Origin of the sequence: Micromonospora sp. NPDC049049, assembly GCF_040649115.1 — a bacterium.
Lineage (GTDB): Bacteria > Actinomycetota > Actinomycetes > Mycobacteriales > Micromonosporaceae > Micromonospora.
The window spans coordinates 113,546-170,603 of the sequence record NZ_JBEZEX010000016.1; the positions used below are offsets into that span (position 1 = coordinate 113,546).

A 57,058-nucleotide genomic window follows, 5' to 3' on the forward strand; every position below is an offset into this window, starting at 1 on the left:
CACCGGAGTCCTTCCAACCCTGGTTGGACAGCCCGTGTCCGGTGGTGTCGACGTACTCGACCAGGCCGTCGCCGTCCGGGTCGGCGTGCTCGCCGAGCCAGCGCAGAGCCGCCTCCAGGTGCGGCAGCAAGGGCTCGACCTGCTCGGCGGGCATGCCCCAGCGCCACGCGTCGTGCAGCAGGTTGACCCAGAGCATCGTGGCGTCGACGGTGCCGTAGTACGCCGGCGGTAGGCGCAGGCCGTTGCCGGGCACGGTGAACTCGTGTCGGCGCAGCTCGTGCAGGATCTTGCCGGGGGCTTCGCCGGTCGCCGGGTCGAACCGGGTGCCCTGCCGGCGGGCGAGTACGCGCAGGGTGCCGGCGGCCAGGTCGGTGCCGAGCGGCAGCATCATCCGGGCGGCCCAGAGGCTGTCCCGGCCGAACAGGGTGAGGAACCAGGGCACGCCGGCGGCGAGGAACACGTCCCCGGGTGCGCCGGTCTCGGCCAGTCGGAGGCCGCGCAGATCGTCGAGGCTGCGGTCCAGCAGTCGGACGAGGCGGCGGTCGTCGGCGGTCACCTCGGGTCGGGACCACTCTGGCTCGCCGGCTGGGCCGACGACGACGGCGCGCGGGTCCTCGACGGTCAACTGCCAGCGCAGCACGGTCTCGCCGCCGGGAGGCAGGTGAACCGGCCACGCCAGCCGTGGCGCGGTCGCACGCTCGGCGTCGGCCAGCACGTCCGCGCCGGACGCGGTGACGGTGACTGTGATTCCCGCTCCCGACCAGGTCAGCACGCCCGGCTGGCCGGTCTTGACCTCCAGCGCGGCGGCGGCGCTACCGGACTTGACGGCCTCGATGGGTGCCAGGTCGCAGCCGAGGTCGACGGTGACGGTGGCGTTTACGTCGACAGTGGCGGTGGAGACGACCCGCAGCTCCTCGCTGAGGCCGTTGCGGGTGGCCCGGCGCAGGCGGTCGACGCGGACCGTCGGGTCGGGGGTGGGGTCGCCGAGCCAGCGGGCCAGGCCAACGAAGCGTGCACCGTGTGGGCCGTCGTCGCCGCGGGTCAGCCCTTCGAGTTCCCGTTCGTCGACCCGCAGCTCGGCGCGGGAGAGCACCCGGGCGTCGGCGTGGAAGACGCCCTGGACGCCGGTCGGGCGGATCTGCCCGGTCGCGTCCCCCAGCGCGCTGGTCGGGGCGAAGACCACCCCTACCAACTCGTGCAGGAGGGGTTGCAGCTGGCGTTCGATCACGGTGTGGCTCCAGATCCTCGGGGTGCGGGGCGGCCATCTTGACAACGCGCCCCTAGCGGTGCAAAGTGCGAAACATTCCAGAAACTTGAACGATCCAATCCTGCCTTATCCAAATTGGATCGTTCAAGATGGCGAGAGGGATTAAGTGGCCGAAAAGGTGACCATCGCGACGGTGGCCCGGCACGCCCGAGTCAGCCGGCAGACCGTGTCCAACGTCATCAACAGCCCGCACATCGTGCGGCAGGAGACCCGTCAGCGGGTCCAGGACGCAATCAACGCGCTCGGCTACCGGGCCAACCAGGCCGCCCGACAGATGCGTACCGGCCGGTCCCGCCTCATCGCCGCCCGCATCGACCCGACCCGCGACGGCATCAACGGCTCCGTGCTCGACCGCTTCCTGCACGGCCTCACCGAGACCGCCGACGCCGCCGGCTACCGGGTGCTGCTCTACACCGCCACCGACGACGAACGGGAGATCGCCACCTACGGCGACCTGCTCGGCACCTACGAGTTGGACGCGTTCGTGCTGGTGGGCACCAAGTACGGCGACCCGCGTACCGAATGGCTCGCCGACCGGGACGTACCGTTCGTGACCTTCGGCCGCCCGTGGGACGCGCTCGACGCGCACCCCTGGGTGGACGTGGACGGCGCCGCCGGCACCGCCCAGGCCACCCGGCGCCTGCTGGACGCCGGCCACCGGCGGATCGCCTTCATCGGCTGGCCCGACGGCTCCGGCGTCGGCGACGACCGGAGGGCCGGCTGGCGCGACGCGCTGCGCGAAGCCGGCGTCGACCCGACCGGGCTGCACCGGGAGACCGAGGACGGCATCGCCGAGGGGGAGCGGCTGATGCGTGACCTGCTCGTCGCCGTGGCGCCGAGCGCCGTGGTCTGCGCCAGCGACTCACTCGCCCTCGGTGCCCTCCAGGCGATCCGCGGCGTCGATCCGCAGGTGTCGGTGATCGGCTTCGACGACACGCCGGTGGCCGCCGCGGTCGGGCTGACGAGCGTCAGCCAACCGCTCGGCGACGCCGCCGCCCGCTGCGTGGACCTGCTCACCGGGGTCCTCGACGGCGACCACGAGACCCCTACCCCCGTGCTGCTCCAGCCCTCGCTGGCGCTGCGGCACACCGCGTAGTCCCACACCCCCCACCAGGAGAAACCATGGCACCCCGAACAATCACCCGGGCAGCGGTGGCCGGCCTCGCCGCCGTCGCCCTCCTCGGCTCCGCCGCCTGCGGCAGCGGCTTCGACGACTCCTCCGGCGACACCGCCCAGTCCAGCGGGCCGGCCAGCCTGCAGATCCTGATCGGCTCGTCCGGCGAGGCCGAGACCAAGGCGGTGCAGGACGCCGCCGCGAAGTGGGCCGGCAGCTCCGGCAACACCGCGACTGTCACCCCGGCGCAGGACCTCACCCAGCAGCTCGGTCAGGCTCTCGCCGGCGGCACCCCGCCGGACGTCTTCTACGTGGACGCGGCCCAGTTCGCCAACTACGCGAGCGTCGGCGCCCTTGAGCCGTACGGCGACAAGGTCAGCAACCCGGGCGACTTCTACGAGAGCCTGCGCACCGCCTTCACGTACGACGGCAAGCTCTACTGCGCGCCGAAGGACTTCTCGACCCTGGCCCTCCAGATCAACACCGACCTGTGGACCAGGGCCGGGCTGACCGACGCCGACGTGCCGACGACCTGGGACCAGCTCACCGCGGTCGCCCAGAAGATCAAGGCGAAGGGGCAGGTCCCGCTGGCCATCGGTGACACCCGGGACCGGATCGGCGCCTTCATGGTGCAGAACGGTGGCTGGCTGACCAGCAAGGACGGCAAGCAGCCCACGGCGGACACCCCGGAGAACCTGGCCGCCCTCCAGTACGTGAAGACCATGCTCACCACCGGTCTGGCCAAGTACCCGAAGCAGCTCGACGCCGGCTGGTCCGGTGAGGCGTTCGGCAAGGGCAAGGCCGTGATGACCATCGAGGGCAACTGGATCAAGGGTGCCCTGCAGAACGACTTCCCGAACGTGAAGTACAAGGTCGTGGCGCTGCCGGCCGGCCCCAAGGGGCAGGGCACGCTCTCCTTCACCCAGTGCTGGGGTGTTGCCGCCAAGAGCAAGCACAAGGACCAGGCGATCAAGTTCGTCGAGGCGATGACCAGCGGCGAGCAGCAGATGGCCTTCGCCAAAGCGTTCGGCGTCATGCCGTCCCGGCAGTCGGCGGGCGAGCAGTACACCGCCGCCTTCCCGGCCGACAAGGTGTTCATCGACGGCGCCGCGTACGCCCAGGGCCCGGTGAACGCCCCGAAGATGGACAGCGTCCTCAAGGACCTCGACACCGGTCTGCAGGGGCTGACCAACGGCGACCCGAAGACCATCCTGCAGAACTTCGACAAGAACGCCAAGGCGGCGCTCGGCGGCAGCTGAGGTGACGGTGGGGGCCCCGGCGGATCACCGGGGCCCCCGCCGCACGTCGGCCGGAGAGAGGAAGGGAGGGAGAGAAGATGGCAACCGAGACACTGACCGCCGCGGCGACCGCGCCCGGGTCGGGCCCCCGCCGACGCAGGGGCGGCATCCGCAGCAACGAGAACCTCGCCGGCTGGCTCTTCGTCGCGCCGGTGATCGTCATTCTGGGGCTGTTCCTGCTGCTGCCGATCCTGATGGCGCTCTGGGTCAGCCTCACCGACTGGAACGGCCAGGGCAGCCCGTTCACCGGCGACGTCCCGTTCGTCGGCGGCCACAACTACACCCAGTTGTTCACCGAGGACGGGCTGGCCCGCCGCGACTTCATGACGAGCATCCGCAACAACATCTACTACGTGGCGATCGTGGTGCCGGCACAGACAGTGCTCGCGCTCGGGCTGGCGTTGGTCGTCAACAACCGGATGCTCAAGGGCAAGAGCTTCTTCCGCAGCGCCTTCTACTTCCCCTCGGTGACCAGCTCGGTCGCGATCAGCGTGGTGTTCCTGTTCCTCTTCGCCAACTCCGGCGCGGTCAACGCGCTGCTCGGCTTCTTCGGCATCGACGGCCCGGAGTGGTTCGCCGACTCCCGGGGCGTGCTGCACCTGCTGTTCGGCGCGGTCGGCGTGGACTCGCCACCGGCGGCACTGACCAACGGCGGCCCGTTCGGGCTGACCTGGTGGGACTGGTTGGCCGGCCCGAGCGTGGCGATGATGTCGATCATCACGTTGGTCGTCTGGACCACGTCCGGCACCTTCATGCTGATGTTCCTCGCCGGGCTGCAGAACGTGCCGGTAACGCTTGACGAGGCCAGCACCCTCGACGGCGCGTCCCGGTGGCAGCGCTTCCGGTACGTCACCCTGCCGATGATCAGACCCACCACCTTCCTGGTGCTCACCCTCGGCATGATCGGCTCCTGGCAGGTCTTCGACCAGGTGTACGTGATGAGCCAGGGCGACCCGGCCAAGACCACGCTCACCCCGGCGTACCTGTCGTACCGGACCGCCTTCCGGGACTTCGACTACGGCTCCGGCGCGGCGATCTCGTTCGTCCTGTTCCTGATCATCATCGTGCTCACCCTGATCCAGCGCCGGGCGCTGGCCGAGCGGGACACCGACCGGCCGCGACGCGGCTGGCGGCGTCGACGCGTACCGGAGAGGTCCTGAGATGGCAGTGCTCACCGACCGCCCGGCGGCGGCGCCCGCGCGGCGACACCAGCGCGCGGCCCGCACCCTCGCCACCCGCTTCCTGGGGTACGCCACACTCGTCTTCTTCGGGCTGGTGTTCCTCTACCCGTTCGTCATCCAGCTCGGCAACTCGCTCAAGACCGAGCCCGACGCGGCGGCGAACCCGCTGTCACCGTTCCCGGACCCGCTCACACTTGCCGGCTTCGAACGGATCTTCGCCGGCACCAACTTCCCACTGTGGCTGGGCAACTCGCTGCTGGTGACGGTGCTGGTCACCCTCGGCCGGGTGTTCTTCGACTCGCTCGCCGGGTACGCGCTGGCCCGGCTGCGGTTCGCCGGCCGCGGCGGGCTGTTCGCCGCAGTCATCGCGGTGATGGCGGTGCCCGGGGTGGTGCTGCTCATCCCGAAGTTCCTGGTGCTCAACCAGCTCGGCCTCTACAACAGCTACGCCGGTCTGGTGGTGCCGCTGCTGGCCGACGCGGCGGGCGTGTTCATCATGAAACAGTTCTTCGAGTCGATCCCGGTGAGTGTCGAGGAGGCCGCCCGGATCGACGGGGCGAGCATCTTCCGTACCTTCTGGTCGGTGGTGCTGCCGATGGCGAAACCGGCGCTGATCACCCTGACCATCCTGTCGTTCCAGGGCTCCTGGAACGAGTTCCCGCACAGCCTGGTGTCGGTGCAGGACCCGGACCTGTTCACCCTGCCGCGCGGACTGGCCGACCTGGTCAGCGGCTCCCTCGGCAAGGGCACCCAGTACCCGCTCAAGCTCGGCGCCGCGCTACTGGCCACCATCCCGGTGGCGATCATCTTCGTGGTGTTCCAGCGGTACTTCGTCCGCGACGCCAACGACGGCTCCGACAAGGGCTGACCCGGTTCGGTACGGCGGCCCCGACCGTGGGGCCGCCGCTTCGGTCACTCGACCTTGTCGGCCGGAACGGCCACGTGCAGGCGCACCTGAGGCACCAGCATGTCGTCGACGTCAAGCGCCCGGGCCGCGCCGTCGGGCTCCCAGCCGGTGCTGGTGAGGAACTTCCGGGTCGCCTCGTCACCGTCGAACGCCCAGGCCACCGCCCGACTCATGCCGTCCTCCCGCCACAGGTCGACAGCGGCGGCGAGCAGCCGACTGCCGTGCCCGCGCCGACCCCACCGCGGCTCCACCAGCAGGTCGGTCACCGCGGCCACATCCGGGCCGAGCGCGTCGGCCGGCTCACCCGGGGCGAGAGCCTCGCCGTCGGCCGGGCCGGACGCGGCGAACCCCACCAGATACGATTGCTCGGCCTGTTCGACGGCGACCAGCACCCGGTGCGCGCCCGAGGGCGGCTCCAGCACGGCGGCGCTCCACCGCCGGGCGAGGAACGCCTCGTCCAGGTTGTCGAGCACATGCCGAGGCAGGATCCGGCGGTACGCGACCCGCCAGGTCGCGAGCTGGATGCGTGCGATCTCGCCGGCGTCCTCGGGACGCGCCGGGCGGACGTACCCGAGAGCCATGGGACGGAAGCCTACGCAGGGCGGGGGAGACGACGGTGGCGCAGGGTGCCAACAGGACGACCGCGCAGGTCGTCGGGGTGGTGGTGCTCGCCGCGGCGGTCACCGGGTTCCTCGCCGTCGCCGCCGTGCGGCACGGCTTCTTCGACCTGAAGGTCTACTACGGCGCGTTGACGTGGTGGGTGCACGACGGCGGAGAGATCTACGACTACCTCAAGCCGAACACGCAGTACGGCTTCACCTACCCGCCGTTCGCCGCCCTGGTCATGCTGCCGATGGCGTACCTGCCGTGGACGGCCGCGATCGTGGTGAGCGTCCTCGCCAGCGTGGCCACCACCACGGTGCTGATCTGGTGGCTCGTCGACCCGATCGCCCGCCGCGCCGGGTGGACCCGGTGGTTCGCGCTCGCCGTGGCGCTGTGCCTGGCCGCCGCGTTCGAACCAATGCGGGAGACCGTCAACTTCGGCCAGGTCAACACGCTGCTGCTCTTCCTGGTGGCGGTGGACCTGCTGCGGCTGATGCCGGCCGGCAACCGGTGGACCGGGGTGGGCATCGGCCTCGCCACGGCGATCAAACTGACCCCCGGCGTGTTCATCGTCTACCTGCTGGTGACCGGGCGGTGGCGGGCGGCGCTCACCGCCAGCGGCACCGCCGCCGGGGTGTCGTTGCTGGCCGCCGCGCTCTTTCCGGACGCGTCCCGGGAGTTCTGGACCGAGGCCCTGTGGAACACCGGACGAGTGGGCGAGTTGGCCTTCGTCTCCAACCAGTCGCTGCGCGGGGTGGTCGCCCGGCTCGACCCGGAACACCCGAGCACAGTGCTGTGGCTGCTGCTGGTGCTCGGCACCCTGGCGCTCTGGGCCTGGCGGTCCCGGGCCGCCGTCGCGGCCGGCGACGAGGCGACCGGCCTGGCGCTCACCGGCGCGGTGATGTGCCTGGTCAGCCCGGTCACCTGGGTGCACCATCTGGTCTGGCTGCTGCCCGCGTTGATCCTGCTCGTCGACAACGCGATGGCCGCGCCGGCCGGCCGCCGACGGCGGGTCCTGCTGGTCGCCGCGACCATCGGGTACGCGCTGCTGATCAGCCGTACCGTCTGGGTGTGGGAAAAGGACTTCACCGGCGTCGACGGCTTCCTGGGCAGCAACGCCTACGTGTGGATCAGTCTCGCGCTGTTGGCCTTCCTGCCGATCCGCCGGTGGCTGACCCCGAACGGGTCAACCGTCGAGGCGTCCGGCGTACCGCAGCTCGACCAGCCCGACCGGCGGGCCCCCACCGGCCAGCGGCACCTGGTAGGTCGACCGCTCACCGTCCGGTGACAGGCCGGCGCGTTCGCAGAACCGCCGGGCACGTAGGTTGTCCGCCAGCACCCACGCCCGGTAGTCGGCCCAGCCCCGCTCGGTGAGCCCGCTCCGGGCGGCGTCCAGCAACGCCGCCGCGGTCCCGTCACCCCAGTGGGCCGGCTCCACGTAGAGCGCCACCACCTCGCCGACCGTCGGGTCCAGGTCGTCCCGGTCCTGGTTGCGGCGGTACGGCCCGAAGGTGGTGAAGCCCACCACCGCCCCGTCCATCTCGCCGAGCACTGTGATGAACGGGTGTTCCGGGTCGGCGGTGCCGACGTCGCGACGACGCTGCGCCCAGGCCACCACGTTGAGCCGCCCGAGCACCTCGTCCGGCATGAAGCCGGCGTAGCCCGCCTGCCAGCCGTGCACGTGTACCCGGGCGACCGCCTCGGCGTCGTCCGGCTCCTCCCGACGGATGGTCAGCATTGCACCGTTCTATGCCCCGTTGGCCGTCACGTCCAGCTTCCCGCACCGACGTCGTACCGATGAATTAAGGTCGCCGACGATGACCGCGCCGGAATCACTCTCTCTCGCCCAGGCCCGCCGTGTGGCGCTCGCCGCCCAGGGCTTCGCCGATCCGACGCCGACGGGCATGCCCACCCGCCGGCACCTGCGTCGCGTGCTGGGCCGGGTCGGGCTGATCCAGATGGACTCGGTCAACGTGCTGCAACGCGCGCACTACCTGCCGCTCTACAGCCGGCTCGGGCCCTATCCGACCACGTTGCTCGACCAGGCCGCCTACCGACGCCCGCGTGACCTGTTCGAATACTGGGGTCATGAGGCGTCGCTGGTCCCGGTGGAGCTGCACCCGATGCTGCGCTGGCGAATGGCCCGGGCGCACAGCGAATCCTGGGGCGGCATGCGGCGGATCGCCCAGGAGCAGCCGGAGCTGGTCGCCTGGGTTCGGGACGAGGTGGCCGCCCGGGGGCCGCTGACCGCTGCCGAGATCGAGCACGACGCCCCCCGCGAAACCGGCAACTGGGGGTGGAACTGGTCGGCGGTCAAGCGCGCGTTGGAGTTCCTGTTCTGGGCCGGCGAGGTGACCGCCGCCGAGCGCAGCACCTCCTTCGCCCGCCGCTACGACCTGCCCGAGCGGGTCCTGCCAGCGGCGGTGCTGGCCGCGCCCACCCCGACCGACGCCGAGGCGTACCGGACGCTGATATCGCTCGCCGCGCGATCCCTCGGGGTCGCCGCCGAGCCGGAGCTGCGCGACTACTTCCGGTTGCCGCTGGCCGGCGCCCGGCAGGCCGTCACCGAACTGGCCGAGGCCGGTGAGCTGGTGCCGGTCACCGTGGCGGGCTGGCGACAGCCGGCGTGGCTGCACGCGTCCGCCCGGTTGCCGCGTTGGGTGCGGGGCAACACACTGGTCAGCCCCTTCGATCCGCTGATCTGGGAACGCGCCCGCACCGAGCGGCTGTTCGACTTCACCTACCGGATCGAGATCTACGTCCCGGCGCCACAGCGGGTCTACGGCTACTACGTGTTGCCGTTCCTGCAGGGCGACCGGTTCACCGCCCGGGTCGACCTGAAGGCCGACCGGAAGGCCGGGGTGCTGCTCGTGCCGGCCGCCTGGCTCGAACCCGGCGCCGACCCGGGGGAGACCGCCGTCGCGCTCGCCGCCGAGCTGTACCGCCTGGCTGGTTGGCTCGGCCTGGATGCGGTGGCCCCGCCAGCGGCCGGCGATCTGGCTGGTCCGCTCAGCGCCGCGTTGGCCGGCGTGTCCGGTGTACCGTGAGCGCGTGACGAGCGCTCCCGGACCGGTCGACCAGCCGCACCCAGCCCCCAGCGCGGTCCACACGGTGCCGACCGACGGTGGCTCTGGTCCCGGCGGCTTTGGTCCCGCTGGCTCTGGTCCCGGCGGCTCGGGTCCGGAGGGTTGGCCGACCACCCCGCCAGGTGGCTACCCGGCGCCTGAGCCGGACCGGCTCACCCGATTCGTGTTGCGGCTCTACGAACGCTCACCGCGCTGGGCAGTGCCGCTGGCCGCGGTCGGCTGCGTCGCGATCGGCATGAGCTACGCGCTGCTCAGCAACCCGACCTACGCCGACCCGGATGCCGCGCCCACCTGCCTGCTCAAGTTGACCACCGGGCTGGACTGCCCGGGCTGCGGTGGCACCCGAGCGCTCTGGTACGTGCTGCACGCCGACCTGCCGGCCGCCGCCCGGCACCACTTCCTGTTCGTCTTCGCGCTGCCGTTCCTCGCGTACCTCTTCGTGGCCTGGGCGGGAAACCAGGCGTTCGGTTGGCGCCTACCCGAGCTGCGGATCAGCTCGAAGGTCATCGGCGGATTCCTGGCCGCGTGGCTGGCCTTCTCGGTGCTACGCAACCTGCCCTGGGCACCGTTCACCTCGCTCTACGTCTGACCGCGCCGCTGTCTAACGCGCTGCTGGCCGGCCGCGCCGCCGTCCGACCGCGCCGCTGTCTAACGCGCCGCCGTCCGACCGCGCCGCTGTCTAACGCGCCGCCGCCGCGTCGGCCACGCGCCGCCGCCGGTGCGGATGCGGGGTTCGGCCAGCGTGCGCTGTTTGGCGTCCTTTGGAGCTGATTCGTTTACGACATCAGGGGCCCCTCCGACGCCCACCACCCATGATCGACTCGGCATCCAGGAAACCGGACCATCCACCCGACCCGGATGCCATGACTTTCAGGAACCCAAGTCGATCATCCAGCGGGCAGCCGCACACTCGCGGCGGACAGCGGACAGCGGACAGCGGATAGCGGACAGCGGACGGCGCATTTCGCCCCAAGATCGCGCTCGATCCTGGATGTAGTGGGGTCGGGCGCGACGGATGCCACTACATCCATGGTGTTGCGCGATCTTGCGAGCGAAAGGTGCAACCGAGCCGCTCGGGCCGTTCGGGTTTGGGCCGCTCGGGCCTTGGTCGTCGGCGTGGGTGGCCCATCCGCTGGGGCTGATGTCGCCAACGATTCAGCTCCAAAGGACGCCAATGGAACTGTCCGCCCCGGCCTCGATGACGGACCCCGGACCCCGGACCCCGGACCCCGGACCGCGGACCCCGGACCCCGGACCCCGGACCCCGGACCCCGGACCCCGGACCCGGACCCCGGCCAACGCTGTTGGGCGTCGGCGGGTCCGCGGCTGTCTGAGTGATCGACATTGCACGGGGCGCGCCTGAGTTGGGTCGGGCGGCACCCCACCACTAAAGTCCCAGGAATGCCGGACATGGTGCAGCCCCAGGTCAAGTTGATCGCGTGGACCCAATTCGCGGCCCCGGACGACGTGCCGTGGTCGACCGACGCGGAGGGCGGCCAGGCGCTCGCCGAGTTCGCCGGTCGGGCCTGCTACCAGTCGTGGAAGAAGCCGAACCCGGCGACCGCCACCAATGCCGGCTACCTGGCGCACATCCTCGAGGTTGGGCACCTGAGTGTGCTGGAGCACGGGTCGGTGACCTTCTACTTCACCGGGGTGTCCCGCTCCTTCACCCACGAGCTGATCCGGCACCGGCACTTCTCGTACTCCCAGTTGTCGCAGCGCTACGTCCCGGAGCGGGACGCGGCAATGGTCGAGCCGGCCGTCATCGCCGACGACCCGGAGCTGCACAAGAAGTTCGTGGAGGCCGCCGAGGCGAGTGTTCGGGCGTACACCGAGTTGTTGGAGGGCCTGGAGCAGCGCTTCTCCGACGAGCCCAACCCGACGCTGCGCCGCAAGCAGGCCCGGCAGGCGGCCCGCGCGGTGCTGCCCAACGCCACCGAGACCCGGATCGTGGTCTCCGGCAACTACCGGGCCTGGCGGCACTTCATCGCGATGCGGGCCACCGAGCACGCCGACGTGGAGATCCGTGAGCTGGCCGTCGAGTGCCTGCGCCAGCTGAAGGGTGTCGCCCCCAACGTGTTCGCCGACTTCGTGATCTCCACGCTGCCGGACGGCACCGAGGTGGCGGCCAGCCCGCACGAGGCGTCCTGAGCCCTTCCCCGGCGGGCCCCGGCTGGTCGTCCGCTAGGTTGGAGGGTATGACGCACGACCACCTCGATGCCGCGGCCCGACCGGCGTCCCGCCCCTTCGGCCGGCTGATCACAGCCATGGTGACTCCGTTCACCCCCGACGGTTCCCTCGATCTCGACGGCGTCGCCCGGCTGGCGAGCCACCTGGTCGACGAGCAGGGCAACGACGCGCTGGTGGTCAACGGCACCACCGGCGAGTCGCCAACCACCACGGAAGCGGAGAAGGAGCAGCTGATCCGGGCCGTGGTGGAGGCTGTCGGTGACCGGGCCAAGGTGGTCGCGGGCGTTGGCACCAACGACACGCGGCACACCATCGAGCTGGCCGCAGCCGCCGAGAAGGCGGGTGCGCACGGCCTGCTGGTGGTCACCCCGTACTACAACAAGCCGCCGCAGGCGGGGTTGGTCCGGCACTTCACCGCCGTCGCCGACGCCACCGGCCTGCCGGTGATGCTGTACGACATCCCGCACCGTTCCGGTGTGCCGATCGAGACCGAGACGCTGGTGCGGCTCGGCGAGCACGGCCGGATCGTCGCGGTCAAGGACGCCAAGGGCGACCTGACCGCAACCAGCTGGGTGACCAGCCGGACCGCACTCGCCTTCTACTGCGGCGAGGACGCTCTCACCCTGCCGGCGCTGGCCGTCGGTTCGGTGGGCGTGGTCGGCACCTCCACGCACTTCACCGGGGCGCTGACCGCACAACTGATCGATGCGTACGACGCGGGGGACATGCCGACCGCGCTGGCGCTGCACCGGCGGCTGCTGCCGCTGTTCACCGGCATCTTCCGCACCCAGGGCGCGATCCTGGTGAAGGCAGGCCTGGCGGCGCAGGGCCTGCCGGCCGGCCCGGTGCGACCCCCGCTGGTGGACGCCACCGACGACGAGATTGCCCAGCTGCGCGCGGACTTCGCGGCAGCGGGCCTGGAGCTGCCCGAATGAACGAACGACACGATGGACGTCGAGTAACGGCGTCGCAGAATGAGGTGGACGCGTGACCGAGGCGCACATCGAGGCGGAGCTACCCCCGCCGCTGCCGGAAGGTGGCCTGCGGATCATCCCGCTCGGCGGGCTCGGCGCCATCGGTCGGAACATGACCGTCTTCGAGTACGACGGCAAGTTGCTGATCGTCGACTGCGGCGTGCTGTTCCCCGATGTCGAGCAGCCGGGTGTGGATCTGATCCTGCCCGACTTCGGTCCGATCCTGGACCGGCTGGCCGACGTCCAGGCGATCGTGCTGACGCACGGTCACGAGGACCACATCGGCGCGGTGCCGTACCTGCTCGCCCACAAGCCCGACATCCCGTTGGTCGGCTCACAGTTCACCCTCGCCCTGGTCGAGGCGAAGTTGGCCGAGCGGCGGATCCAGCCGTACACGCTGACCGTGCGGGAGGGCGGCCGCGAGCGGCTCGGCCCGTTCGAGTGTGAGTTCTTCGCTGTCAACCACTCGATCCCGGACGCCCTCGCGGTGGCCATCCGCACCCCCGCCGGCCTGGTGCTGCATACCGGCGACTTCAAGATGGACCAGTTGCCGCTGGACGGCCGGATCACCGACCTGGCCGGTTTCGCCCGGCTCGGCGCCGAAGGCGTCGACCTGCTGCTGTCCGACTCCACCAACGCGGAGATCCCCGGTTTCGTCACCCCGGAGCGGGAGATCGGCCCGGTGCTCGACTCGATCTTCGCGAAGGCCAAGGGCCGGATCATCGTGGCGTCGTTCGCCTCGCACGTGCACCGCGTGCAGCAGGTCTTCGACTCCGCCGCCGAGCACGGCCGCAAGGTCGCGCTGATCGGCCGGTCCATGGTCCGCAACATGGGCATCGCCCGGGACCTCGGCCTGCTCAACATCCCGGCCGGCCTGGTCATCAGCATCGACGAGGCGACCACGCTGCCGCCGGACGAGATCGTGCTGATGTCGACAGGTTCCCAGGGTGAGCCGATGAGCGCGCTGGGCCGGATGGCCAGCGGCGACCACCGGCACATCACCATCGCCCCCGGTGACACGGTCGTGCTGGCCTCCTCACTGGTGCCCGGCAACGAGACCTCGGTCTACCGGGTGATCAACCGGCTCGCGCGGGCCGGCGCGGTGGTCGTGCACAAGGACGTGGCCAAGGTGCACGTCTCCGGGCACGCCCCGGCCGGGGAACTGCTCTACCTGCTCAACGTGGTCCGGCCGAGCAACCTGATGCCTGTGCACGGCGAGTGGCGTCACCTGCGCGCCCACGCCCGGCTCGGCATCGAGTCCGGGGTTGCCGCCGACCGGGTGGTGATCTGCGAGGACGGCGACGTGGTCGACCTGGTCGAGGGCCGCGCCAGCCTGGTCGGGCACGTGAAGAGCCGGTACGTCTACGTGGACGGCCTCGCCGTCGGTGACGTCAGCGAGTCGCTGCTCACCGAACGGCGGATCCTCGGTGACGGCGGGTTCATCGCCACCACGGTGGTCGTCGACTCGGTCACCGGCAAGGTGGTCGCCGGCCCGACGCTCTCCGCGAAGGGCTTCTCCGAGGACCCGGAGGCGTTCAACCCGGTGGTGCCGTTGGTCACCGAGGCGCTCAACCGGGCCGCGGCGGACGGCATCACCGACCCGCACCAGCTTCAGCAGATCGTCCGACGGACCGTGGGGCGGTGGGTCAACGACAAGTACCGTCGTCGGCCGATGATCGTGCCCACCGTCGTCGAGGTCTGAGCGACTCCCGCTGACGCCGGTCCACCTGAACGGGGTGGGCCGGCGTCCGCCGTTCCCGGGAGATCAGGGCAGCGCGGCGACGGCCTCGGCGTACGCGACGCCGGTGGCGATGGCGGCGTCCATGAGGACCCGTAGCTGCGCCGGGGCGACCCCGTGCGCCAGGTCGGTGGCCACGTCGCCGGCCAGCACCAACTCGTCGCCGAGATCGTGCGCGTACGCCTTGGGCAGCAGCCGGTCGTGGTTCCACGCGTTGCAGAAGGCGTACGCCTCAGCGCGGCGGGCTGCCGGCAGCCGGCGGTTGGCCATGGCGCGGGCGTGCAGCACCTCGCCGCGTTCACCGGCCCGCCGGAACTGGATCACCGTTCCCTCCCAGTGGCCGACCACCGTCTCGCCCTCGTCCACCAGGTACCGGTCGCCGCGCCCGTCCAGGATCCCGGTGATCATGCCGAGGGAGAGCGCCGACAATTCGCGTTCGCACTGCTCGGCCTCGACGTCGGCCTCGACGTCGGACCGGTCGTCGTCGGGCTCGTCAGCTTCGTCGGCGGTGGGCAGCGGAACCGGTGCCGCGAGCGGGCGCTCGGCCAGCCAGGCGGCCATCCGTCCGGAGTGGTGCCCCGTGCCGTTGCGTGCGTCGAAGCTGCCGGCCAAGTCGTTCGCCACCCCGAGCAGCAGCGCCCCGAGCGTGGCGACGTCCAACTCGGTGGCCGTCCGCTCGCCATACGCGGGCCGGGGCATCGTCCGCCCGCCCAGCCCTGCGTCGGCGGCCAGCCCGCAGAGCAGTGCCCCGGCGGCGGCGAACTCCATGGCGGCGAGATCGTCGGTCGGCCGGTCCAACCGGGGTAACTGCTCGGCCAGGATGGTCAGCCCGCGCTCCAGGTGCCCGCCCAGCGCGCAGAACCGCAGGTGTGCGGCGAGGTGCGGGAACGCCGCGCGCTCCCGCCGGTGCCGGCGGTACGCCCGCACGTGCGCCGTCGCCGCCCGTTCCGGCTCACCGGTGCGCAGTGCCGGCAGCAGACCGGCGACCAGATCCCGCTCGGGCTGGTCGGTGCAGGACTCCCGGTCGCCGTCGGTTCTCCCGAGCTCGGTGACCGCGGCATTCCACTCGCCCCAGCCGGCCAGCAGCTCGGCACGCCGGGCCGAGGCGCAGCCCGGGCAGCCGCCGGCCGGGCCTGGCCGTTTTCCGGACCATCGCTCGTACCAGTGCCGGGCGGTGGGTTCGTCGCCCAGATGATCGGCGATCCGGCAGTGCAGCTCCGCCACTGTCGGTGTGTCCGGACCATCCGTGCCGACGCGGTGGGCAAGGTCGTGCAGCAGGGACCGGGTCTGGTCCAGCCCGACCCGTGGGGTACCGAGCAGCGCCTCCACCGCGTACCGCTGGTAACGCAGCAGCAGCCCGGTCTCCGTCTCGGTGAGCACGTCGGGCCGGTGGTCGGCGGCGGCACGGCAGCGCCGGACCGGCTCGACCAGACGCCACCGCTCCCCGTGCAGCAGGTATGCCTCGATCAACGCGAACCGTGCGTCCATCCCGGACCGGACGTCGCCGGCCGCGTCGGCACGCTCGGCGAGCCGTTCCAGGGCCACCTGCCGGGCCGGGCCGTCGGGAAGGTCACGAGCCTCGGCGAGCGCGGCCTCCAGCGCCGGTACGCGGCCCCGCGCGAGCCGCTCACCGGCAGCGGTGGGTGGCGTGCCGGCGCGGTTGCCGGTGAACTCGTCCCGGCCGGTCACGACGGCACCGCTCCGGGCAGTCGACGAACCGCCACGGCGAGCTGGCAGCCGGTGGAGATGCCACAGTCGAGCAGTTGGTCGAGCTGGTGTGGGGTCACGCCGCGTTCCAGGTCGGTGATCACCTCGCCGTACACCCGGGCGCGACCGTCGTCGGCGACGTGGACGAACGCTTTCGGCCAGAGCCGGTCGTGGTTCCAGGAGTTGCAGAACGCGTACAGGTCGGGCACCCGTTCGATGCCGAAGGTCGGATCGACCATGGTGCGGATCTGGAGCAGCTCACCGTCCCCGCCGACGCGGAGGAACCAGATCAGGTTGTCGTCGAAGTGGCCGACGAGGTCGCCGTCCGGGGTCGGACCGACGGACCGGCCCCGGGCAGCGAGCACTGCGGCGACCAGTTCACCGGTCAGCGGACGCAGCAAGTCGGGGTGCCCGGCCAGTGGATCGTCCGGATCGCCTTCGATTTCCGGCGACGCCATGGGGCATCCCTTCTGAGGCGGATATCACGACCGGCGGTGGGGTTCGTGTTGCGACGCGCGGACACGACCCGGAAAAGCGGGGATCTGCCCGCCCTCACCGTTACCGTGACTCTATGGCGGGCCGTACCTCTCAGGCGAGCCGGCGGCGCGGCGCGTCGCCGCGCGGTGGCACCAACAGTCGTGCCCGTCAACCGGCGAAGAAGACCACCCGGGCACCGGTCCGACGTCGCACCACGCCGGCCCGGCCCGGCCCGGCGGTCTACGTCGGCCGTGCGGTGGGTGCACTGTGGATGGGGCTGGCGCACGGGATGGGCTGGGCGGTGCGCGCCGCTGGCCGGCAGGCTGCGTCGGCCCGCGACCTCGACCCGGAGCACCGCCGCGACGGTGCCGGGCTGCTCCTGTTCGGGCTCGCTCTGCTCAGTGCCGTGGCGCTCTGGTTGTCCGGAGCGGGGCCGGTCGGCGCGCGACTGGCCGACACGATCCGGCTGTTCCTGGGCGCGATCTCGGTTGTCGTACCGGTGCTGCTGATGATCGGTGCGTGGCGGCTGATGCGTCAGCCGGCCGATCCGGAGCACCGAGGCCGTGGGTTGATCGGCTGGGGTTCGCTGCTGGTGTCGACCGCCGCGTTGCTCCAGATCGGTCAGGATCCGGTCGACCCGCTGGAGCGTGACTTCGCCGGCGGTCTGGTCGGCGCGGGCGTCGGTGGGCTGCTGGAGCGGGCGGTCACCGCCTGGGTGGCGGTGCCGCTGCTCGTCCTGCTGCTGCTCTTCGGCCTGCTGGTGGTGACCGCGACGCCGATCAACAAGATCCCGGAGCGGCTGGGCCTGCTCGCCGGTGGGCTGGTCGGCGCACCGGAGGCGGATGAGGAGGCGGACGAGGTGGCCGCCAAGCCGGCGCGTAAGCGACCGGCGAAGCGGATGCCCGCACCACTGGACCCGGACGACTTCGAGGACCTGGACGGCGCGGACCTCCAGGAGACCATGGTGCTGCCGCGCAAGTCTCCGGCGAAGGTGCCGGCGAGCCGCAAGCCGTCGGTCGAGCCGCCGGAGCACTCGCCCGCCCCGACCCGGGCCGAGCAGCTCGCGTTGACCGGGCTCTCCGGGGACTACACCCTGCCGCCGGCCAACATGCTCAGTGCCGGGGCCGCCGCGAAGACCCGCAGCAAGGCCAACGACGAGGTGATCGCCGCGCTGACCGGCGTGTTCGACCAGTTCGACGTGGACGCCGCCGTCACCGGCTTCACCCGTGGCCCGACCGTCACGCGGTACGAGGTGGAGCTGGGGCACGGCGTCAAGGTCGAGCGGATCACCCAGCTGTCCCGCAACATCGCGTACGCGGTGAAGTCGCCTGACGTACGGATCCTCAGTCCGATCCCGGGCAAGAGCGCCGTCGGCGTGGAGATTCCGAACGCCGACCCGGAGAACGTGGCCCTCGGCGACGTGCTGCGTTCGCGCGCGGCGACCAGCGATCACCACCCGATGGTCGTGGCGCTCGGCAAGGACATCGAGGGCGGCTACGTGGTGGCCAACCTCGCCAAGATGCCGCACATCCTGATCGCCGGAGCCACTGGCGCGGGCAAATCGAGCTGTCTCAACACCCTGCTGGTGTCCATCCTCACCCGGGCCACGCCGGACGAGGTGCGGCTGCTGCTGATCGACCCGAAGCGGGTCGAGATGACCGGTTACGAGGGCATCCCGCACCTGGTCACTCCGATCGTGACCAACGCGAAGAAGGCGGCCGACTCGCTGGACTGGGTGGTCCGCGAGATGGATATGCGCTACGACGACCTCGCCGCCAACGGGGTCCGGCACATCGACGACTTCAACCGCAAGGTCCGCAACGGGGAGATCAAGGCCCCGCCGGGCAGCGAACGCGAGATGCGTCCGTACCCGTACCTGTTGGTGATCGTGGACGAGCTGGCGGACCTGATGATGGTCGCGCCGCGCGACGTGGAGGACTCCGTCGTCCGGATCACCCAGCTGGCCCGGGCCGCCGGCATTCACCTGGTGCTGGCCACCCAGCGTCCCTCGGTCGACGTGGTGACCGGTCTGATCAAGGCGAACGTGCCGTCCCGGCTGGCGTTCGCCACCTCCTCCCTCGCGGACTCCCGGGTCATCCTCGACCAGCCGGGCGCGGAGAAGTTGCTCGGCCGTGGTGACGGGCTCTTCCTGCCGATGGGCGCCTCCAAGCCGGTCCGGATCCAGGGCGCCTGGGTCACCGAGCGCGAGATCGCCGACGTGGTGAAGTTCTGCAAGGACCAGCGTGAGCCCGAGTTCCGCAAGGACGTGCTGGCCCCGGCGCAGGAGAGCAAGAAGAAGATCGACGAGGACATCGGCGACGACCTGGACCTGTTGGTGCAGGCGGTGGAGCTGGTGGTCACCTCGCAGTTCGGCTCGACCTCGATGCTGCAACGCAAGCTGCGGGTCGGTTTCGCCAAGGCGGGCCGCCTGATGGACCTGATGGAGACCCGGGGGGTGGTCGGGCCGTCCGAGGGGTCGAAGGCGCGCGACGTGCTGGTCAAGCCGGACGAGCTGGACGAGGTCCTGACCGGCCTGCGCGGCGACGTGGACTGACCGACTGTCGACGCTGGACGCACGACGGGCCCGCCGGATTCCGGCGGGCCCGCGACAGGAGAGTGGTCAGTTGTTGATCAGCGCGCCGATGATCACCAGGCTGATGATCGCGGCGACGACGCTCGCCACGGCGGCGTACCAACCGAGCGGCTTGTCACCGAGTACCGCGCCGACGACGCCCGCGATGACACCGAGCACGCCGAAGATGATCGGGTTGAGCAGCAGGGCCAGGACCGCGAAGACGAAGCCCACGATGGTGAGGATGCGGGCGGCGTTGCTGCGGGGACGGGCGGTGCTCGGCATGTCGGCCATGTCTTCCTCCAAGTGAGAGCCTGTCGTGACGAATCGATCAATACCCACTGTTGGCACCCATCACGCCTGCCTGCGCGGCACCTCAGTGGAAGATCTTGAGGCCGATCACGCCGGCGACCACCAGGAAGAGACAGAGGATCCGGGGCAGGCTCGCCGACTCGCCGAGCGCCAGCATCCCGACCAGCGCGGTGCCGACCGCGCCGATGCCGACCCAGACCGCGTAGCCGGTGCCGACGGGGATGTCCCGGAGCGCGTACGACAGCCCGGCCATGCTCAGCAGCAGGGTCACCACGAACACCACCGACGGGACCAGCCGGCTGAAGCCGGCGCTGCGGTCCAGGGCGATCGCCCAGGCCGTCTCCAACAGTCCCGAGATCACCAGTACGAGCCAGGCCATCGTTCACCTCACCGGAAGCGCCCGGGGCTGCCGCGCCGGGACGAGTCGAGTCTGCACGTCACGCGGGGCGTCTTGGCCTGACCGGGTACGCCCACCACTCGTCCGGAGCGGCCACGAGCATCGGGCCGCCGGTGCCGACGCTAGCACCGCCCCCGGTGGCGGGGCGGTGACCGCCACCACGATCCGTTGACCTCTACCTGACTTCAAGTTGCAGTATCGCCACCATGACCATGCTCTACGCCGACCCCGAGGTCGCCGCCGCGCTGGACGCCGCCACCACGGTCGCCGCCATGCGCTCCGCCCTCCTGGCCGCGTACGAGGGGCGCCTGATCGCGCCGCCCCGGGCCGCCGTACCGCTGGGCGGCGGGCGGATGGTGCTCACCGCCGGGCACCTGGTCGGCGAGTGGTACGGCTTCCGCTCCTACGACACCTTCGGTCACCCGCAGGGCGAACAGTTGGTGGTGCTGCACGACGCCCGGACCGGGGCGATCCGGGCGGTCGCGGTGGGCGAGGAGCTGGGCTCCCGTCGTACCGGAGGGTTGGGGGGTCTCGCGGTCGACGCGCTGGCCCGTCCCGACGCCGCAACCCTCGGGGTGATCGGCTCCGGTCGGCAGGCGTGGACCCAGGTCTGGGCCGCCGCCGCGGTCCGCCCGTTGCGCGAGGTGGTGGTGCACAGCCGCTCCGCAGCTCGCCGGGAGGCCTTCGCCGCCCGGGTCCGTGTCGAACTGGGCGTGCCGGCCCGGGCGGTGGCAGATCCGGGGTCGGCCGCCACCGGGCGGGACCTGGTGGTGCTGGCGACCACCAGCCCGACCCCGGTGCTCTGCGCCGCCGACCTCAGCCCCGGCACGCACGTCAACGCGGTCGGTTTCAAGCAGCGCGACCGCAGCGAGTTCGGCAACGACCTGCTGGACACCGCCGACCTGCTGGTCACCGACTCACCGGCCCAGGCGGCGGACTACCAGCCGCCGATGCTCGCGGCCACACCCCCGTACGCCAGGCGGTTGCACGACCTGGGCGGCATCCTGGCCGGCGCGGTCCCCGGCCGGACCACCGCGGACCAGATCTCCGTCTTCTGTTGCACCGGCCTCGCCGGCACCGAGGTGTTCCTGCTCGACGCGCTGACCCGGGTTGGCGCCGAGGCGCGCTGACGGAATGACGTTCTCCTCCGTGTCGACCGTCTCCGCAGCCCGCGTGCGTGGGCTCACCCGGCCGGCCCGGTACCCTCGGATGGTGTCTGCCACCTCTCCTTCTCCCGCTGACCACGCCGACGGCCGTCGCGTCGCCCTGCTGACCCTGGGCTGTGCCCGCAACGAGGTCGACTCCGAGGAGCTGGCCGCCCGCCTGCACGCCGACGGCTGGCAGGTGACCACCGACGGCGAGGGTGCCGACGTGGTGGTCGTCAACACCTGCGGCTTCGTGGAGAAGGCCAAGCAGGACTCGATCCAGACCCTGCTCGCCGCCGCCGGAACGGGCGCCAAGGTGGTCGCGGCAGGCTGCATGGCCGAGCGGTACGGCCGGGAGTTGGCCGACAGCCTGCCCGAGGCCCAGGCGGTGCTGAGCTTCGACGACTACCCCGACATCGCCGCCCGGCTGAACGCCGTCGTCGCCGGCGAGCAGATCAGCGCGCACACCCCACGGGACCGGCGCGAGCTGCTGCCGCTGACCCCGGTGCAGCGCCGCGACAGCGGGGTGTCGCTTCCCGGCCACGGCACGGTGACCCGCACCGTCGTCGACACCGACGAGCACACCCCGGCCCACCTGCGCCAGGTGCTGCGTCGACGGCTCGACACCGGTCCGGTGGCCTCGCTGAAGCTCGCCAGCGGCTGCGACCGCCGCTGCGCGTTCTGTGCCATCCCGGCCTTCCGTGGGGCCTTCGTCTCGCGTACGCCCGACGAGCTGCTCGCCGAGGCGGAGTGGCTGGCCAAGACCGGCGTACGGGAGCTGGTGCTGGTCAGCGAGAACTCCACCTCGTACGGCAAGGACCTGGGTGACCCGCGCGCCCTGGAGAAGCTGCTGCCCCAGCTCGCCGCGGTGGCCGGCATCGTCCGGGTACGGGCCAGCTACCTCCAGCCGGCCGAGACCCGGCCCGGGCTGGTCGAGGCGATCGCCACCACCCCGGGCGTGGCACCGTACTTCGACCTGTCGTTCCAGCACTCCAGCGAGCCGGTGCTGCGCCGGATGCGGCGTTTCGGCTCCACCGACCGGTTCCTGGAGCTGCTGGCGAGTGCCCGCGCCCTGGCTCCGGACGCCGGCGCCCGGAGCAACTTCATCGTCGGTTTCCCCGGCGAGACCCGCGGCGACGTCGACGAGCTGGTGCGGTTCCTGACCGAGGCCCGGCTCGACGCGATCGGCATGTTCGACTACAGCGACGAGGACGGCACCGAGGCGGCCGGCCTGCCCGGCAAGGTCTCCGCCGCGACGATCAAGCGGCGCTACGACCGGCTCAGCGCCCTCGCCGACGAGCTCTGCTCGCAGCGGGCCGAGGACCGGCTCGGCTCGACCGTCGAGGTGCTTGTCGACTCGATCGAGGACGGCGTGGTGGAGGGCCGGGCGGCCCACCAGGCGCCGGAGGTGGACGGTTCCACCACCCTCGTCGCCCCGGTCGAGGGCGGGGTCGACCTGGCCGCGCTGCGCCCGGGCGATCTCGTACGCGCAACGGTGACCGGCACCGAAGGGGTGGACCTGCTCGCTGTGCCGGATGAGATGATCTCGGCGGCGCCCGGCGCGGCACGGTGACGGCGGGCCCGAGCGGAGCGGGGGACCCAGGTGGTGCGGTGCCGGAAACGCCACGGCGGTCCGAGCGGAGTGCGGCGGTGACCGGGGCGACGGAGTCGACGCCGGGCCGGGTGGTGGCCGTGGTGCCCGTCGTCAACGCGGCGAACGCGTTGACCGCCCTGCGGCTGCTGCTGGTGCCGGTCTTCGCCGCCTCGGTGATCATGTCCGGGATGACCCACGCCGGTTGGCGGATGGCGGCCTGCCTGATCTTCGCGGTGGCCTCGGCGACCGACCTGGTGGACGGCTGGATCGCCCGCCGCTTCGGGCTGGTCACCTCGGTGGGCAAGGTGGCCGACCCGATCGCCGACAAGGCGCTGACCGGCGCGGCGCTGGTGCTGCTCTCCTGGTACGACCAACTGCCCTGGTGGGTGACCGCGCTGATTCTGGTTCGCGAGCTCGGCATCACCGGGCTGCGGTTCTGGGTGATCCGGCACGGCGTCATCGCCGCCAGCCGAGGTGGCAAGGTCAAGACCGCGCTCCAGATCCTCGCCATCGCCTGGTACCTCTGGCCGATGCCGGCCGCGCTCGCCGCCGTCGGCCCCTGGATCATGGCTGCCGCCGTCCTGGTCACGGTCGCCACCGGCTTCGACTACGTAGCGCAGGCCCTCCGCCTCCGCCGCCCCCGCTGACAGTCCCGGGCCCCCGCTTTCCGCCGTTGATCATGGGATTGTCGCCCTGCCGGACGGCGTGTCGTGACGCCAACTCCATGATCACCGCGATTGGGGTGGGGTCGGGGTCGGGTCGGCTGATTGGGTTGGGGACTGGTGGGTGGGGAACGACTGGTTTCTGCGACGGAGGGTGGGGTGTCGGTGAACGGTGGCGGGGCGAGTGGTGCCGGGGTCGCTGGTGACGTGGTGGGCGGTACCGACGTGGGCAGTGCGGCGGCGGGGGTCGTGCACCGGCTGGCCGAGCGGCACGAAACCCTGGCCACCGTCGAATCGCTCACCGGTGGGTCGCTCGCCGCTTCGATCGTGAACATCGCCGGGGTCAGCGGGGTCTACCGGGGCGGTCTCGTGGTCTACGCCACCGAGTTGAAGGCGACGCTGGCTGGCGTACCGGCTGATCTGTTGTCCGACCGGGGGCCGGTGGACCCGGACGTGGCGGTGGCGCTCGCCGAGGGCGGCCGGCAGCGGTGCGGCGCGGACTGGGGGCTGGCCACCACCGGGGTCGCTGGCCCGGAGCCGCAGGACGGGAAACCCGTGGGCCTGGTCTACGTCGCGGTTGCCGGACCGGACGGCAGCGAGGTCCGCCAGCTCGACCTGGGCGGTGGGCGGGACCACGTCAGAGCGGAGGCGGTGGTCGAGGCGCTGCGGTTGCTCTCCGAGCGGCTGGCCGCCGCAACCTCGTGACCGCCAGGGCCGAAACGGTCAGAGCCACCCGAGCCGACGCCACACGGGCGGCGGCGGGCCCGTCCCGACGAACCGACGGGCGGGGCGGGATGTCGCCCGGGCCCGCAACGGGTACGGTTGCGGGAAGGCTCCGACGTTCGGGGTCGGCGCGGTCCGCCGCAGCCGGTCGCCCAGCGGCGGGCGCGAGGTATCCCTCAGGGGGAGGTGCGATGATCCTGCTACGCCGGGTGATCGGTGACGCACTGCGAGCGCGCCGGCAGGGCCAGCAGCGCACGCTGCGTGAGGTCTCCACCGCCGCCAACGTCAGCCTCGGCTACCTCTCCGAGATCGAGCGCGGGCACAAGGAGCCGTCGAGCGAGCTGCTCGCCGCGATCTGCGACGCCCTCGGTGCCCGCCTCTCCGAGCTGCTGCGTGAGGTGAGCGACACCGTGGCGCTCGCCGAGCAGATGCCCGGGGTGCTCGTCTCGATGCCGGACGAGCCGGCCGAAGCCGCTGCCAAGAGCACCAGTCGGGGTGTCCGTCAGGTCACCTCCGACGGCAAGGTCGCCGTCTCGGTCCGCCAGGACTCGCCGCTCAAGGCCACCCTGCGCAGCACCCGGGTCCGCCCGACCGAGCGCGACCGGGACGTGGTCTGCGCGGCCTGAGCCGCGATTTTGTTGACCATGGGCGGGCTGGCCCCGGCCGCGTAGGGTTGCTCGCAGGAGCCGCCGGTGCTGTCGACCGCCCGGTACGGATGCCTCATTGGCGTTCGGCTGGGACGATGGAGACCGGCCGGCAACGGTCCGGTCGGTTCAGCCGGCCGGCCGTGGTGGAGCGACGCTACTGAGGGGATACCGCGGAGATGGCGAACCCGTTCGTCAAGGGTTGGAACTACCTGATGGCGCTCTTCGGTGCAAAGATCGACGAGCACGCCGATCCCAAGGTGCAGATCCAGCAGGCCATCGAGGATGCCCAGCGGCAGCACCAGGCGCTGGTTCAGCAGGCTGCCGCGGTGATCGGCAACCAGCGTCAGCTGGAGATGAAGCTGTCTCGGCAGATGACCGAGGTCGAGCGGTTGCAGGGCAACGCCCGCCAGGCCCTGGTGCTCTCCGACCAGGCCCGGGCCAAGGGCGACGAGGCCGAGGCGGTGCGGTTCGAGCAGTCCGCGCAGACGCTGGCCAGCCAGCTCGTCTCCGCCGAGCAGGCCACCGAGGACCTGAAGACGCTGCACGACCAGGCGCTGGGCGCCGCCGCCCAGGCCCGCCGAGCGGTCGAGAACAACTCGATGATCCTCCAGCAGAAGCTCGCCGAGCGCACCAAGCTGCTCAGCCAGCTGGAGCAGGCCAAGATGCAGGAGACGGTGGCCCGTTCCCTGGAGTCGATGTCGTCGCTGACCGCGCCGGGCACCACCCCGTCGCTGGACGAGGTGCGCGACCGCATCGAGCGGCGGTACGCCAACGCGATGGGTCGCGCCGAACTGGCCGGCAACTCCGTCGAGGGCCGTATGTTGGAAATTCAGAAGGCCACGATCGACTCGGCCGGCTCCGCCCGGCTGGAGCAGATCCGCTCCAGCATGGCGGGGGAGCAGCTCGGCGGCACGGCCCAGCGACCGGCCGTCCCGCAGGCCGAGAAGACCGGCCCGGCCAACGACCCGACGGCCGCCGCCCGGCTGGACGAGCTGCGCGCCAGCATGGCTCGCGAGCGGGGCACCGGCGACCCGACCGCCGCCGGCTGAACGACCGGATCGAAGGGGGCACTGTGGCAGACGAGCGGACCCGGTACTTCCGGAGGCTGGGTCGGCTTCGCCGGTCGGCCCGACGGTGGAGCGTGCTGGCCGGTGGGCTCGGCGGCGCGGCGGCGGTGCTGACTCCGTACGCCGGCCTTGGTCTGCCCGATGCGGCCTGGGCCGGCGCCGCGGGCAGCGCCGTGGCGCTCGCCGCCTGGCGCTGGATCGACGTGCGTGCCCTGACCGCCCAGCCGGCGCCCCCAGCGCTCGACCCGGCCGAGGCGGCGGCCCGGTCGCGGGCCCGACTGATCGCCGCCGTCGAGCGGCTGCCGGTCGGCCCGGGTGTACTGGCCGAGGTGCGCCGGGTCCGCTCCCGGATCGCGCTGCGCGGCACCAGCGCCGGAGAGCAGTGGGCCCGACTCGACCGGGCGGCGCTCACCCTGGCCGGAATGGCCCCCCGACTCACCGGGCTGGCCGAGCCGGCGGTGCTGGAGGCTGCCGCAGCCGACCGCTCGCTGCGCGACCTGGCCGCTCGGGTGGCCAGCGTCGAACGCGCGCTACGGCTGGCCCCAGCCGACGCCCGACCACCGCTGGCCGAGGCGCACGCCGCGCTCACCGCTCAACTGGAGGGCGGGGTGGCGGCGTACGAACGGCTGGTGGTCGCCGCCGCCGGCTACCTGGCCGAGGACTCCCGACCGGAGACCGCCCATCCGGCCGCCGACCGGCTCACCGAGGCGACCGACCTGCTGCACGGGGTCGCCGGGGCGCTCGCCGAGCTGCGGGCCGTCGGCACCCCGCTGCGCGCGCCGACGCGCTGACGGCGCACGCGCTCCGAAACGCAGCGCGCTGACGGGGCACGGCCCGAGACGGCGCACGGACCTCGGGTCGGTCACTGTGGTGTCGTCACCAGGACCGGTCCGGTGTACGGCGAGGTGCCAACGACGTTGAACGACCGGATCCGGTAGTGGTACGCGACGCCCCGGGCCAACCCCGTGTTGGTGAAGCCGCGGCCGGTCACCGTGAAGGTGGCCGTCTCCTGTTCGAAGGCCGGGTCGAGTGCCCGCTGCACGATGAACCCGGACCCGGGGCCGCCGGGTGTGCTCGCCTCCCAGGCCAGGATCACCGTCGCGGTGTCCGGCCCCGGTGCGCTGGCGGTGGCGCTCACCCCGGTGGGGGTTCCCGGCGCGGGCGGCGAGGTCACCGTGGCGACCGTCGACCACGCGGAGGCGGAGCCCAGGTAGGTGGTGCGCACCCGGTAGTAGTACGTGGTGTCCGGTGCCACTGTCGCGTCCAGGTGGTTGTCGCCGACCCCGATCGCCGTGGTGCCCGGGCCGCTGGTGAACGTCGGGTTGGTGGCCCGCTGCACGTCGATGCCGGTGGCGAACGAGCGGTTCGTCCAGCGCAGCGCCACGCGCAGCGGGGCGGCCGGCGGGAGCGTCGCGGCCAGACCGCTCGGCGCGGCCAGGTGCACCGAGGCGGGTACCCCGTTCGACCAGGACGAGTAGCTGACCGCGTTCTCCGCCCGGATCCGGTAGTGGTAGGTCACCCCGGGGGTGACTGTCGCGTCGGTGTAGCGGGTGGCGGCGGCCGCGACGGTGATCGTGGTGACCTCCCCGCCGAAGGTCGCGTCGGTGGCCCGTTGCAGCAGGTGGCTGGTGGCGGGCGGACGCCCGCCGTTGCTGGTCCAGGCCAGCGCGATCGCGGGTAGCGCGGTGGCCGAGCCGGACACCGGTGTGGCGGTCAGCCCGGTCGGCGCCTTCGGCGCCACCCGCAGCACCAGCGGCCGGCTCATCCCGCCGTCGCGGTGGCCGGCGAGTTGACTGTGCCAGCGGTACTCCCAGCCCAGGTTGACCAGTTGGTTGACCACGGTGGCCGGTCGCCCGTCGATCGGACTGATCGGCGTCGACCCGGTCCGTGCTCCGGCCGGACGACAGGGGTCGAGCAGCCGGACGCTGTCTCCCAGCTTGAACGGAAGCACCGGCGCGACCGGGCGCAGCGCCACCACCACGTCCTCCCGGGGGTTGACCCGGATGACCCCCTTCCAGCCCAGCTCCGTGCCGTGCGGCAGTCGCAGCGTGCCGTCCCAGCCAACCCGGTTGATCACCTGCACGTCGCAGCCGGCGACGTGCAACGGCTCGGTCTGCCGGACGTTGCCGCTGATCCGCCAGAGCTGCGTGCCGTCGGTGGGGGAGCCCACCGGCACGGCGGGGTCGGTGGCGAAGAGCACCTCGGTGACCGGGTCGGTCGTACCGAGCGGCAGCGTCGTCGGGTTGAGCGGCCCGGCGTGCGGGTGCCCGACGCCGAGCCGGCCCGCCGACCGGCCGTGGTCCGGCTCGAAGATCTGCTGCGCGGCTTTCACCGCGATCGGCAGGGTCACCGGGCCGGTGCCGGCCGTCGGCGTGAACGTCACAGAGGAGGCGTGCACCGGCACCGTCGTCTGCGCCGGGGTCCGGGTGCCGAACGCCCTGTCGTACGCCGGCTGCGGGACGATCGGCGGGCGTTGGCTGGCCGCGTACGCCAGGGGCAGCCGTTCGCGCAGCCGGCTCAGGTCGTACGGCGGCTCGGGCGTCCCGGTGACCCGGAACTGGAGCAGGGTCCGGGTGTTCGGGCCGTACCCCGGTTCGGTCGAGGGCGGGCCGCCCTCGGCGCTGCGGTCCGGGGCGCCGGTGTGCTGGTCGTAGCGACTGTCGAAGCCGGGCAGTGGGGTCGGAGCGTCGTTGTAGAGGATCAGCGTGCTACCCGGCGGCACGGCGGTGAAATCGACGAGCACGTCGGCCCGTTCGCCCGGGGCGAGCAGCACTGTGTGTCCGTCGACGTTCAGCACTGTCGGGTCGAGCCGGTCGTAGCGGTAGCCGATCGGTTGGTTCGGCAGCACCACCGGTGCCGGCAGGAGGCCGGCCTCGTTGCCGATCTGGATGAACTCCGGGCCGGCGGCGCGCGGATCCGGCACACCGCCGTCGCGTCCGTCGGTGGGCCACCCCGCCGGACGGTCCGCCGCCCGCGCGGCTGGCACCATCGGCACCTCACCGGCGTCGGGGTCGGCGAGCGCCCCGTCGGCCGTCCACATCGCCGCGTCGGAGCAGGCGCGGTAGAGCTGAAGGTTGAGGCTGCGGTCCAGGCAGGCGTTGAGGATCCGGAACCGGTACGCGCGCGGCCGCACCTCCAGATACGGGTAGGCGACGCCGTTGACGAGCGCTGTGTCGCCGTACGCCTCGGGCACCGCCGACGGGTGCGGTACGCCGGGGCTCGACGGCGGCTCGTCCGGCGCGCCGACCGGGTCGTGGTGCGGGTTCGGCACCCAACCGTCGGCGGGGGCCTCGCCGGAGGCGGGGTTGCGGGACCAGGGTCCGTAGTCCCACCGGCCGGTGGCGTTGCGTCCGCCGGACCGGTACGGGTTCTGCCTGGGTTGGTAGACGTGCGGGTGCCAGAGGCTTCCCCGGGCGCCCCAGCGTTCCCGGTCCCAGGTCGGGTCCTCGGCGGCGAGTTGGGTGTCGTCCGGAACGAACGTCTTGTCCTCGATCACCAGCGGCACCTGGTCGGCCGGCAGCACCGCGTCGGCGACGAGCTGGTCCTCGGCCGGGTCGGTGATCAGGTAGAGCGCGAGCTGTCCGCCGTAGACGGTGAGTCGGGCCAGACCGAGGGTGTTGTCGTGGAACCACAGCAGCCGGCCGCTCTGCTCGTTCGGGAAGTAGAGCGTGGTGGCCCCGGTGCCGGGTGCCGGCATGTCCGGCACGTTGCCCAGGCCGGGCCCGGTCGGGTACGGGGTGATCTCCCCGGCCGGGGTGATCCACTGCCCCGGGTTGCCCGCGCTGGTCCAGCCGGTCTGCGCCCCGGCCAGGTGCAGCACGGCCCGGTTCTGTGGGTACGGCGCCGGACCGTCCAGTGGGCCCAGGCCGGCTCCCTCGACGGTGTCGTCGACCGGCAGGAACAGCTCGCCGGACCGGCCGGTGGGGAGCTGGTTGATGAACTTCACCCGGACCGGTCGACCCCGACGGGCGCGGATCATCGGCCCGAGGTGCCAGGGCCGCTCCGGAGGCGCCACCGTGTTGTGTCCGGCCGGGTCGGTGCCCAGGTTGAGTTGCCGGTAGCCGCGCAGCCGGGTGACCGGCAGGTCCCGGTGCAGCCGCTGCGCGTACTCCTGTAGGCCGATCTCGTAGTAGTCGCAGCCCGGATAGCTGATGGTGTCCGGCACCGCCACCGGCAGGTGGCTGCCGAGCTCGCCGCGGCCGGGCTGGCCCGGGACAGGCAGCGGGTCGACGAACTTGCGCAGCCCGGTCCCGGCCACCACCTGCCCGTCGGGGCCCCGGGTCGGGCGGGGGCTGTGGGCGAAGTTCGGCACCGGGCCGAAGTAGCGGGGCACGACGGCCGGGTCCAGGCTCGGCGTGACGACGGCCTCGTCGGCGGTACGCGGGGTCGGCACGGACGCGGCCCGGCTGTCGGCCTCGGTGTCGCGGGTGGTCCGCTCGAAGAAGGTGGAGCGGAGTCTGCGGAACATCGCCATGACTCTCCCCGGTTCGGGGCGCGAGGTCCGCCACCCCGGCGTGGGGGACCTCGGCACTCTGCTGACGGTCGGTGAGCGCTCAACCGCAGCATGCGACTCCAGCGGCCGGTTAGGAATTACCCAATCGTCCGTTTCTGCCGTGGATCCCGTCTGGCGAGAGCCTGGTCAGCCGGATGACGAGGGGCGCGGGAGCTCGGGCTGACAGACCGGGCACCAGTAGGTGACCCGTTCGCCGAGCTCCTCCTTGCGGATGGCGGTGCCGCAGCGGCGGCAGGGCTGAGCGCGGCGGCCGTACACGTAGCTGGTCTGCCCGCGGTGCAGTGAGCCGGTGCTGCTCTGCGTCCACCGGCCCCGATTGGCGGCGAGCAGCCGCTGGGAGAGGGCCACCAGGCCCGGCAGGTCGGGCACGTTCTCGACCGGGGTCCACGGTGACACGCCCCGCAGGAACAGCACCTCGCACTTGTAGAGGTTGCCCACACCGGCCAGGTTGCGCTGGTCGAGCAGCGCCTCGCCGATGGTCTGCTCCGGGTGGTCGGCGAGCCGACGGACCGCCTCCGCGGGGTCCCAGTCGGCGCCGAGCAGGTCGGGGCCGAGGTGGCCGACCAGGTGGTCCTCGTCGGCGGTCGGTACCAGGGTCAGGTCGTGCAGGTGGTAGCCGACCGCGACGGCACCAGGGCTGCGCAGCACCACCCGGATCAGGTGCGCGGGCCGTCCGCTCCAGCGTTCCCCCGGGGCGTACGCCCGCCAAGCGCCGTCCATCCGCAGGTGGGAGTGCAGGGTCCAGTGCTCCCCGGTCGGGGCGTCGAGCCGCAGCAGCAGGTGTTTGCCCCGGCTGGCCGACTCACGGACGGTCCAGTCGGTCAGGTCCGTGGTCGCCAGCTGCGGCACCCGGAAGTCACTGCCGGTGATCCGCGCGCCGGCCAGCGCACGCTGCAGCACGCGCGCGGTGTTCCAGACGGTGTCGCCTTCGGGCACCCTGCCATCCTCCCTCTTTCGAGCAAGATTCGCATGTGTCGCTATTTGTACTCAGGTTCCTCATGATCTACCGACATGCGAAGGTCAGGGGGTTCTGAGGAGAATGCCCATGACGCGACCCTCTTGTCGTATCCCATCCGTCGCCCTCATCGCCACCCTCGCACTCCTGCTCGCCGCAGCGCTGCTGCCCGGCGGCCCTGCCCCGGCCGCACCCGGCAGCGCTCCGATCACTCTCGTCGCCGCCGCACCTGGCGACGAACGGTGGAGCGTCGACCTCACCATCGTCGACCGCGACGATGTCAACGTCCGGCGTAGCGCCGCCGGCCTCCGCCTGCGGGAGGCCCGGTCCAACGGGCACGGCGCCCGCAGCCCGCACAGCGCGGTCGCCGAGGGGATGCTGGTGACCGCTCCCCGCACCCTCGCCAGGCCGGCCACCCGGGTCCGCGCTGAGATCAACGCCGCAGTTCCGGCAGGGGCGACAGTGGAGGCGCAGGTTCGCGGCTGGCGGGCCGCCGGCTGGACGGAGTGGCGGGCGGCCACCACCGGCGCGGTCTTCGACAGGCCGGTCACCAGGGTGCAGACCCGGGTGGTGCTCACCGCCCCCGACGGCGGCGCCACGGCGACGGTACGGGGCGTGCGGCTCACGGCCGACGCGAACGCCGCCGTTTCCGCCGCCACGCCCGGCCGCACCTACCGGGTGTACGCCACCCGTATCGGGCTGGTCGGTGAGTTGACCGCCAACGGCCGTACCGTGCAACCCCGGGACCACTTCGCGGCGCTGCCGTCGCGGCGAGGGCTCTCACCGTTGAACACCGGCGACTACACAGTGCGGGTCTGCACCACCAGCGGCTCCCGCTGCGAGTACGCCCCGGTCTGGGACGTCGGGCCGTGGAACACCCGCGACGACTACTGGAACCCCTCGTCGGTCCGGGAGAACTGGAAGAACCTGCCGCAGGGCCGGCCCGAGGCGCAGGCCGCGTACCAGTCCGGCTACAACGGCGGACGGGACCAGTTCGGGCGGACCGTGCTCAACCCGGCCGGCATCGACCTGGCCGACGGGACGTTCTGGGACGGGTTGCGACTGACCACCAACTCCTGGGTGGACGTCGCGTACCTGTGGACCGGAGGGGGGCCGCGCGGTGTCGTCGGTGACGGGCCGCTCAACATCCGCACCGGGGCCAGCACGTCGTACGCGACGCGAGGCCTCGCCGCCCGGCTGGCCCATGTGCCGATCCAGTGCTACGTCACCGGTCAGTCGGTCGCCGGCCCCTACCGGACCACCACCCGCTGGAACCGTCTGGCCAGTGGCCAGTACGTCAGCCACGCGTACATCTCCAGCGTGTACGGCGGCAGCGTGCCGGTCTGCTGAGCCACGCTCACCCCGTCGGGCGCTCCGTCGAGGTCAGGGGCGCTCGTCGGGGCGAGCCGTGCGCACCATGTCCTGGTAGCGCGGGTGGCTGGCACCGTAGACGGCGTAGTTGAGGCGGGCGTGCGTCAGGCTCAGGTCGCCGTTGGGGCCGCCCCGGACGGCATCGGCGTCGGCGTCGGTCTGGCCGTCGTCGGTCCAGAAACAGACGGGGCAGGTCCCCCCGCCGGTTCGGGATGCACAGCAGGGACAGCCCACAGGAACCACATGCTCACCCACCGGAGAAGCATTCCACAGTCGAACATCAGCCCGATACCCGCAGGAGGTCCCCCGGGAAGGCGGCGAGGAGGTCCGCGGCCCGCCCGCCGTTGACCGCGACCGCCACCAGACCGGCCGAGTCGACGTAAGCCACCAGGCCTCCGGCCGGGGCGTCGCCGAAGGTGCGCCCGTGCACCGCCGTGAGGGCCGGCGTCGGTCCCGGCGGACCCACCCGCAGCGTGGCCGGCAGCCGATCGAGCAACTCGGCCGGCGCGGCAAGTTGGACGTTGCCGAAGTGGTCCACTGTCAGCACCTCGGCGGTGAAGCCCTCGGCGTCCCGGGACACCGTCGGCGCCGGAAGTCGCACCAACCCGGCGGGGTCGACAGGTTGGCCCGCCTCGGCCAGCGGTGCGCCGAGCGCCAGCCGGGCCGCCGCCGGTGCGAAGACGTCCCGACCGTGGAACGTGGCGGACACCTGGGCGGCCAGCCAGCGCGGCTCGGTCAGCTCGACCGCGTCGGTCACCCCACCGAGCGCGGTGGCCGCGTCCAGCAGCAACCCGTTGTCCGGTCCGACCAGCAGTCCGCCCGGGGTGGCCAGCGCGACCCCCCGCCGGGCGGTGCCCACACCCGGATCGACCACCGCCACGTGCACTCCCACCGGCAGGTGCGGCACGGTCTGCGCCAGTACGGCAGCACCGCGCCGGACATCAGCCGGTGGCACCAGGTGGGTCACGTCGATCACCCGGGCGGCCGGCGCGATCCGGGCGATGACCCCGTGGCAGGCGGCCACGAAGCCGTCGGTGAGGCCGTAGTCGGTGGTCAGCGAGATCCAGGGCACGGCGGACATGCCCGCAGGCTAGTGGAACCCGCGCTGTGCTGGCGGATACGGGACAGCGCAGTGGCCGACCGGCCCCTCCCGCCGCGGGAAGACGTTGTGCAGACTGCCCTGGTGACAACTCGGAACCTCCCCGCAGTCGGAATCCTGCTGGTCGCCGTCGCCCTCAGCGCCGGTTGTGGCAGTGACGACGACGGCAACCCGACCGCGACCCCGTCCGTCTCGTCCGAGGCGGCCCCGACCGGCCTGCCGACGCCCCAGGCCGCACCCAGTGCCGACAGCGCGACCCCGCCCCCCGCTGCCCAGGGCACGACGCAGCGACGGCCGGCCAGCCCGCCGCCGGTGGTGCTGCCCAAGCGCCCGGCCAGCGCGCCCGGCGCGAAGCAGGTCGTCGATGCTTTCCGGGCCGCCGGTCTGAAGGTGCCGCACCCGAAGGACCGTTCGGTCGACTGCGGGCCCGACGGCCTCGGCCTGGGCTGTTCCGAGCTGATCGCCACCGACGCCGTAACGGTGTACGTCTTTCCGGACGAGACCAGCGCCAGTGACATCGCTGAGACGTGGGGTGGCCAGTCGTACCGGCGCGGCGCGGTGGTGTTGAACTACCTGGAGGCGAAGACCCCGGCCGCCGACCGCCCCGGCTATGAGAAGGCCCTCGACCGGCTGGGCTGAGCCGCCGGCGTGGCCGGAGCGTGTTGTTCTTTTGACCGTGATGTCTGTGAGTCATCGTGATGACTCACAGACATCAAGCTCTCTGCGGAATTGCCTTCGGGGCCTCGGCTGGCCGGTGGCGCGCCGGGCGTCGATCGGCGGGCGCTCGTCCGTGTTGAGGCGACGGGCGGCCGGGCACGCCCGGCCCACAAGGGTGGTCCGGAACTGGCGGGTCAGCCGCGCAGGCGTAGGCCCCGGGGGGTGGCCCGGAAGCCGGCGGCGGTCAACGCGTCCCGCAGTGGCGACGAGTGCACCGCCTCGCCGTCGGCCCGCTCCACCGACATCGCGCCCAACGCGCCCGAGTGGACGGCGTCGGCGAGCGCCTTGCCGGCTGCGGCGAGCGTATCGGTGTCGTCGGTGAACGAGAGCAGCGTTCGGCCGCCGCGTTCGACGTAGAGGACGAGGTCACCGCCGACCTGCACCACCAGGGCGCCCGCCTTGCGACCGGCCCGGTGCCCGGTCGCCGGGGTGGCGCCGTCGCCGGAGTCGATCACCCGTTCCGGCCAGGGCAGCGCCGCACCGTACGGGTTGGCCGGGTCGGTCGCGGCGAGCACCGTCGCCACCGCGCCCCGACCTCGGGCGCCGTCTGTCGGCTCGGCCAGCGTGCGCAGCCGGTCCACAGCACCGGGTACGGCGAACTGCGCCGCCCCGAGCCCTTCGACGAAGTAACCCCGGCGGGCCGCGCCGCGCTCCTCCAGCGCCGACAGCACCGGGTAGACCGCCGAGAACCCACCGACCACCTGCTCGGCCATCACCGCGCCCCGGGTGACCACCCCGTGCCGCTCCAGCAGCAGGTCGGCGAGCGCGGCGGCCCGTCGGGTCGGGTCGAGGTCCCGCTCCGGGAGACGCGACCAGCGGCCGGCGACCGTCGGCGGGCCACCCCGGGTCGGCAGCGCCACCCGACCGGGCCGCCGGTAACGGGTGCGGGGCGCGGACGGCCGGGAGCGGTGCGCGCCGCCGGCGCCGAGCACCGCGCGCAGCGGGGCGAGGGTGTCGTTGCTGAGGTACCCCGCCCAGACCAGGTCCCAGATCACAGCGGTCAACGCGGCGTCGTCGGTCGACCCGACCCGGTCGGCCAGCGGGCGGAAGAAGAGCGCCTGCCCGTCGCCGAGCGCGTCGAGCACCGCGTCGTGCAGCGGGGTACGGGTCAACGCCTCGTCGGGCGGCGGGAGCAGGAGCGGTGCGGCGTCCGCGTACGCCAGGGTGACCCAGCCGTCGCCCCCGGAGATCGCGCCCGACCCCGCCCAGAGCACCTCCCCGCTGGCGCACAGCTCGTCCAGCTGGGCGGGGGAGTAGTCAGCCACCCGGGCGGGCAGCACCAACCGCTCCAGCGCTGACGCCGGAACCGCAGTGCCCTGCAACTGCTCCACGGTGGCGGCGAGCGCCTCCACACCTCGGGCGGACGAGCCGACCTGCTGCCAGCGCGGCAGGAACGTGGCGAGGGCCCGGGGCGGCACCGGCTCGATCTCCCGGCGCAGCGCGGCGAGGGAGCGGCGACGCAACATCCGCAGCACCTCGGCGTCGCACCATTGGGCGCCGGCCGAATCCGGTGTGAACTCCCCGGAGACCACCCGCCCGGTGGCGCCGAGCCGGCGCAGCGCCTGCTCGACGACGAACACCCCGAGCCCGAACCGGGCCGCGCAGCTCGCCGCGGCGAACGGCCCGTGGGTGCGGGCGTAGCGGGCCACCAGGTCACCGAGCGGATCGGCCACCGGAGCGAGGTACGCCTCGGCCACCCCCATCGGCAGCGCCACGCCGAGGGCGTCGCGCAGGCGGGCGGCGTCCTCGACACCCACCCAGCGCTGCTCGCCCGCGATCCGGACCCGCAGCACCCGGCGGGTGGCCTCCAGCTCACTGAGCCACGTCTCCGGCACACCCCGCTCGGTCAACTCGGCGTCGCTCAGGTCACCGAGCACCCGCAGCAGCTCGACGACGTCCTCGGCGTCGCGGGGGCGGCGCTGCTCGGTCAGCCACCGCAGTTGCCGGTCGGTCTCGGTGAGCACCGCCGGGTCGAGCAACTCCCGCAGGTCGACACGGCCGAGCAGCTCGCCGAGGAGCGTGGAGTCGAGGGCGAGTGCGGCGGCGCGGCGCTCGGCCAGCGGGGCGTCACCCTCGTAGAGGAACGCGCCGACGTAGCCGAAGAGCAGCGACCGCGCGAACGGCGACGGCGCGCTGGTCTCCACCTCGACCAGCCGCACCTTGCGGCTGGCCAGGTCGCGCATCAACCCGGCCAGCGCCGGCTGGTCGAAGACGTCCTGGAGGCACTCCCGGGCAGCCTCCAGGGTGACCGGGAAGTCCGCGTACTCGCGGGCGACGTCGAGCAGTTGCGCGGCCCGCTGCCGTTGCTGCCAGAGCGGTTGGCGGCGCCGCGGGTCGCGGCGCGGCAGCAGCAGGGACCGGGCGGCGCACTCCCGGAAACGGGCGGCGAACAGGGCGGAGGTGCCGACCGACTCCTCCACGAGCTGGGCGATCTCGTCGGGCTCGAAGACCACCACGTCGGCGCCGGGCGGCTCGTCGGCGGTGTCCGGAAGACGCACCACGATGCCGTCGTCGGAGGGCATCACCTGGGCGTCGACCCCGTACCGCTCGGCCAGCCGGCGGCCCACCGCGAGGGCCCAGGGTCCGTTGACCCGGGCACCGAGCACGCTGTGCACGGCCAGCCGCCAGTCACCCAGCTCGTCGCGGAACCGCTCGACCACCACAGTGCGGTCGTCGGGCAGCGAGCGGGTGGCCTCCCGCTGCTCGCGCAGGTAGGCCATCAGGTTGCCGGCGGCCCAGTCGTCCAGCCCACCGTCGCGTAGCGCGGCCACTGCCGCCTCGTCGGTCTGGCGCAGCAGGGTGCGGACCCGGGCGCCGATCGCCCGGCCCAGCTCCACCGGCCGGCCCAGCTGGTCGCCCTTCCAGAACGGCATGCGGGCGGCCTGCCCCGGGGCGGGCGAGACCAGCACCCGGTCCGGAGTGATCTCCTCAATCCGCCAGGAGGACGACCCGAGCAGGAAGACGTCGCCGACCCGGGACTCGTAGACCATCTCCTCGTCCAGCTCGCCGACGCGGGCGGCCCGCTCGGCACCGGCCAGGAAGACCCCGAACAGACCCCGGTCGGGGATGGTTCCGCCGCTGGTCACCGCGAGGCGTTGCGCCCCCTGGCGGCCGGTGAGCACGTCGGTGGCCCGGTCCCAGACGAGCCGGGGGCGCAGCTCGGCGAACGCCGTGGACGGGTAGCGGCCGGAGAGCATGTCGAGCACGGCGTGCAGCGCCGAGTCGGGCAGCTCGGCGAAGGGCGCGGCCCGGCGGACCAGCACGGCCAGGTCGCTCAGCGCCCACGGTTCCAGCGCCACCATCGCCACGATCTGCTGGGCCAGCACGTCCAACGGGTTGCGCGGGTAGTGCAGCTCCTCGATCGCTCCGGCGGTCATCCGCTCGGCGACCACCGCGCAGGAGAGCAGGTCGCCGCGGTGCTTGGGGAAGACCACCCCCCGCGAGACCGCGCCCACCTGGTGCCCGGCCCGGCCGACCCGTTGCAGACCGGCAGCCACGCTGGGCGGCGCCTCGATCTGCACCACCAGGTCGACAGCGCCCATGTCGATGCCGAGCTCCAGGCTTGAGGTGGCCACCACCGCCGGGAGCCGGCCGGACTTGAGCGCTTCCTCGATGTGCTTGCGCTCCTCCCGGGAGACGCTGCCGTGGTGGGCGCGGGCGATCACGGGCGCCGCGCCGGTGGCCGCGCCGGACTGGGCCATCACCTCGGCCGGCGGCCGGTTGCGCAGCGGACCGGCGGGACCGCCCCAGCGCTGCGCGCCGGATGCCGGGTCACCGTCGCCCGCCGGGTCGTCGCCGGCCGGCAACCCCTCCGGTACGCCGATCCCGCCCTCGCCCGACGCGGATGCGGCCACCGCCTCGGCGGCCAGCTCGTTGAGCCGGGCGCAGAGGCGCTCGGCACTACGCCGGGAGTTGGTGAAGACGATGGTCGAGCGGTGCTGCCCGATCAGGGTGAAGACCCGTTCCTCCACGGCCGGCCAGATCGACGCCCGACGTGGCCCGGGGCCGCCGAGGTCGTCCTCTGGTGGCTGCTCCTGCTCGTCCAGGCGGGTCATGTCCTCCACCGGGACCTCGACGCTGACCTCGATGGTCTTGGGGGTGGCCGGCTGCACCACGTCGACCGGGCGGGCGCCGCCGAGGAACTGCGCACAGGCGTCGATCGGCCGGACGGTGGCCGAGAGGCCGATGCGCTGCGCCGGGGCGGGCAGCAGCTCGTCGAGGCGTTCGAGGGAGAGGGCGAGGTGAGCGCCGCGTTTGCTGCCGGCCACCGCGTGCACCTCGTCGACGATCACCGTCTGGATGCCGCGCAGCGAGTCGCGAGCCGCGGAGGTGAGCAGCAGGAACAGCGACTCGGGCGTGGTGATGAGGATGTCCGGTGGGGTGCGGGCGAAGGCGCGTCGCTCGTCGGCGGGCGTGTCGCCGGTGCGCATGCCGACGGTGATGTCGGGCGGTGCGACGCCCAACCGGGTGGCCGCCTGCCGGATGCCGGCCAGCGGAGCGCGCAGGTTGCGCTCAACGTCGACGGCGAGAGCCTTGAGCGGGCTGACGTAGAGCACGCGGCACCGCTGGCGGGCCTCGGCGGGTGCTGGCTCGCTGGCGAGTCGGTCCAGTGACCAGAGGAAGGCCGCGAGCGTCTTGCCCGAGCCGGTGGGCGCCACGACGAGCGCGTTGCGGCCGGCGGCGACCGACCGCCAGGCGCCGGTCTGCGCGGCGGTCGGGGCGGCGAAGGCGTTGTCGAACCAGGCGCGGGTGGCCGGGCCGAACCCGGCCAGCACCGCGCCGGCGTCTGCGTCTGCCCCGGTCACCGGTCCATCGTGCCCCGCGGGTCCGACATGCACGAGCGACCTCACGACGGAATGAACCAGCAAAAGGCAAAAAGCGTGGAAGGTGCGCTTAATACGTTAAGTCTCACTTAACTGCTTGCTTCTGAGGAGCAACATAAAGTAACTTCACTCGCAACGCGAACCGGGGTGAGGGGATGTGATGGCCGGCGAGCAGCGCACCGTCGAACCGGGCACCGACGTGCTGATTCGCAAGGTCGACAGCCACCTCGCCGCGCTCCGCGCTGGCCTGCACGGCCCCGAGCTCGAGCTCGCCGAACGCCTCGCCCACTGTCTACGGCAGATGGTTCTCTGCACCGCCCAGGCCAGCGCCGCCGACCGTGGTCAGGTCCGCGTGGCGGTGCACTACTTCGTGCTGCGTCGCGAGAGCCGTGGCCGCCTGCTGTCGGTGCGGTCGCTGACCGCCGCCGAGCGGGTGGTCGACCGGGTCGCCCGCCAACTCGGCCGCCCCGACCTGCTGGCCGAGCTGCGCCGAGAGCGCCCCGCACCCGACGACGCGCAACCCCTCAACAACGCCCTCCTGACCTGACAACCCCGCCCCACCCCGCGCCTCGCGCCCCACGGCCACCCCGCGCCCCACCGCCACCCCGCGCCCCGCGCCTTCGCCCGCGCCCCGTACCCCTGGCTGCGGTCCGCGCCCCACGCGTGCCCCGTCCGCCCCCACCCACCCGTCGATCAAGGAGTTGTGGTGGGTGACAAGTGACCCGTGAAAGACCAAATCGGGCACCACAACTCCATGATCGACCGGGGTGCGCTCCTCGTTCCCCGCGATCTTGCACTTCCTGGGGCTGAGGGGTGGGGGTCGGGGTGGGGGTGGAGTGGGGTTGGAGGGCTTGAGGGGACGAATTCTGGCAAAACCGCCCGGCGGGGGAGGAACTGGCGTCTGATCGCTGCTAGGCGCCACCGCTGCCACGGGCGTCGGCCATGTCGATCGGGAGCGCAGGTGCTGGTACTGCTCATCCTCCATCTCGTGGCGGCTCTCGCCGCGCCCCTGCTCGTCCGCCGGTGGGGTCCGCGTGCGTGCTACCCGCTGGCGCTCGCGCCGGCTGCCGCGTTCTGCTGGGCGGTGGCCCGCACTCCGGCCGTCGCCGATGGCGGGGCGGTGGTCGAGACGTACCCGTGGATCCGGCAGTTGGGCCTCGACATCGCGTTCCGGCTCACCACGCTGTCCTGGCTGATGACGCTGCTGATCGGCGGCGTCGGCGCGCTGGTGCTGGTCTACAGCGCCCGGTATTTCGGCGCCGGTTCCAGCGGGCTGGCGCGGTTCGTCGCGGTCCTGGTCGCCTTCGCGGGCGCGATGCTCGCGCTGGTCTTCTCCGACGACCTGCTGCTGCTCTACGTCGGCTGGGAGCTGACCACGATCTTCTCGTACCTGCTGATCGGGCACAGCACCGAACGGCGGTCCAGCCGTTGGGCGGCGGCACAGGCGTTGACAGTCACCACGCTGGGCGGACTCGCCATGCTGGTCGGCTTCATCATGCTGGGCGAACACGCCGGCACCTACCGCTGGTCGGAGATCAGCGAGCAGCCTCTGCCGGGAGGCGGGTACCTGGTGGGCGCCGTGCTACTGATCCTGGCCGGCGCGCTGTCCAAGTCGGCGGTGCTGCCGTTCAGCTCGTGGCTGCCGGTCGCGATGGCGGCACCCACTCCGGTCAGCGCCTACCTGCACGCCGCCGCCATGGTCAAGGCCGGTGTCTACCTGGTCGGGCTGCTCGCGCCGGTCCTCGCCACGGTCGGCCCGTGGCGGCCGCTGGTGCAGGTCGCCGGCGTGGCGACAATGCTGCTCGGCGGGTGGGCCGCGCTGCGTCAGACCGACCTCAAGCTGCTGCTGGCGTACGGGACGGTCAGCCAGCTCGGCCTGCTGGTGGCGGTGACCGGCTCGGGCACGCCCGACGCCGCGTTGGCCGGCACCGCGATGCTGCTGTCGCATGCCCTGTTCAAGGCGGCGCTGTTCCTGGTCGTCGGCATCATCGACCACGGTGCCGGCACCCGTGACCTGCGCGAGCTGTCCGGGGTGCGGCACTGGTCCCGGCCGCTGTTAGTGGTCGCAGTGCTGGCCGCGGCGTCGATGGCCGGTGTGCCGCCGCTGGTCGGCTTCGTGGCCAAGGAGGCGGTGTTCGCGGCCTTCACCGACCAGCCGGTGCTCCTCACCGGCCTGGTCGCCGGGACGGTGCTCACCGTCGCGTACAGCGCCCGCTTCCTCTGGGGCGCGTTCGCCGACCGGCCGGGTGTGGCGCCGGTCCCGCAGGGTTCGATCGCCGCGTCGCTGCTGGTCCCGCCCGCGGTGCTCGCCGGTGTCGGTCTGCTCGCCGGTCCGGCCGCGAGCGTGCTGGACGACGTGCTGCGCCCGTACGCCGATCTGCTCGGCGGTGTCGACGCGCACCTGGCGCTCTGGGCCGGACCGACCCCGGCGCTCGGCCTGTCCGTGCTGGCGCTCGTCGGTGGCGGTCTGCTCTTCGCCGCGCGCGGGCCGCTCGCCCCGGTGCTGGCCCGGCTCCGGTCACCGGTGGGAGGCAACCAGGGGTACGAGTGGGTGGTCGGCCGGTTCGACCGGATGGCCATCGAGGTCACCAGCGCGACCCAGCGTGGCTCGCTGCCGCAGTATCTGGGCATCATCCTGGTGACACTGGTGCTGGTGCCGGGTGCGGCGATGCTTTCCGCCAGCCCTTGGCGTGCGCGGATTCCACTCTGGGACAGCGCGCTGCAACCGGTGGTCGTCGTGGTGATCACGGTGGCGGCGGTGCTGGCGGTCGGCGCCCGTCGCCGGCTGACCGCGATGCTGCTGGTGGGCATGACCGGCTACGGCACGGCGATGTTGTTCGTGCTGCACGGAGCGCCCGACCTGGCGCTCACCCAGTTCCTGGTGGAAACCGCGACGATCGCGGTCTTCGTGCTGGTGCTGCGTCGCCTGCCGGAGCGGTTCTCGGCCCGCCCGCTGCGCCGTACCCGTTGGGTCCGTCGGGTGATCGGGGTGGCGGCGGGTGTGGTGGCCGCCGGGTTGGCCCTCACCGCCGTCGGTGCCCGCCGGGCACCGGACATCTCCGCCGCCTTTCCGGATCTGGCGGTGGTGCACGGGTACGGCCGCAACGTGGTCAACGTGACCCTTGTCGACATCCGGGCCTGGGACACGATGGGCGAGCTGGCGGTGCTGGTGGTGGCCGCGACCGGGGTGGCCAGCCTGATCTTCGAGCGCTCCCGCACCGGGCCGCGGCCGCGCCGGCCCGGTGCCGAGCAGGAGGAGAGCGGACGCGGCCGGCCGGTGTGGCTGCGCGGTGGCCCCACCCTCTACGAGGAGCGCCGCTCCATCGTGTTGGAGGTGGTCATCCGGCTGATCTTCCACACCGTGGTGCTGTTCTCGCTGTTCCTGCTCTTCTCCGGGCACAACGCGCCGGGCGGCGGGTTCGCCGGCGGGCTGGTGGCGGGTCTCGCCCTGGTGGTGCGCTACCTGGCCGGAGGCCGGTACGAGCTGACCGAGGCGGCCCCGATCGGCGCTGGCGCGATTCTCGGCGCCGGGCTGGCGATGGCGGTGGGCAGTGGCGTGGTGGCGCTGCTGCTCGGCGGGTCGGTGCTGGAGAGCGCGAAGGTCGACCGAACCCTGCCACTGATCGGCGACGCCCATCTGGTCACGTCGCTCTTCTTCGACATCGGCGTGTACCTGGTGGTGATCGGGTTGGTCCTGGACATCCTGCGCAGCCTCGGTGCCGAGGTGGACCGGCACATCGAGGCCACTGGAACGGCCAGCGGCGGGTTGGCCGTCGACAAGGGGGACCGGGCATGACGAGGAGCGGTGCGGGGCCGACGTTGGTGCTGGTGCTCGCCGTCGCGGTGCTGGTCGGGTGTGGGGTGATTCTGCTGTTGGAGCGCAGCCTGACCCGGATCCTGCTCGGGGTGATCATGCTCGGCAACGGGGTGAACCTGTTGATTCTGTTGGGCGGGCGGTCGGGTGGGGCGCCGATCGTCGGCACGGGTCCGGTGGAGCGGATGAGCGACCCGTTGCCGCAGGCGATGGTGTTGACCTCCATCGTGATCACCTTCGGGTTCTCCGCGTTCCTGCTCGCTGTGGCGTACCGCAGTTGGTATCTGTCCGGGGACGACGAGGTGCCCGACGACCTGGAGGACAGGCAGATCATCCGCCGGGCCGGACGCAACGAGGTGGGTACTGTCGATCACGGTGGCGAGGGCCCGAACGGAGACCCGGAACAGGTCGATCCCGAGCCGGCCCGCCGACGGCTACGACGCGGGGACGAGTCGTGATGCGCGCCCTGGTGCCGCTGCCGGTGGTGGTGCCGCTGCTCGGTGCGGCGCTGACCCTGCTGCTGGCCGGGAAGCCCCGAATCCAGCGCGCGATCAGCGTGCTGTGTCTGAGCGGCACGCTCACGGTGGCGGTGGTGCTGCTGGTGCAGGCGTACCGGCACGGGCCGGTGGTGGTGGCGGTCGGGGGGTGGCCGGCGCCGGTCGGCATCGTCCTGGTGGCCGATCAGCTGGCCGCGCTGATGGTCGTGGTCTCGTCGGCGGTGACGCTGTGCGTGTTGCTGTACTCGGTGGGCCAGGGCGGCAGCGAGACGATTGAGAGCTCCCCGGTGTCGATCTTCCACCCGACGTACCTGGTGCTCACGGCGGGTGTCACGAACGCGTTCCTGGCAGGTGACCTGTTCAACCTCTTCGTCGGGTTCGAGATCCTGCTGGCCGCCAGCTTCGTGCTGATCACCCTGGGGGGGACGGAAACCCGGATCCGGACCGGGTCGACGTACGTGGTGGTCAGCATCCTCTCCTCGATGATCTTTCTGACGTCGGTGGGTCTGGTGTACGCGGCCACCGGCACACTCAATCTCGCCCAGCTCGCCCAGCGTCTCGACGACCTGCCCGGCGGTGTCCGACTGGCCCTGGAGCTGATGTTGCTACTGGCCTTCGCGATCAAGGCGGCGGTCTTCCCGCTGTCGGCCTGGCTGCCGGACAGCTACCCCACCGCACCGGCTCCGGTCACGGCCGTCTTCGCGGGTCTGCTCACCAAGGTGGGCGTCTACGCGATCATCCGTACCGAGACGTTGCTGTTTCCGGGTGGGCGTGCCCACATCCTGCTCATGGTCGTCGCCGGGCTGACCATGGTGGTCGGCATCCTCGGCGCGGTGGCCCAGTCCGACCTGAAGCGCCTCTTCTCGTTCACCCTGGTCAGTCACATCGGCTACATGATCTTCGGGGTGGCGTTGAGCACCGTAGCCGGCCTCTCCGGCGCGATCTTCTACGTGGTGCACCACATCACCATCCAGACCACGCTGTTCCTCGTCGCCGGCCTGGTCGAGGAGCGTGCCGGCAGCACCGACCTGCGTCGTATCGGCGGGTTGGCCCGGGTGGCGCCGCTGCTGGGCGTGCTCTTCTTCATCCCGGCCATGAATCTCGCCGGCGTACCACCGTTCTCCGGCTTCCTCGGCAAGCTCGGCCTGCTCCAGGCCGGGGTGGCCGCCGGCGGGCCGCTGCCCGGGGTGCTGGTCGCGGCCGGCACGCTGACCAGCCTGCTCACCCTGTACGTGGCGTCCCGGGCGTGGAACATCGCCTTCTGGCGCGCGCCCCGGCTGGCCACCAGCGAGCCGGGGATCCAGCTGCCGAGGCTGATGGTGGGCGCCACAGTGGCCCTGGTCGCCCTCGGGCTCGCGTTGACAGTGCTGGCCGGTCCGCTCTTCGACGTCACCACCGACGCGGCTTCAGACCTGAGGCTGCGCACCCCGTACGTCCGTGCCGTGCTGCCGGGCGGTGTGCCGTGACCGGCCCCCCGGAGCCGGCTCCCGACACCCCCGGGCCCGCCATCGTGGGGCGAGGGCGGCTCGGGCGCTGGCGGGACCAGGCGGTGGCGCTCGGGTGGCTGGTGGTGGTCTGGATCCTGCTCTGGGGTGACGTCAACTGGGCCAACCTGATCGGTGGCCTGTTGGTGGGTGCGGCCGTGCTGGTGTTCTACCCGCTGCCGGCGGTCAGCTTCGGTGGCCGGTTGCGACCGTGGGCGCTGCTGGTGTTCGCGGGCCGGTTCGCCGTCGAGCTGGTCAGCGCGAGCCTGCACATCGCCCGGATCGCCGTGCAGCCCGGCTACCGACCGCGCGGGGCGATCATCGGGGTCCGGTTGCGGGTGGCCACCGACCTGAACCTGGCGCTCACCGCCGAGGCGGTCTCGTTGGTGCCGGGCACGTTGATCCTCGAGGTGGACCGGGACTCCGGAACTCTCTACCTGCACGTCCTGGACACCCACAGTCCCAGGGACCTGGACGTGGCCCGGGCCCGCACGCTCACCGTCGAGCGGCGAATCGTCCGCGCGATCGGCTCCACCAGCGAACTGCGCCGACTCGACGTCACCTCACCCGAGAAGGGAACCCGCCCGTGACCACCTTCCTGGCCGTCGTCCTCACCGCACTGCTGTCGGTCACCGCGCTCCTCGCGCTGGCCCGGCTCTACCGTGGCCCGTCGCTGGTCGACCGGGTGATCGCCGCGGACATGCTGCTCGCCACGATGGTCGCCGGGGTGGGCGCCGAGGCGGCGGTCAACCGGCACGCCACCACGCTGCCCGTGCTGGTGGTGCTCTCCCTGCTCGGCTTCGTGGGCTCGGTGTCGCTGGTCCGCTTCGCCGTCCGGGAGCAGCAGTGATCGCGACGATCGCGGACTGGCTCGGCGCCGGTTGTCTGGTGGCCGGCGCGCTGCTCGCCCTGGCCGCCGGGATCGGCGTACTGCGGTTCCCGGACGCGCTGTCCCGGATGCACGCGGCCACCAAACCACAGGTGCTCGGGGTGCTCCTGTTGCTGCTGGGCATCGCGTTGCGGCTGCGGTCCCCGGCGGACCTGGGCATGATCCTGCTGGTGGCGGTCTTCCAGTTGTCCACCGCGCCGGTCGCGGCGCAGATGATCGGGCGGGCCGCGTACCGGTCGGGGCGGCTTGACCGGAGCCTGCTCGACGCCGATGAGCTGGCCGAACGCGGATCAGGTGGTGGATCGGCGGGCCCGGCGTGAACGGCCCCGGGCGGTTCCGGTGAACCGGACGATCCGCTCCTTCGGCCCACCCCCAGCGGAGTCCCAGCCAGCGCCGATAAAATAGCGGCATGATCGACTCTTCTGCCCAGGAGGGCAGCAGTAGCCAGCCGGGTCGTGCCCGGCATATCCCCGTACCGACGACCCCGGGAGCCCTGAGCGACCCGTGTTGATCGTCGTTGGTCTCCTTCTGATCATTGTTCTCACTGCCGCCACCGGCTACTTCGTGGCGCAGGAGTTCGGCTACGTCGCCGTGGACCGGGGCAAGCTGCGCCAGCTCGCCGACGACGGCGATCCAGCCGCCGCCCGGGCCCTGACCGTCACCAGCCGGCTCTCCTTCATGCTCTCCGGCGCGCAACTCGGCATCACCGTCACCGCCCTGCTGGTCGGTTACGTCGCCGAGCCGTACCTGGGCGGCGGACTCGCCGACCTCCTCGGCGTAGCCGGCGTCAGCGAGGCGGTCAGCCTGCCGCTGTCGGTGGCGTTGGCCCTGGTCATCGCCACCATCGTGCAGATGGTCCTCGGTGAGCTGGCCCCGAAGAACCTGGCCATCGCGCGGGCCGAGCAACTGGCTCGGGCGCTGAGCCGGTCCACCCTCATCTACCTGGCCGTCGCCGGGCCGCTGATCCGGCTCTTCGACCGGGCCTCGGTCCGGCTGCTGCGCCGGATCGGCATCGAACCGATCGAGGAACTGCCCAGCGGCGCCACCCCGGCCGACCTGGAACAGATCATCGCCGAGTCCCGCGAGGAGGGCAGCCTCGACGCCGAGATGTCCACGCTGCTCGACCGAGGTCTGGACTTCCGCGAGCTGACCGCCGGCGAGGCCATGGTGCCCCGCGTCGACGTGCACACCGTCCGGGCGCACGAGCCGGTGAGCCGGGTGGTCGAGCTGCTGGACACCGGCCACTCCCGCTTCCCGGTACGCGGTGCGGAGGGCGTCGACGACGTGCTCGGCATCGTCGGTATCGCCGACGTGCTCGGCGTACCCCCGGCGGAGCGGGCCACCACACCGGTGAGCGCGGTGGCCGGGCCGCCGCTGCTCGTACCGGAGACGTTGCCCCTGCCCACAGTGCTCGACCGCCTGCGGTCCGGGCACCGGCAGATGGCGTGCGTGGTCGACGAGTACGGCGGCTTCGCCGGCGTCATCACGCTCGAGGACATCGCCGAGGAACTGGTCGGCCCGATCCGCGACGAGGACGACCCACCGGACCGGGCACCCGCCCGGCAGGACGACGGGTCCTGGGTGGTGCCGGCCCGCTGGCGGATCGACGAGGTCGCCGACAGCACCGGCATCGCCCTGCCCGAGGCCCCCGAGTACGACACCCTGTCCGGGTTGGTGATGCGGGAGCTGGGCCGGGTGCCCGAGGTCGGTGACCGATTGGAGATCAGCCTGCAACCCGAGGGCGCGGACGGCGAGGTCAACGAGGCGGAGCCCCGGGCGCTGGTCGAGGTGCTGGCCGTGGACCGGCACGTGGCCGACTCGGTGCGGTTGCAGCTGACCAAACCCGAGGTGACCGCATGAGCCCCGGGATCGCACTGTTCAGTTCGGTGATCCTGCTGGCGCTGAACGGGTTCTTCGTGGCCGCCGAGTTCGCCCTGGTGGCCAGCAAGCGCTACCGCCTGGAACAGGCGGCGGCAAACGGTGGCCGGGCGGCACGGGCCGCGTTGGATGGCGTCCGCGAGCTGTCGCTGATGCTGGCCGGCGCGCAGCTCGGCATCACGTTGTGCACCCTGGGTCTCGGCGCGCTGGCCGAGCCGGCGATCGAGCACCTGCTCAGCCCTCTGCTGCACGCGGTGGGTCTGCCGGACGCTGCCAGTCACCTGATCGCCCTGGTCTTCGCCCTCGGGGTGGTGACCTTCCTGCACCTGGTGGTGGGGGAGATGGCACCGAAGTCGTGGGCGATCACCGACGCGGAGCGCTCGGCGACGCTGCTCGCGTTGCCGTTCCGCGCCTTCGCCCGGGTTTCCCGGCCGGTGCTCTCCGCACTGAACGCCCTGGCCAACGCGATCCTGCGGCTGTTCGGCGTGAATCAGCAGGACCAGCTCGCCCAGGTGCACGGCCCGGACGAGCTGCGGATGCTGCTGGAGCAGTCCCGGGAGCACGGGCTGCTCGGTGCTGAGCAGCACCAGCTGCTGACCAGCATGCTGGAGTTGCAGGGCACGTCGGTGGCGCAGGTGATGGAACCGTTCGCGACCATGGTCACCGTCCGCCGCGACGACCCGGCCGAGCGGATCGAGGAGGTCAGCCGGGACAGCGGCCGATCCCGGCTCGCGGTGCTCGACGAGGCGGGCGACGTGTGCGGGCTCGTGCACGTGCGGGAGGCGGTACGGGTGGTCACCACCGGCCGGGTCGCCACCGCCGGGGAGCTGATGACCCCCGCGTTCACCCTGCCCGCGACGTCCTCGGTCACCGAGGCGGTGGCGGCGATGCGGGCCCGGCAGTCACAGCTCGCGCTGGTCCGCAACGGCGGTGGCCCGGCCCGGCCGATCGGTTTCGTGGCCTTGGAGGACCTCCTGGAGGAGGTCATCGGGGAGTTCGACGACGAGACCGACACGGTGCCCCGCGGGCGGCGGTTGCGGTGACCCTACGACCCGGCCGCGCCGAGGAGGCGTGGCCGGGTCGGCGCGGCAAGCTTGAGGTCACCTCGACCGGGTAGGCGCGCCGGGTGGGGCCGGCACGGCCCCCGTCCCGGGAGGGGGGCGTGCGGTGCGGCTGACGGGAGTGTCCCCGGAGTCCGGTGGGACCGGGCTCTCCGTGCAGACCACGCTGCCCAACCCGAGTACCCGACCGGGCCTGCGCCTGCCCGGGCGGGTGACCCTCGCGGCCGGCCCGGACAACGTGCTGGTGCGGCACATCCGACTCGGCCTGGTCACCACCGTCGAGCCGGACGACCCGTCCGCGCCCCGGCGTCTCATGCAGTTCTTCGACCTGCCGATCGCCGGCCGGTTCGTCGTACCGGCCGGTCGGCGGCGGGCTGTCGACTTCGCGTTCCCGCTGCCGTGGGAGACCCCGGTGACCACCTTCGGTGGGGTGCCGCTGCTGAGCCTGCGGATGGGTCTGCGGACCGAGGTGTCCCTCGACCCCGATCTCGACCAGGGGGCCATGGTGCCGGTCTTCGTGCACCCGATCCCCACCCAGCAGCACGTGCTGGCGGCGCTGGACACCCTCGGCTTCATGATCCGCCAGTCCGGGTTGCAGGAGGGCGGGCTGCCGGGGGTGGAACACACCCTGCCGTTGCACCAGCGCTGGGGCTACTGGGTCGGACCGCTCTACGCCGGCCCGATCACCGAGCTGGAAGTGATCTTCGTGACCAACTCGGCGGGTCTGGAGGCGATCCTCTGGATGGACCGCCGGCTGGCGCTGGCCGGCATCACCCACCAGAGCATCAGCCGGTTCCGGATCTGGCACGAGGGCGCCGACCGGCGGGACTGGGTCGCCACTGTGGACGGCTGGATCCGCCAGGCGATCAACCGGCACGCCGCCGCTGCCGCACACGCCGACTGGTCAGCGCAGATCGCGGGATCGGCCCATGTCAGCCGCCACCCCGACGAGCCGATCCGACCGGGTTACGGCCTCGGCGGCACAGCCGGCGGCGCCGGCATAGGAGGCGGCGGCTCCGGCGGCGGCGACGGCACGTGAACTCCCGCCCCACGCACTCGCCCCGCCTCGCCCCTTCGCGCTGCCCGCCCCGCGCCGCCCCCGCGGCCGACCCCGCGCTGTCCCACGGCCCGTCGATCATGGAGTTGTGGCGGGATGAACATCCCGTTTCGCGCCTTTCGTGAGGCACCACAACTCCAAGATCGACGCGTGCGGAGGACGCGACATCGCTGACCTCCGCGATCTTGCACTTTCTGCGGCGACAAATTCGTAGAAAGCGCGCGTTTCGTCAACCGAAAGTGCAAGATCGCGGGCTGCGGGGCTGCGGGGCTGCGGGGCTGCGGGGCTGCGGGGCTGCGGGGCTGCGGGGCTGCGGGGCTGCGGGGCTGCGGGGCTGCGGGGCTGCGGGCGGGCGGGAGCGGGCGCGGGCGCGGGGGGGCGCGGGGTCAGCCGGCGGTGGCGGTGGCCAGCTTGAGGCTGAAGGCCAGGAACAGGGCTGCCACGGCGGTGGTGCCGCCGGCCGCCAGGCGGCGGCGTTGGCGGAACTGGGCGGCCAGGAAGGTGCCCGCGAAGATCAACGCGGTCAGGTAGAGCACGCTGGTCACCTGCGCGATCAGCCCGAGCAGCAGGAACGACAGCGCCGGCCACGCGTAACCGGGGTCGACGAACTGGATGAAGAACGAGATGAAGAACAGGATCGCCTTCGGGTTCAGCAGGCTGATCACCAGCGCCTTGCGGAACGGGCTGCGCATCGCCGCCGGCTCCGCGGCGTCGATGAGCCGCGGCGTGCTCGGGTCGTTGCGGTCGCGCCAGCGCCGCACGGCGCCGAGCAGCATGGTCACCCCGACATAACCGAGGTACGCGGCACCGGCGTACTTGATCACCATGAACAGCGGCGGGTACGCCTTGAGCAACGACGCCACCCCGGCGGCGGAGAGGAACATCAGCACCCCGTCGCCGACGAACACGCCCGCAGCGGCCCGGTAGCCGACCGCGACGCCTCGTTTGGCGGCGGTGGAGAGCACGAAGAGTGAGTTCGGCCCGGGCAGCAGGATGATGGCCACGGTGCCCAGCACGTACGTCCAGATGTCGGTGATCCCCAGCACGCCCGCCATCATCACGCCACCGGTGCCGTCCGCAGAAGTCTTTCCCGCAGCCTGGCCTGTGCGTTCGGCCACTCGTCGACGGTCATCGCGTACTGCACGGTGTCCCGCCAGGAGCCGTCCAGGCGTTGTCGGTGCATCCGCAGCACCCCTTCCCGGGTCGCCCCGAGCCGTTCGATGGCCGCCTGGGAGCGAACGTTGCGGATGTCGGTGTGCCAGGTGACCCGTACCCCGCCCAGGTCGTCGAAGGCCCGACCGAGCAGCAGCAACTTCGCCTCGGTGTTGATCCCGGTACGCCACCAGGGCCGGCCGAGGAAGGTGTGCCCGATGGCCACCGCCCGCCGCTGGGGGTCGATCTCGTAGTAGGAGGTGCTGCCCACCACCGCCCCGGTCGCCGTGCACCGCTGCACCCAGGCCACCCGCTCGCCCCGGTGCTGGGCGGCCAGGGCGGTGCCGATCACCTCGGCGGTTTCGGCGGGGACGGCGGGCGGCGCGACGTTGAGGTGTCGCCACACCTCAGGGTCCGTGGTGGCGGCGTGCAACTCGTCGGTGTGCGCGAGGTCCAGCGGCTCCAGCCGAACGTGCTCGCCGTGCAGCGGCACCGGGTCGTGCCAGGGTGTGCGGGGCGTCCGCAGGTACGCCGGCAGCGGCGCGGTGACTCCGGCGTCCGGCTCGGGTGCCCCGGCGGTCAGTCGCAGCGGCAGCACGCCGGCCCAGTGCGGCAGGTCCAGGTCGGCCTCGTCCTCGCGGACCCCTCCGGTGCGGGCCCGGACGGACACCTCGCGCAGTGGTAGCGCCAGTACGGCGGTCTCGGCCAACTCGCGACGGCTGGGCGGACGAGTGGCGGTGCTGCGTCCCGCGCCGACCTTCTCGACCAGCGCGGTGAGCATGGCGAGCTTCTCCCGCTCGTCGGTGACCAGTCGGGCGGTGCCGTGCGCGACGACCGAGCGGTAGTTGGCGCTGTGGTGGAACTGGGAGCGGGCGTAGACCAGCCCGTCGAGAATCGTCACCGCGACGCAGACCGGCAACCCGTCGTCGCCCCGGGCGGCGAGCAGCGGCCGACTGCCGGTGGAGCCGTGCAGGTACAGCGTGTCGCCGATGCGGACGTGCAGGGTGGGCAGCACCCGTGGCTGGCCGTCGACGGTGAAGCTGAGCGCGCAGTCGTACGCCTCGTCGAGCACGGCGTGGGCGGCGGCCTGGTCGTAGCTCATCTTGTCGCGGGAGCGGTGGGGTGTGGTCCGGGCGGTGGGTGGATACATGCGCTCGCCCCTTTGTTCTAGTACAATCTCTTATTTGTGTCAGCACAGTATCAGTTCACCGGGACGACAGCCGTCGAGATTTCGGCCAGCATCGAGTCGGGCATCCGTACCGGCGCCCTGTCACCGGGAGCCGCCCTGCCACCCGTGCGGGCGCTCGCCACCGAGTTGGGGGTCAGCCCCGCCACCGTCGCCCGCGCCTACCAGGAGCTACGCCAGCGCGGCCTGCTCGCCACCGCTGGTCGGCACGGCACCCGGGTGCGCCCCCGCCCGCCGGTGGCCGCCCGCCGCGCCGCACTGCGTCCCCCACCGCTGCCCGGCGCCCGGGACCTGTCCCGCGGTGAACCCGACCCCCGTCTGCTGCCCCCGCTGGGCCCGCACCTGGCGGCGCTCGCCAGCGAGAACGGCCCGTCGGTCGGCTACTCCGATGCCGGAGTCCTGCCCGAACTGGCCGAGACGGCCCGCGCCCGGCTGCGCGCCGACGGCGTACCGGCCGGGGAGTTGACCCTGACCGGCGGTGCGCTGGACGGCATCGAGCGGTTGCTCGGCGTCCACCTGCGCCCCGGCGACGCGGTGGCGGTCGAGGACCCGGGCTGGGCCAACCTGCTCGACCTCGTCGCCGCGCTGGGCCTGCGCCCGATCGGCGTACCAGTGGACGACGAAGGGCCGCTGGTCGCCGGGGTGGCCGCGGCGCTCGCCGCCGGGGCGCGGGCGCTGATCGTCACCAGCCGGGCACAGAATCCGACCGGTGCCGCCGTCTCCGCGGACCGCGCCGAGGCGCTGCGGACGCTCCTCGCCGGCCGACGGGACCTGCTGTTGATCGAGGACGACCACGCTGCCGAACTGGCCCTCGTACCCCTGCACCCGCTCGCCGGTGCGACAGCGAGTTGGGCCTTCCTCCGCTCGGTGAGCAAGCCCTTCGGCCCGGACCTACGGCTTGCGGTGCTGGTTGGCGACGAAACGACAGTGGCCCGGGTGAGCGGTCGTACCCGGGTCGGTGCCGGCTGGGTCTCCACAGTGCTGCAACGTCTGGTGCTCGCCCTCTGGCGGGACCCGGCGGTCACCGAGTTGGTGCAGCGGGCGGCGCAGAGCTACGAGCAGCGCCGCGAGGGGCTGCTCGCCGCTCTGGCCGATCGCGGCCTGACCGCACACGGTCGCAGCGGCATCAACGTCTGGCTGCCGGTCGCGGACGAGACCAGCACTGTGACAGCGCTGCGCGACGCCGGCTGGGCGGTGGCCCCCGGCGCGCTCTACCGGATCGCCGCCCCGCCGGCTCTGCGCATCACCGTCAGTTCCCTGGACATCGCCGACCTGGCCCCGCTGGCCGCCGCCCTGACCCACGCCGAAAACCCACCCCCCACCAAAGGCTTCCCCACCTGACCCCCCGCCCTCGCCCCCCGCGCGCCCCGCCCCGCCCCCGCGATCTTGCAGTTTCGGCTGGCGAAATGTCGGGTCTGTGGACGTTGGTCTGTGCAGAAAGTGCAAGATCGCGGGGATTCGGGACGGCGGGGACGGGTATGCGGGCGCCCGGAGGTGGGGGACATGGCTTCAGGTGGGGCTCGTAAGGGGATCTGGATCGCCATTGCGGTGGCGATCATCATCATCGTCATCGTGCTGATCGCGATCGCGTCCGGCGGCGACGGCGGCGGAAACGGGTACTGACGCGTCGCGGCCGGGGCGTATCCGGCGGTGAGCATCGAACGGGTATATAACAGTCGGCATGGCCGAGCAGACCGGGAGCGCTCCGGGCGCCCAGCGGTTCATCCCGCCTGACGCCGACACCATCGACGACCTGCGCACCGCCGCGGGCGGCTGCCGGGGCTGCGAGCTGTACCGGGACGCCTCGCAGACGGTCTTCGGCCGGGGTGACGAAAGCGCCCGCGTGGTGCTCGTCGGCGAGCAGCCCGGCGACATGGAGGACCAGAAAGGGCTGCCCTTCGTCGGCCCGGCCGGCCGCCTGCTGCGCCGCGCGGTCGACGACGCCGGACTGGAACCGGGCCACCTTTACCTGACAAATGCCGTAAAGCACTTCCGTTTTGAGCTGCGCGGCAAGCGGCGGATCCACCAGACCCCGGACCAGGCGCACATCACCGCCTGCCGCCCCTGGTTGGTCGCCGAGTTCGCCCGGCTGCGTCCGGAGGTCGTGGTGGTGCTCGGCGCGACCGCCGCCAAGGCGTTGCTCGGCCCGTCCTTCCGGGTGACCCGGCAGCGGGGCGAGCTGCTGCCCTGGCCGGAGTCGGCCCAACATCCTGCGGACTTCGAGCAGGTGCCGGTGGACAACGCCGGAAAGCGGGCCGACGCGCCGCAGGCTCGGCTGTTGGCCACCATCCACCCGTCCGCCGTCCTGCGGGCCGACGACCAGGACAAGGCGTACGAGGGGCTGGTCGCCGACCTCACCGTCGTCACCCGCGCCCTGCCTGCCTAGCTGGCGACCAGGGCCTACCGCGGCCCGAGCCGGCGGAAATTGCCGCCCGGGTCGCGCGCCGAGGCGATACCCGCCGGAAACGGTGATGCGTGAACCGCGTAACAGATCCTCTGCAGACTCATGCGAGTCGATCTTGTAGGGGAGGCCGTTATGAGCGATCAGACGCAGTCGATGGTCAGCCGGCGTGGGTTCCTGCGTACGGTCGGAATCAGCGGTGGTGCCGGAGCGATGCTCGCCACCATGGGCGCCATGGGGCTGGCCCCCAGCGCGGCGGCCTCGGTCACCCCGGCATTCCGGCCGCCGGAACCCTCCGACTTCACTCTCAGCGGGCGGTCGGGCGCCAGCGTGGTCGTGCTCGGCGGCGGCATCGCCGGGCTCACCACGGCGTACGAGTTGGGCAAGGCCGGCTATCACTGCACCGTCCTGGAGGCGCGGCACCGCGTCGGTGGGCGGAACCTGACCATTCGGGGCGGCGACGTCGAGACCGACCTCGACGGACGCACCCAGCGGGCCGGCTTCTCCGACGGGGTCTACTTCAACGCCGGGCCGGGCCGCATCGCACAGTGGATGGTCACGATGGACTACTGCCGGGAACTCGGCGTACCCATCGAGGTCTTCACGAACCAGAACGCCGACGCCTGGATCTACAACGAGTCCGCCGGGATGACCGAGCCGGTCCGGTACCGCACCGCCAAGGCCGACGTGTACGGCTACGTCTCGGAGCTGCTCGCCAAGGCCACCGACCAGGGCGCGCTGGACGCCCGGCTCACCACCGAGGACCGTGACCGGCTGCTGTCGTTCCTGCAGAGCTTCGGCGCGATCGGCGGACGGACCAGCGACTGGGCGTACACCGGGACCAACCGTCGCGGCTTCTCCGCGTATCCCGGTGCGGGTAACGACGTGGGGAGTCCGCTCGGTGCGCCGCCGGCGCTCGCCGACGTGTTCGCCAGCAACATCGGCCGGTACTTCTCCTTTGAGTTCGGCTACGACCAGGCCATGCTGATGTTCCAGCCGGTCGGCGGGATGGACCAGATCCCCCGAGCCCTGGCCCGCGCGGTGGGCCCGCACCGGATCCGACTCAACGCCGAGGTCACCGGGGTGACCGACCGGGGCAGCCGGGTCGAGGTGACCTATCGGCAGGGCGGCCGGCAGTCGCAGGTCACCGCCGACTACTGCGTGGCGGCCCTACCGCCGCACCTGATGGCCCGGGTGCCGCACAATCTCGGCACGGCGGTGACCGCGGCCCTGGCCGATTTTCCGGTCACCGCCTCCGGGAAGATCGGCCTGGAATACCGCAGCCGCTGGTGGGAGACCGATCAGCGGATCTACGGCGGCATCACCGAGACCGACCTGGACCTGTCGCACATCTGGTACCCGTCCTACGGCTTCCACGGGAAGCGCGGCCTGGTGGTCGGGTACTACAACACCGGGGCGAACGCCAGGGCGTACAGCGGGCTCACGCCGGAGCAGCGCAGCGAGCGCGCGATCAGCCAGGGTGTGAAGATCCACGGTGACAAGTACCGCAGTGAGCTGGTCACCTCGTACTCCCACGCCTGGGACCGGACCCGCTACATCGAGGGCGCCTGGACGTCGCCCCGGTACGGCACGGCCGGCTACAACCTGCTGCTCCAGCCGGCCGGGCGGGTCTACTTCGCCGGGGACTGGCTCAGCCACGAGGTGGCCTGGCAGCACGGCGCTTTCGTGGCGGCGCGTTCGGCGGTCTCCGCGCTGCACCAGCGGGTGATGGCCGGCTGACCCTGAGCTGTGCAGATCTTGGACAGTTTCCGTCAGCGGATGACGGAAACTGTCCAAGATTGACGGTGCGTCGCGGATCGAGTGGCTGGGTAACCGGTGTCGATGGACATTGACAACGGGGAGCGTCGGGTGGGTGTGGCCGCCGGGCGGCGCGGGAGATGGAAGCGGTTCTTCGAGCGGGCGCCCGGCTTGCAGCTCATGGCCGTCTACTGGGTGCCGATGACGGTGCTCATCGGGCTGCCGGTGCGCTGGCTCCTCGACCGGCAGGAGCCGCTGGTCGAGGCCGTGCTGAACGGTGCGCTGAACCTCGTCTGGGTCGGCCCCGCCGTGTACTTCAGTCGGTGGAGCGCGGGCGAGCAGGCCGCCCGGCGCGATCCGGAGGGGTACGCGCTGCGCCAGGCAGTGCACACCAGCGCCGTGCCCGCGGACGAGGCCACACGGGCCATACTGCCCCGCTATCTGGTCGAGCAGCGGCGGGCCACCTGGGCAGCGCTGCTGGCCATCCTGGGCATCTGCCTCGGGCTGGTCCTGCTCGCTCTGCTCGCCGCCGACAACGAGGGCTTCGCGGTGATCTTCGGTGTGGTCGCCGCCGTCAGTGTGGTCGTCGCCGCACGCACCCTGACCCGGATCCGTCGGCTGGCATCCCTGCTGGCCGCGCCCAACCCACCACAACCGCGCGGGTAGGACGATTTTCCCGCCCGCCGCCCGCCGCCCGCCGCTGCTCGACCAGATAGCGGGGCAGTATGGCCCGTGTGGCCTC

The 57,058-nt window shown here is 72.3% G+C and carries 48 protein-coding genes and 1 riboswitch (1 of these 49 only partly in view); of the genes, 34 read left to right on the top strand and 14 right to left on the bottom strand.

The window, feature by feature from the left end; all coding sequences use genetic code 11:
- On the bottom strand, positions 1–1,228 hold the 5' portion of the coding sequence (locus AB0B68_RS18210; RefSeq protein WP_357261246.1) for a glycogen debranching N-terminal domain-containing protein. The gene continues 884 nt to the left of window position 1, outside the view; the window shows 1,228 of its 2,112 coding nt (coding positions 1–1,228); its start codon is at positions 1,226–1,228; its stop codon lies beyond the left edge, outside the window.
- A gap of 145 nt (positions 1,229–1,373) precedes the next feature.
- On the opposite strand from AB0B68_RS18210, the gene AB0B68_RS18215 reads away from it, so the two are divergent.
- The 4 genes from AB0B68_RS18215 to AB0B68_RS18230 all read left to right on the top strand — a co-directional run bounded on the left by AB0B68_RS18215 (position 1,374) and on the right by AB0B68_RS18230 (position 5,728).
- Positions 1,374–2,363 (top strand): LacI family DNA-binding transcriptional regulator, encoded by a 990-nt coding sequence (locus tag AB0B68_RS18215; protein WP_357261249.1) that lies wholly within the window; start codon positions 1,374–1,376, stop codon positions 2,361–2,363.
- A gap of 26 nt (positions 2,364–2,389) precedes the next feature.
- A complete protein-coding gene (locus tag AB0B68_RS18220) occupies positions 2,390–3,640 on the top strand; it encodes an extracellular solute-binding protein (protein ID WP_357195259.1) in 1,251 nt (416 codons plus the stop codon).
- Positions 3,641–3,717: 77 nt separating this feature from the next.
- The gene (locus AB0B68_RS18225; RefSeq protein ID WP_357261252.1) at positions 3,718–4,839 is read left to right on the top strand and encodes a sugar ABC transporter permease; all 1,122 of its coding nucleotides are present in this window, start codon (positions 3,718–3,720) and stop codon (positions 4,837–4,839) included.
- 1 nt (position 4,840) lies between these two features.
- Entirely contained in the window at positions 4,841–5,728 is an 888-nt protein-coding gene (locus AB0B68_RS18230) for a carbohydrate ABC transporter permease (protein WP_357195253.1), read from the top strand.
- Positions 5,729–5,772: 44 nt separating this feature from the next.
- Here the strand turns inward: AB0B68_RS18230 and AB0B68_RS18235 are convergent, their stop codons facing one another.
- Complete coding sequence (locus tag AB0B68_RS18235) at positions 5,773–6,348, bottom strand: GNAT family N-acetyltransferase (RefSeq protein ID WP_357195250.1); 576 nt, start codon at positions 6,346–6,348, stop codon at positions 5,773–5,775.
- Between the two features lie 35 nt (positions 6,349–6,383).
- Between AB0B68_RS18235 and AB0B68_RS18240 the strand changes: the two genes are divergently transcribed.
- Positions 6,384–7,658 (top strand): glycosyltransferase 87 family protein, encoded by a 1,275-nt coding sequence (locus tag AB0B68_RS18240; protein WP_357261255.1) that lies wholly within the window; start codon positions 6,384–6,386, stop codon positions 7,656–7,658.
- Here AB0B68_RS18240 and AB0B68_RS18245 read toward each other — a convergent pair.
- A complete protein-coding gene (locus AB0B68_RS18245; RefSeq protein WP_357195244.1) occupies positions 7,557–8,108 on the bottom strand; it encodes a GNAT family N-acetyltransferase in 552 nt (183 codons plus the stop codon). The genes AB0B68_RS18240 and AB0B68_RS18245 overlap by 102 nt on opposite strands.
- A gap of 79 nt (positions 8,109–8,187) precedes the next feature.
- Between AB0B68_RS18245 and AB0B68_RS18250 the strand changes: the two genes are divergently transcribed.
- The 5 genes from AB0B68_RS18250 (at position 8,188) to AB0B68_RS18270 (ending at position 14,322) form a co-directional block, all read left to right on the top strand.
- On the top strand, positions 8,188–9,417 hold the full coding sequence (locus AB0B68_RS18250) for a crosslink repair DNA glycosylase YcaQ family protein (protein WP_357261258.1): 1,230 nt from the start codon (positions 8,188–8,190) through the stop codon (positions 9,415–9,417).
- A 4-nt stretch (positions 9,418–9,421) separates the two neighbouring features.
- Positions 9,422–10,045 (top strand): DUF2752 domain-containing protein, encoded by a 624-nt coding sequence (locus AB0B68_RS18255; protein ID WP_357261261.1) that lies wholly within the window; start codon positions 9,422–9,424, stop codon positions 10,043–10,045.
- An 821-nt stretch (positions 10,046–10,866) separates the two neighbouring features.
- The gene (thyX, locus tag AB0B68_RS18260) at positions 10,867–11,607 is read left to right on the top strand and encodes an FAD-dependent thymidylate synthase (protein WP_357195279.1); all 741 of its coding nucleotides are present in this window, start codon (positions 10,867–10,869) and stop codon (positions 11,605–11,607) included.
- 47 nt (positions 11,608–11,654) lie between these two features.
- Positions 11,655–12,581: a 4-hydroxy-tetrahydrodipicolinate synthase gene (gene dapA / locus AB0B68_RS18265; protein ID WP_357195234.1), complete on the top strand. Its 927-nt coding sequence runs from the start codon at positions 11,655–11,657 to the stop codon at positions 12,579–12,581.
- A gap of 52 nt (positions 12,582–12,633) precedes the next feature.
- Positions 12,634–14,322 (top strand): ribonuclease J, encoded by a 1,689-nt coding sequence (locus AB0B68_RS18270; RefSeq protein ID WP_355009544.1) that lies wholly within the window; start codon positions 12,634–12,636, stop codon positions 14,320–14,322.
- A 63-nt stretch (positions 14,323–14,385) separates the two neighbouring features.
- Here AB0B68_RS18270 and AB0B68_RS18275 read toward each other — a convergent pair whose 3' ends face one another.
- Together AB0B68_RS18275 and AB0B68_RS18280 are read right to left on the bottom strand one after the other, a co-directional pair.
- Positions 14,386–15,957 (bottom strand): YbjN domain-containing protein, encoded by a 1,572-nt coding sequence (locus tag AB0B68_RS18275; RefSeq protein WP_357195276.1) that lies wholly within the window; start codon positions 15,955–15,957, stop codon positions 14,386–14,388.
- A gap of 86 nt (positions 15,958–16,043) precedes the next feature.
- Positions 16,044–16,523 (bottom strand): YbjN domain-containing protein, encoded by a 480-nt coding sequence (locus AB0B68_RS18280; protein WP_355009542.1) that lies wholly within the window; start codon positions 16,521–16,523, stop codon positions 16,044–16,046.
- 113 nt (positions 16,524–16,636) lie between these two features.
- Here AB0B68_RS18280 and AB0B68_RS18285 point away from each other — a divergent pair, with 113 nt between their 5' ends.
- Positions 16,637–19,096, top strand: coding sequence for a DNA translocase FtsK 4TM domain-containing protein (locus AB0B68_RS18285; RefSeq protein ID WP_357195229.1), 2,460 nt, complete (start codon positions 16,637–16,639; stop codon positions 19,094–19,096).
- Between the two features lie 66 nt (positions 19,097–19,162).
- Here AB0B68_RS18285 and AB0B68_RS18290 read toward each other — a convergent pair whose 3' ends face one another.
- Together AB0B68_RS18290 and AB0B68_RS18295 are read right to left on the bottom strand one after the other, a co-directional pair.
- A complete protein-coding gene (locus AB0B68_RS18290) occupies positions 19,163–19,408 on the bottom strand; it encodes a hypothetical protein (protein WP_112586600.1) in 246 nt (81 codons plus the stop codon).
- 82 nt (positions 19,409–19,490) lie between these two features.
- Complete coding sequence (locus AB0B68_RS18295) at positions 19,491–19,805, bottom strand: SMR family transporter (protein WP_357195224.1); 315 nt, start codon at positions 19,803–19,805, stop codon at positions 19,491–19,493.
- A gap of 62 nt (positions 19,806–19,867) precedes the next feature.
- Positions 19,868–19,937, bottom strand: a riboswitch (guanidine-III (ykkC-III) riboswitch).
- Positions 19,938–20,029: 92 nt separating this feature from the next.
- Here AB0B68_RS18295 and AB0B68_RS18300 point away from each other — a divergent pair.
- From AB0B68_RS18300 to AB0B68_RS18330, 7 genes are all read left to right on the top strand, one after another.
- Positions 20,030–20,953 carry an ornithine cyclodeaminase family protein gene (locus tag AB0B68_RS18300; protein WP_357261264.1) on the top strand — a complete coding sequence of 308 codons (924 nt, stop codon included), beginning with the start codon at positions 20,030–20,032 and terminating at the stop codon, positions 20,951–20,953.
- 79 nt (positions 20,954–21,032) lie between these two features.
- Positions 21,033–22,541, top strand: coding sequence for a 30S ribosomal protein S12 methylthiotransferase RimO (gene rimO / locus AB0B68_RS18305; RefSeq protein ID WP_357195273.1), 1,509 nt, complete (start codon positions 21,033–21,035; stop codon positions 22,539–22,541).
- 77 nt (positions 22,542–22,618) lie between these two features.
- Entirely contained in the window at positions 22,619–23,209 is a 591-nt protein-coding gene (pgsA, locus tag AB0B68_RS18310; protein ID WP_357195219.1) for a CDP-diacylglycerol--glycerol-3-phosphate 3-phosphatidyltransferase, read from the top strand.
- A 240-nt stretch (positions 23,210–23,449) separates the two neighbouring features.
- Complete coding sequence (locus AB0B68_RS18315; protein WP_357195271.1) at positions 23,450–23,929, top strand: CinA family protein; 480 nt, start codon at positions 23,450–23,452, stop codon at positions 23,927–23,929.
- Positions 23,930–24,138: 209 nt separating this feature from the next.
- Entirely contained in the window at positions 24,139–24,573 is a 435-nt protein-coding gene (locus AB0B68_RS18320; protein WP_357195216.1) for a helix-turn-helix transcriptional regulator, read from the top strand.
- A 197-nt stretch (positions 24,574–24,770) separates the two neighbouring features.
- Complete coding sequence (locus AB0B68_RS18325; protein WP_357195212.1) at positions 24,771–25,643, top strand: PspA/IM30 family protein; 873 nt, start codon at positions 24,771–24,773, stop codon at positions 25,641–25,643.
- A 23-nt stretch (positions 25,644–25,666) separates the two neighbouring features.
- Positions 25,667–26,452, top strand: coding sequence for a hypothetical protein (locus tag AB0B68_RS18330; protein WP_357195209.1), 786 nt, complete (start codon positions 25,667–25,669; stop codon positions 26,450–26,452).
- 71 nt (positions 26,453–26,523) lie between these two features.
- On the opposite strand, the gene AB0B68_RS18335 is transcribed toward AB0B68_RS18330, so the two are convergent.
- Together AB0B68_RS18335 and AB0B68_RS18340 are read right to left on the bottom strand one after the other, a co-directional pair.
- Complete coding sequence (locus AB0B68_RS18335; RefSeq protein WP_357195206.1) at positions 26,524–30,135, bottom strand: hypothetical protein; 3,612 nt, start codon at positions 30,133–30,135, stop codon at positions 26,524–26,526.
- A gap of 165 nt (positions 30,136–30,300) precedes the next feature.
- Positions 30,301–31,110, bottom strand: a complete 810-nt coding sequence (locus AB0B68_RS18340; protein ID WP_357261267.1) for a DNA-formamidopyrimidine glycosylase family protein — start codon at positions 31,108–31,110, stop codon at positions 30,301–30,303.
- A gap of 109 nt (positions 31,111–31,219) precedes the next feature.
- Here AB0B68_RS18340 and AB0B68_RS18345 point away from each other — a divergent pair, with 109 nt between their 5' ends.
- A complete protein-coding gene (locus AB0B68_RS18345) occupies positions 31,220–32,479 on the top strand; it encodes a hypothetical protein (protein WP_357261270.1) in 1,260 nt (419 codons plus the stop codon).
- A 33-nt stretch (positions 32,480–32,512) separates the two neighbouring features.
- Here AB0B68_RS18345 and AB0B68_RS18350 read toward each other — a convergent pair whose 3' ends face one another.
- Both AB0B68_RS18350 and AB0B68_RS18355 read right to left on the bottom strand, forming a co-directional pair.
- The gene (locus AB0B68_RS18350) at positions 32,513–32,755 is read right to left on the bottom strand and encodes a CPCC family cysteine-rich protein (RefSeq protein ID WP_238671784.1); all 243 of its coding nucleotides are present in this window, start codon (positions 32,753–32,755) and stop codon (positions 32,513–32,515) included.
- A 25-nt stretch (positions 32,756–32,780) separates the two neighbouring features.
- A complete protein-coding gene (locus AB0B68_RS18355) occupies positions 32,781–33,581 on the bottom strand; it encodes an SAM-dependent chlorinase/fluorinase (protein WP_357195197.1) in 801 nt (266 codons plus the stop codon).
- Between the two features lie 102 nt (positions 33,582–33,683).
- Here AB0B68_RS18355 and AB0B68_RS18360 point away from each other — a divergent pair, with 102 nt between their 5' ends.
- Positions 33,684–34,238 (top strand): hypothetical protein, encoded by a 555-nt coding sequence (locus tag AB0B68_RS18360; protein ID WP_357195194.1) that lies wholly within the window; start codon positions 33,684–33,686, stop codon positions 34,236–34,238.
- 212 nt (positions 34,239–34,450) lie between these two features.
- On the opposite strand, the gene AB0B68_RS18365 is transcribed toward AB0B68_RS18360, so the two are convergent.
- On the bottom strand, positions 34,451–39,121 hold the full coding sequence (locus tag AB0B68_RS18365; protein ID WP_357261273.1) for a DEAD/DEAH box helicase: 4,671 nt from the start codon (positions 39,119–39,121) through the stop codon (positions 34,451–34,453).
- A 178-nt stretch (positions 39,122–39,299) separates the two neighbouring features.
- Between AB0B68_RS18365 and AB0B68_RS18370 the strand changes: the two genes are divergently transcribed.
- From AB0B68_RS18370 to AB0B68_RS18415, 10 genes are all read left to right on the top strand, one after another.
- Positions 39,300–39,686 (top strand): hypothetical protein, encoded by a 387-nt coding sequence (locus AB0B68_RS18370; RefSeq protein WP_357195188.1) that lies wholly within the window; start codon positions 39,300–39,302, stop codon positions 39,684–39,686.
- 414 nt (positions 39,687–40,100) lie between these two features.
- A complete protein-coding gene (locus AB0B68_RS18375) occupies positions 40,101–42,935 on the top strand; it encodes a Na+/H+ antiporter subunit A (RefSeq protein ID WP_357261276.1) in 2,835 nt (944 codons plus the stop codon).
- Entirely contained in the window at positions 42,932–43,411 is a 480-nt protein-coding gene (locus AB0B68_RS18380; protein WP_357261279.1) for a Na(+)/H(+) antiporter subunit C, read from the top strand. Before AB0B68_RS18375 ends, AB0B68_RS18380 begins: the two co-directional genes overlap by 4 nt.
- Complete coding sequence (locus AB0B68_RS18385) at positions 43,411–44,916, top strand: Na+/H+ antiporter subunit D (protein ID WP_357261282.1); 1,506 nt, start codon at positions 43,411–43,413, stop codon at positions 44,914–44,916. Before AB0B68_RS18380 ends, AB0B68_RS18385 begins: the two co-directional genes overlap by 1 nt.
- A complete protein-coding gene (locus tag AB0B68_RS18390) occupies positions 44,913–45,524 on the top strand; it encodes a Na+/H+ antiporter subunit E (RefSeq protein ID WP_357195176.1) in 612 nt (203 codons plus the stop codon). Before AB0B68_RS18385 ends, AB0B68_RS18390 begins: the two co-directional genes overlap by 4 nt.
- Entirely contained in the window at positions 45,521–45,784 is a 264-nt protein-coding gene (locus AB0B68_RS18395; RefSeq protein ID WP_355009523.1) for a monovalent cation/H+ antiporter complex subunit F, read from the top strand. Before AB0B68_RS18390 ends, AB0B68_RS18395 begins: the two co-directional genes overlap by 4 nt.
- Entirely contained in the window at positions 45,784–46,143 is a 360-nt protein-coding gene (gene mnhG / locus AB0B68_RS18400) for a monovalent cation/H(+) antiporter subunit G (protein WP_355009596.1), read from the top strand. Before AB0B68_RS18395 ends, mnhG begins: the two co-directional genes overlap by 1 nt.
- 184 nt (positions 46,144–46,327) lie before the next feature.
- The gene (locus AB0B68_RS18405; RefSeq protein ID WP_357261285.1) at positions 46,328–47,683 is read left to right on the top strand and encodes a hemolysin family protein; all 1,356 of its coding nucleotides are present in this window, start codon (positions 46,328–46,330) and stop codon (positions 47,681–47,683) included.
- Positions 47,680–48,744 (top strand): hemolysin family protein, encoded by a 1,065-nt coding sequence (locus AB0B68_RS18410; RefSeq protein WP_355009521.1) that lies wholly within the window; start codon positions 47,680–47,682, stop codon positions 48,742–48,744. Before AB0B68_RS18405 ends, AB0B68_RS18410 begins: the two co-directional genes overlap by 4 nt.
- A 124-nt stretch (positions 48,745–48,868) precedes the next feature.
- The gene (locus AB0B68_RS18415) at positions 48,869–49,801 is read left to right on the top strand and encodes a sporulation protein (protein ID WP_357195168.1); all 933 of its coding nucleotides are present in this window, start codon (positions 48,869–48,871) and stop codon (positions 49,799–49,801) included.
- 404 nt (positions 49,802–50,205) lie between these two features.
- On the opposite strand, the gene leuE is transcribed toward AB0B68_RS18415, so the two are convergent.
- Together leuE and AB0B68_RS18425 are read right to left on the bottom strand one after the other, a co-directional pair.
- Complete coding sequence (leuE, locus tag AB0B68_RS18420; protein ID WP_357195268.1) at positions 50,206–50,877, bottom strand: leucine efflux protein LeuE; 672 nt, start codon at positions 50,875–50,877, stop codon at positions 50,206–50,208.
- Entirely contained in the window at positions 50,877–52,121 is a 1,245-nt protein-coding gene (locus tag AB0B68_RS18425; protein ID WP_357261288.1) for a bifunctional pyridoxamine 5'-phosphate oxidase family protein/GNAT family N-acetyltransferase, read from the bottom strand. Before AB0B68_RS18425 ends, leuE begins: the two co-directional genes overlap by 1 nt.
- 36 nt (positions 52,122–52,157) lie before the next feature.
- On the opposite strand from AB0B68_RS18425, the gene AB0B68_RS18430 reads away from it, so the two are divergent.
- From AB0B68_RS18430 to AB0B68_RS18445, 4 genes are all read left to right on the top strand, one after another.
- Positions 52,158–53,498: an aminotransferase class I/II-fold pyridoxal phosphate-dependent enzyme gene (locus tag AB0B68_RS18430; protein ID WP_357261291.1), complete on the top strand. Its 1,341-nt coding sequence runs from the start codon at positions 52,158–52,160 to the stop codon at positions 53,496–53,498.
- A 340-nt stretch (positions 53,499–53,838) separates the two neighbouring features.
- The gene (locus tag AB0B68_RS18435) at positions 53,839–54,543 is read left to right on the top strand and encodes a UdgX family uracil-DNA binding protein (protein ID WP_357261294.1); all 705 of its coding nucleotides are present in this window, start codon (positions 53,839–53,841) and stop codon (positions 54,541–54,543) included.
- Positions 54,544–54,693: 150 nt separating this feature from the next.
- Positions 54,694–56,298, top strand: a complete 1,605-nt coding sequence (locus tag AB0B68_RS18440; RefSeq protein ID WP_355009516.1) for an FAD-dependent oxidoreductase — start codon at positions 54,694–54,696, stop codon at positions 56,296–56,298.
- 102 nt (positions 56,299–56,400) lie between these two features.
- Positions 56,401–56,982 (top strand): hypothetical protein, encoded by a 582-nt coding sequence (locus AB0B68_RS18445; RefSeq protein WP_357195154.1) that lies wholly within the window; start codon positions 56,401–56,403, stop codon positions 56,980–56,982.
- Positions 56,983–57,058: the final 76 nt, after the last annotated feature.

Excerpts from the sequence above, each read along its gene's own strand:
- AB0B68_RS18220 (WP_357195259.1), top strand. The coding sequence starts at position 2,390 with ATGGCACCCCGAACAATCACCCGGGCAGCGGTGGCCGGCCTCGCCGCC.
- AB0B68_RS18225 (WP_357261252.1), top strand. The coding sequence starts at position 3,718 with ATGGCAACCGAGACACTGACCGCCGCGGCGACCGCGCCCGGGTCGGGC.
- AB0B68_RS18230 (WP_357195253.1), top strand. The coding sequence starts at position 4,841 with ATGGCAGTGCTCACCGACCGCCCGGCGGCGGCGCCCGCGCGGCGACAC.
- AB0B68_RS18235 (WP_357195250.1), bottom strand. The coding sequence starts at position 6,348 with ATGGCTCTCGGGTACGTCCGCCCGGCGCGTCCCGAGGACGCCGGCGAG.
- AB0B68_RS18245 (WP_357195244.1), bottom strand. The coding sequence starts at position 8,108 with ATGCTGACCATCCGTCGGGAGGAGCCGGACGACGCCGAGGCGGTCGCC.
- AB0B68_RS18250 (WP_357261258.1), top strand. The coding sequence starts at position 8,188 with ATGACCGCGCCGGAATCACTCTCTCTCGCCCAGGCCCGCCGTGTGGCG.
- thyX (WP_357195279.1), top strand. The coding sequence starts at position 10,867 with ATGGTGCAGCCCCAGGTCAAGTTGATCGCGTGGACCCAATTCGCGGCC.
- dapA (WP_357195234.1), top strand. The coding sequence starts at position 11,655 with ATGACGCACGACCACCTCGATGCCGCGGCCCGACCGGCGTCCCGCCCC.
- AB0B68_RS18280 (WP_355009542.1), bottom strand. The coding sequence starts at position 16,523 with ATGGCGTCGCCGGAAATCGAAGGCGATCCGGACGATCCACTGGCCGGG.
- AB0B68_RS18285 (WP_357195229.1), top strand. The coding sequence starts at position 16,637 with ATGGCGGGCCGTACCTCTCAGGCGAGCCGGCGGCGCGGCGCGTCGCCG.
- AB0B68_RS18290 (WP_112586600.1), bottom strand. The coding sequence starts at position 19,408 with ATGGCCGACATGCCGAGCACCGCCCGTCCCCGCAGCAACGCCGCCCGC.
- AB0B68_RS18295 (WP_357195224.1), bottom strand. The coding sequence starts at position 19,805 with ATGGCCTGGCTCGTACTGGTGATCTCGGGACTGTTGGAGACGGCCTGG.
- AB0B68_RS18300 (WP_357261264.1), top strand. The coding sequence starts at position 20,030 with ATGACCATGCTCTACGCCGACCCCGAGGTCGCCGCCGCGCTGGACGCC.
- rimO (WP_357195273.1), top strand. The coding sequence starts at position 21,033 with ATGGTGTCTGCCACCTCTCCTTCTCCCGCTGACCACGCCGACGGCCGT.
- AB0B68_RS18320 (WP_357195216.1), top strand. The coding sequence starts at position 24,139 with ATGATCCTGCTACGCCGGGTGATCGGTGACGCACTGCGAGCGCGCCGG.
- AB0B68_RS18325 (WP_357195212.1), top strand. The coding sequence starts at position 24,771 with ATGGCGAACCCGTTCGTCAAGGGTTGGAACTACCTGATGGCGCTCTTC.
- AB0B68_RS18335 (WP_357195206.1), bottom strand. The coding sequence starts at position 30,135 with ATGGCGATGTTCCGCAGACTCCGCTCCACCTTCTTCGAGCGGACCACC.
- AB0B68_RS18345 (WP_357261270.1), top strand. The coding sequence starts at position 31,220 with ATGACGCGACCCTCTTGTCGTATCCCATCCGTCGCCCTCATCGCCACC.
- AB0B68_RS18355 (WP_357195197.1), bottom strand. The coding sequence starts at position 33,581 with ATGTCCGCCGTGCCCTGGATCTCGCTGACCACCGACTACGGCCTCACC.
- AB0B68_RS18370 (WP_357195188.1), top strand. The coding sequence starts at position 39,300 with ATGGCCGGCGAGCAGCGCACCGTCGAACCGGGCACCGACGTGCTGATT.
- AB0B68_RS18380 (WP_357261279.1), top strand. The coding sequence starts at position 42,932 with ATGACGAGGAGCGGTGCGGGGCCGACGTTGGTGCTGGTGCTCGCCGTC.
- AB0B68_RS18385 (WP_357261282.1), top strand. The coding sequence starts at position 43,411 with ATGCGCGCCCTGGTGCCGCTGCCGGTGGTGGTGCCGCTGCTCGGTGCG.
- AB0B68_RS18410 (WP_355009521.1), top strand. The coding sequence starts at position 47,680 with ATGAGCCCCGGGATCGCACTGTTCAGTTCGGTGATCCTGCTGGCGCTG.
- leuE (WP_357195268.1), bottom strand. The coding sequence starts at position 50,877 with ATGATGGCGGGCGTGCTGGGGATCACCGACATCTGGACGTACGTGCTG.
- AB0B68_RS18425 (WP_357261288.1), bottom strand. The coding sequence starts at position 52,121 with ATGTATCCACCCACCGCCCGGACCACACCCCACCGCTCCCGCGACAAG.
- AB0B68_RS18435 (WP_357261294.1), top strand. The coding sequence starts at position 53,839 with ATGGCCGAGCAGACCGGGAGCGCTCCGGGCGCCCAGCGGTTCATCCCG.
- AB0B68_RS18440 (WP_355009516.1), top strand. The coding sequence starts at position 54,694 with ATGAGCGATCAGACGCAGTCGATGGTCAGCCGGCGTGGGTTCCTGCGT.
- AB0B68_RS18445 (WP_357195154.1), top strand. The coding sequence starts at position 56,401 with ATGGACATTGACAACGGGGAGCGTCGGGTGGGTGTGGCCGCCGGGCGG.